General features: G+C 72.4%; 46 protein-coding genes and 2 pseudogenes (1 of these 48 cut by a window edge). 22 read left to right on the top strand and 26 right to left on the bottom strand.

Annotation, left to right across the window (positions count from 1 at the left end; all coding sequences use genetic code 11):
• Positions 1–21 precede the first annotated feature (21 nt).
• Positions 22–951, top strand: coding sequence for a LysR family transcriptional regulator (locus ACSNOH_RS00770; RefSeq protein WP_436719161.1), 930 nt, complete (start codon positions 22–24; stop codon positions 949–951).
• 171 nt (positions 952–1122) lie between these two features.
• On the opposite strand, the gene ACSNOH_RS00765 is transcribed toward ACSNOH_RS00770, so the two are convergent.
• A complete protein-coding gene (locus tag ACSNOH_RS00765) occupies positions 1123–1764 on the bottom strand; it encodes a DUF998 domain-containing protein (RefSeq protein WP_436719160.1) in 642 nt (213 codons plus the stop codon).
• Between the two features lie 32 nt (positions 1765–1796).
• On the opposite strand from ACSNOH_RS00765, the gene ACSNOH_RS00760 reads away from it, so the two are divergent.
• The 10 genes from ACSNOH_RS00760 (at position 1797) to qhpG (ending at position 12966) form a co-directional block, all read left to right on the top strand.
• On the top strand, positions 1797–2759 hold the full coding sequence (locus ACSNOH_RS00760) for a methyltransferase domain-containing protein (protein ID WP_436719159.1): 963 nt from the start codon (positions 1797–1799) through the stop codon (positions 2757–2759).
• Between the two features lie 433 nt (positions 2760–3192).
• Positions 3193–4137 carry an ATP-grasp domain-containing protein gene (locus tag ACSNOH_RS00755; RefSeq protein WP_436719158.1) on the top strand — a complete coding sequence of 315 codons (945 nt, stop codon included), beginning with the start codon at positions 3193–3195 and terminating at the stop codon, positions 4135–4137.
• Between the two features lie 187 nt (positions 4138–4324).
• Positions 4325–4549, top strand: a complete 225-nt coding sequence (locus tag ACSNOH_RS00750) for a hypothetical protein (RefSeq protein ID WP_436719157.1) — start codon at positions 4325–4327, stop codon at positions 4547–4549.
• Between the two features lie 108 nt (positions 4550–4657).
• The gene (locus ACSNOH_RS00745; RefSeq protein ID WP_436719156.1) at positions 4658–5050 is read left to right on the top strand and encodes a hypothetical protein; all 393 of its coding nucleotides are present in this window, start codon (positions 4658–4660) and stop codon (positions 5048–5050) included.
• A gap of 65 nt (positions 5051–5115) precedes the next feature.
• Positions 5116–6033 carry a DUF6891 domain-containing protein gene (locus tag ACSNOH_RS00740; protein ID WP_436719155.1) on the top strand — a complete coding sequence of 306 codons (918 nt, stop codon included), beginning with the start codon at positions 5116–5118 and terminating at the stop codon, positions 6031–6033.
• A 266-nt stretch (positions 6034–6299) separates the two neighbouring features.
• Entirely contained in the window at positions 6300–7790 is a 1491-nt protein-coding gene (locus ACSNOH_RS00735) for a ferritin-like domain-containing protein (protein ID WP_436719154.1), read from the top strand.
• Between the two features lie 49 nt (positions 7791–7839).
• Positions 7840–9249 carry a hypothetical protein gene (locus tag ACSNOH_RS00730; RefSeq protein WP_436719153.1) on the top strand — a complete coding sequence of 470 codons (1410 nt, stop codon included), beginning with the start codon at positions 7840–7842 and terminating at the stop codon, positions 9247–9249.
• Complete coding sequence (locus ACSNOH_RS00725; RefSeq protein WP_436719152.1) at positions 9246–10115, top strand: hypothetical protein; 870 nt, start codon at positions 9246–9248, stop codon at positions 10113–10115. Before ACSNOH_RS00730 ends, ACSNOH_RS00725 begins: the two co-directional genes overlap by 4 nt.
• A 47-nt stretch (positions 10116–10162) precedes the next feature.
• The gene (locus tag ACSNOH_RS00720; RefSeq protein ID WP_436719151.1) at positions 10163–11500 is read left to right on the top strand and encodes a radical SAM protein; all 1338 of its coding nucleotides are present in this window, start codon (positions 10163–10165) and stop codon (positions 11498–11500) included.
• A complete protein-coding gene (qhpG, locus tag ACSNOH_RS00715) occupies positions 11497–12966 on the top strand; it encodes a flavin-dependent monooxygenase QhpG (protein ID WP_436719150.1) in 1470 nt (489 codons plus the stop codon). Before ACSNOH_RS00720 ends, qhpG begins: the two co-directional genes overlap by 4 nt.
• 273 nt (positions 12967–13239) lie before the next feature.
• Here the strand turns inward: qhpG and lanKC are convergent, their stop codons facing one another.
• The 3 genes from lanKC to ACSNOH_RS00700 form a co-directional block, all read right to left on the bottom strand.
• Positions 13240–15936 carry a class III lanthionine synthetase LanKC gene (gene lanKC, locus ACSNOH_RS00710; RefSeq protein ID WP_436719149.1) on the bottom strand — a complete coding sequence of 899 codons (2697 nt, stop codon included), beginning with the start codon at positions 15934–15936 and terminating at the stop codon, positions 13240–13242.
• Positions 15937–16292: 356 nt separating this feature from the next.
• Positions 16293–18662 carry a tetratricopeptide repeat protein gene (locus ACSNOH_RS00705; RefSeq protein WP_436719148.1) on the bottom strand — a complete coding sequence of 790 codons (2370 nt, stop codon included), beginning with the start codon at positions 18660–18662 and terminating at the stop codon, positions 16293–16295.
• Between the two features lie 269 nt (positions 18663–18931).
• Positions 18932–19186, bottom strand: coding sequence for a TetR-like C-terminal domain-containing protein (locus ACSNOH_RS00700; protein WP_436719172.1), 255 nt, complete (start codon positions 19184–19186; stop codon positions 18932–18934).
• On the opposite strand from ACSNOH_RS00700, the pseudogene ACSNOH_RS00695 reads away from it, so the two are divergent.
• The 6 genes and pseudogenes from ACSNOH_RS00695 to ACSNOH_RS00670 all read left to right on the top strand — a co-directional run bounded on the left by ACSNOH_RS00695 (position 19178) and on the right by ACSNOH_RS00670 (position 26784).
• Positions 19178–19866 (top strand): annotated as a pseudogene (locus ACSNOH_RS00695) (SDR family NAD(P)-dependent oxidoreductase). The gene ACSNOH_RS00700 and the pseudogene ACSNOH_RS00695 overlap by 9 nt on opposite strands.
• 101 nt (positions 19867–19967) lie before the next feature.
• Complete coding sequence (locus ACSNOH_RS00690; protein ID WP_436719147.1) at positions 19968–20363, top strand: DUF1992 domain-containing protein; 396 nt, start codon at positions 19968–19970, stop codon at positions 20361–20363.
• A gap of 141 nt (positions 20364–20504) precedes the next feature.
• Complete coding sequence (locus ACSNOH_RS00685; RefSeq protein WP_436719171.1) at positions 20505–21734, top strand: glycosyltransferase; 1230 nt, start codon at positions 20505–20507, stop codon at positions 21732–21734.
• Between the two features lie 163 nt (positions 21735–21897).
• Positions 21898–24045: an RNA polymerase recycling motor ATPase HelR gene (helR, locus tag ACSNOH_RS00680; protein WP_436719146.1), complete on the top strand. Its 2148-nt coding sequence runs from the start codon at positions 21898–21900 to the stop codon at positions 24043–24045.
• A gap of 769 nt (positions 24046–24814) precedes the next feature.
• A complete protein-coding gene (locus ACSNOH_RS00675) occupies positions 24815–26122 on the top strand; it encodes a globin domain-containing protein (RefSeq protein WP_436719145.1) in 1308 nt (435 codons plus the stop codon).
• A gap of 56 nt (positions 26123–26178) precedes the next feature.
• Positions 26179–26784: a pyridoxamine 5'-phosphate oxidase family protein gene (locus ACSNOH_RS00670; RefSeq protein ID WP_436719144.1), complete on the top strand. Its 606-nt coding sequence runs from the start codon at positions 26179–26181 to the stop codon at positions 26782–26784.
• Positions 26785–26867: 83 nt separating this feature from the next.
• On the opposite strand, the pseudogene ACSNOH_RS00665 reads toward ACSNOH_RS00670, so the two are convergent.
• The 18 genes and pseudogenes from ACSNOH_RS00665 to ACSNOH_RS00580 form a co-directional block, all read right to left on the bottom strand.
• Positions 26868–27848, bottom strand: a pseudogene (locus tag ACSNOH_RS00665) (hydroxyacid dehydrogenase); the annotation flags it as partial.
• A gap of 52 nt (positions 27849–27900) precedes the next feature.
• A complete protein-coding gene (locus ACSNOH_RS00660) occupies positions 27901–28404 on the bottom strand; it encodes a flavin reductase family protein (protein WP_436719143.1) in 504 nt (167 codons plus the stop codon).
• 14 nt (positions 28405–28418) lie between these two features.
• Entirely contained in the window at positions 28419–29951 is a 1533-nt protein-coding gene (locus tag ACSNOH_RS00655; protein ID WP_436719142.1) for an amino acid adenylation domain-containing protein, read from the bottom strand.
• A 2-nt stretch (positions 29952–29953) separates the two neighbouring features.
• The gene (locus ACSNOH_RS00650) at positions 29954–30907 is read right to left on the bottom strand and encodes a hypothetical protein (RefSeq protein WP_436719141.1); all 954 of its coding nucleotides are present in this window, start codon (positions 30905–30907) and stop codon (positions 29954–29956) included.
• The gene (locus tag ACSNOH_RS00645; protein WP_436719140.1) at positions 30898–31644 is read right to left on the bottom strand and encodes a 4'-phosphopantetheinyl transferase family protein; all 747 of its coding nucleotides are present in this window, start codon (positions 31642–31644) and stop codon (positions 30898–30900) included. The genes ACSNOH_RS00650 and ACSNOH_RS00645 overlap by 10 nt, the downstream gene beginning before the upstream one ends.
• Positions 31641–32786: an acyl-CoA dehydrogenase family protein gene (locus ACSNOH_RS00640; protein WP_436719138.1), complete on the bottom strand. Its 1146-nt coding sequence runs from the start codon at positions 32784–32786 to the stop codon at positions 31641–31643. The genes ACSNOH_RS00645 and ACSNOH_RS00640 overlap by 4 nt, the downstream gene beginning before the upstream one ends.
• Positions 32779–33987, bottom strand: coding sequence for an acyl-CoA dehydrogenase family protein (locus ACSNOH_RS00635; RefSeq protein ID WP_436719137.1), 1209 nt, complete (start codon positions 33985–33987; stop codon positions 32779–32781). Before ACSNOH_RS00635 ends, ACSNOH_RS00640 begins: the two co-directional genes overlap by 8 nt.
• A complete protein-coding gene (locus ACSNOH_RS00630) occupies positions 33984–34253 on the bottom strand; it encodes an acyl carrier protein (RefSeq protein ID WP_436719135.1) in 270 nt (89 codons plus the stop codon). Before ACSNOH_RS00630 ends, ACSNOH_RS00635 begins: the two co-directional genes overlap by 4 nt.
• On the bottom strand, positions 34253–35569 hold the full coding sequence (locus tag ACSNOH_RS00625; RefSeq protein ID WP_436719133.1) for a type III PLP-dependent enzyme: 1317 nt from the start codon (positions 35567–35569) through the stop codon (positions 34253–34255). The genes ACSNOH_RS00630 and ACSNOH_RS00625 overlap by 1 nt, the downstream gene beginning before the upstream one ends.
• Positions 35553–37067, bottom strand: coding sequence for a class I adenylate-forming enzyme family protein (locus ACSNOH_RS00620; RefSeq protein WP_436719132.1), 1515 nt, complete (start codon positions 37065–37067; stop codon positions 35553–35555). Before ACSNOH_RS00620 ends, ACSNOH_RS00625 begins: the two co-directional genes overlap by 17 nt.
• Positions 37067–38290, bottom strand: a complete 1224-nt coding sequence (locus tag ACSNOH_RS00615; protein WP_436719131.1) for an acyl carrier protein — start codon at positions 38288–38290, stop codon at positions 37067–37069. The genes ACSNOH_RS00620 and ACSNOH_RS00615 overlap by 1 nt, the downstream gene beginning before the upstream one ends.
• Entirely contained in the window at positions 38280–39647 is a 1368-nt protein-coding gene (locus ACSNOH_RS00610) for a TrpB-like pyridoxal phosphate-dependent enzyme (protein ID WP_436719130.1), read from the bottom strand. The genes ACSNOH_RS00615 and ACSNOH_RS00610 overlap by 11 nt, the downstream gene beginning before the upstream one ends.
• Positions 39644–39922: an acyl carrier protein gene (locus ACSNOH_RS00605; RefSeq protein WP_436719129.1), complete on the bottom strand. Its 279-nt coding sequence runs from the start codon at positions 39920–39922 to the stop codon at positions 39644–39646. The genes ACSNOH_RS00610 and ACSNOH_RS00605 overlap by 4 nt, the downstream gene beginning before the upstream one ends.
• 36 nt (positions 39923–39958) lie before the next feature.
• The gene (locus tag ACSNOH_RS00600) at positions 39959–41260 is read right to left on the bottom strand and encodes a glutamate-5-semialdehyde dehydrogenase (protein ID WP_436719128.1); all 1302 of its coding nucleotides are present in this window, start codon (positions 41258–41260) and stop codon (positions 39959–39961) included.
• A gap of 6 nt (positions 41261–41266) precedes the next feature.
• Positions 41267–42007 carry an SDR family NAD(P)-dependent oxidoreductase gene (locus ACSNOH_RS00595; protein WP_436719127.1) on the bottom strand — a complete coding sequence of 247 codons (741 nt, stop codon included), beginning with the start codon at positions 42005–42007 and terminating at the stop codon, positions 41267–41269.
• A gap of 163 nt (positions 42008–42170) precedes the next feature.
• On the bottom strand, positions 42171–45329 hold the full coding sequence (locus tag ACSNOH_RS00590; protein WP_436719126.1) for a non-ribosomal peptide synthetase: 3159 nt from the start codon (positions 45327–45329) through the stop codon (positions 42171–42173).
• Positions 45326–45553 carry a hypothetical protein gene (locus tag ACSNOH_RS00585; RefSeq protein ID WP_436719125.1) on the bottom strand — a complete coding sequence of 76 codons (228 nt, stop codon included), beginning with the start codon at positions 45551–45553 and terminating at the stop codon, positions 45326–45328. The genes ACSNOH_RS00590 and ACSNOH_RS00585 overlap by 4 nt, the downstream gene beginning before the upstream one ends.
• A 313-nt stretch (positions 45554–45866) precedes the next feature.
• Entirely contained in the window at positions 45867–47330 is a 1464-nt protein-coding gene (locus ACSNOH_RS00580; RefSeq protein ID WP_436719124.1) for an MFS transporter, read from the bottom strand.
• A gap of 143 nt (positions 47331–47473) precedes the next feature.
• On the opposite strand from ACSNOH_RS00580, the gene ACSNOH_RS00575 reads away from it, so the two are divergent.
• Positions 47474–48058, top strand: coding sequence for a CGNR zinc finger domain-containing protein (locus ACSNOH_RS00575; RefSeq protein ID WP_436719123.1), 585 nt, complete (start codon positions 47474–47476; stop codon positions 48056–48058).
• Between the two features lie 48 nt (positions 48059–48106).
• Here ACSNOH_RS00575 and ACSNOH_RS00570 read toward each other — a convergent pair whose 3' ends face one another.
• Positions 48107–50548: a condensation domain-containing protein gene (locus ACSNOH_RS00570; RefSeq protein WP_436719122.1), complete on the bottom strand. Its 2442-nt coding sequence runs from the start codon at positions 50546–50548 to the stop codon at positions 48107–48109.
• 261 nt (positions 50549–50809) lie between these two features.
• On the opposite strand from ACSNOH_RS00570, the gene ACSNOH_RS00565 reads away from it, so the two are divergent.
• Entirely contained in the window at positions 50810–52375 is a 1566-nt protein-coding gene (locus ACSNOH_RS00565; RefSeq protein WP_436719121.1) for an amino acid adenylation domain-containing protein, read from the top strand.
• A gap of 99 nt (positions 52376–52474) precedes the next feature.
• On the opposite strand, the gene ACSNOH_RS00560 is transcribed toward ACSNOH_RS00565, so the two are convergent.
• Both ACSNOH_RS00560 and ACSNOH_RS00555 read right to left on the bottom strand, forming a co-directional pair.
• Positions 52475–53455, bottom strand: a complete 981-nt coding sequence (locus ACSNOH_RS00560) for a LysR family transcriptional regulator (RefSeq protein ID WP_436719120.1) — start codon at positions 53453–53455, stop codon at positions 52475–52477.
• Positions 53456–53691: 236 nt separating this feature from the next.
• Positions 53692–53961, bottom strand: a complete 270-nt coding sequence (locus ACSNOH_RS00555) for a hypothetical protein (RefSeq protein ID WP_436719119.1) — start codon at positions 53959–53961, stop codon at positions 53692–53694.
• A 321-nt stretch (positions 53962–54282) separates the two neighbouring features.
• Between ACSNOH_RS00555 and ACSNOH_RS00550 the strand changes: the two genes are divergently transcribed.
• From ACSNOH_RS00550 to ACSNOH_RS00540, 3 genes are all read left to right on the top strand, one after another.
• Positions 54283–55518 (top strand): helix-turn-helix domain-containing protein, encoded by a 1236-nt coding sequence (locus ACSNOH_RS00550; protein ID WP_436719118.1) that lies wholly within the window; start codon positions 54283–54285, stop codon positions 55516–55518.
• 359 nt (positions 55519–55877) lie between these two features.
• On the top strand, positions 55878–56597 hold the full coding sequence (locus ACSNOH_RS00545) for an IclR family transcriptional regulator (protein WP_436719117.1): 720 nt from the start codon (positions 55878–55880) through the stop codon (positions 56595–56597).
• A 189-nt stretch (positions 56598–56786) separates the two neighbouring features.
• Positions 56787–57266 carry a diadenosine tetraphosphate hydrolase gene (locus ACSNOH_RS00540; protein WP_436719116.1) on the top strand — a complete coding sequence of 160 codons (480 nt, stop codon included), beginning with the start codon at positions 56787–56789 and terminating at the stop codon, positions 57264–57266.
• 21 nt (positions 57267–57287) lie between these two features.
• Here ACSNOH_RS00540 and ACSNOH_RS00535 read toward each other — a convergent pair whose 3' ends face one another.
• A protein-coding gene (locus tag ACSNOH_RS00535; protein WP_436719115.1) for a nuclear transport factor 2 family protein crosses the window boundary here: on the bottom strand, positions 57288–57671 show its 3' portion. The gene runs 45 nt beyond the window's last position; the window shows 384 of its 429 coding nt (coding positions 46–429); its start codon lies off the right edge, out of view — the gene reads right to left on this strand; its stop codon occupies positions 57288–57290.

Genomic DNA, 57671 nt, shown 5'->3' with positions numbered 1-57671 from the left:
ACCCCGTTTTAAGGAGAACTGTTGATTGACGTCCAGCGGCTGGCCGTCCTGCGCGAAGTCGCCCGTCACGGCAGTTTCAATCAGGCAGCCCAGGCGCTGTACTGCACTCCCTCGGCCGTCTCGCAGCAGATCGCCGCCCTTGAGCGAAACCTTGGCGCACCCGCTGTCGAACGCTCCACCCGAGGCGTAACGCTCACGGACGCGGGCCGCCTGCTGGTCGAGGCCGCCGACGCGATCGCCGCCGAACTGGCCGACGCTCAGCAGCGCATCGCGCGCCTGTCCGCCGAGCGGATCTCCCTCACCGTCGCCACGTTCGCCAGCGCGGGCCGGCGGCTGCTGCCCGCCGCCCTGGCCGCGTTCGTCGCCGACCACCCTGAGGTGGAGCTGACCATCGTGGAGGCAGAACCGGAGGAGAGCCTGCCCGACGTCCGCGAGGGGCGGGCCGACCTCGCCCTCGCCTACCATCTCGACGGCCCGCCGCCCGCCCGGCCCGGCGACCGGTCCGGACTGGACTGGACGCCCCTCGGCACGGATCCGCTGCGAGTCGTGCTGGGGCACCGCCACCCGGCCGCGGTCAGCTACCAGGCCCGGCCCGAGCCGCCGCACCTGGCCGAACTCGCCGGCGAGCGGTGGATACTGGGCTGCCGGAAGTCCGCCGACCAGCTCGCCCGCCATGCGGACCTGGCCGGTGTCGATCTGCAGATCTCGTGCACGGCGACGGATTACGACTTCGCCCAGTCCCTCGTGCGCGCCGGCATCGGCATCGCGCTGATCCCCGAGATCGGCCTGACCCACCACCCGGAGCTGGTGGCGCTCCCTCTCGCGGAGCCGAGCCCGCGCCGCCATCTGGGCCTGGCCCTCTCCCGCCGCCGACGAGGCCCCGCCGCGCAACTGGCCGAGGAGCTCGCATTTCTGCTCGCCGAGCAGGCGGAGCGTACGGTGCGCCGGTAAGCGCATGCGAACGGCGGGGCGTATGGTGCGCCGGCAGGCGAACGGCGGGGCGCCGCCTACGTTATCCAAGCCTCGGATGAATACCCCTTATCCGGCTGCCGGATGAAGTGTCCCTTGGCGCCGCGGCGGTGCGGCCGCGCAACAATGTGTCGCCCCGAGACGCCTAGCAGCTCACGCCTGCCCGGGAATTGCCCGGCCCAGCAGACCGCGCACTCCGGCAACCAGCGCCCACGCCAGGACGGGAAGTGCCGCGACCCGTTCCATGCCTCCCATGCCCAGCCCCACGTAGTGACGGGACAGGAAGAGCACGAAAGCCGCAATCGCCACGACCCCCAGGAGGCTGGTGGCCAAGCGCAGCGGGCGCGGTACGCCGTTCGACAGGCCGGCCCCCGCCAGCAGCAGGCCTATGTTGCCCAGGCCCATGATGAGCAGGGCACCCAGAACGTGCTCGTTCTCGTGGACGTCCGCAGGTGCCAGCCCGGCGACCGCGAATCCCAGGCCCGCGCAGACGAGGAGAATCCGGGCCGCGGTGGCGATCCCGCTCCGCCGCCACAGGGGACCGGTCAGAACGGCGCCGACGACGAGCAGCGTTCCCAGGACAACGAAGGCGACGTTCATCAGCCCGTGGTCGGGCGAACACACGTACCGAAGCTGAGGTTCCTGCTGCATGGCGCAGTGAGCGTTACCCAGATCACTGATGTTGTTCCGCGCCCAGCTGTACGGTCGTGCCCAGGCCGACTCGACGATCCCGTGGGTCACAAAGAACTGCACCACACCCACGATCCACGCGGCATACCCGATCCGAGCCTTCACCTGTCCACCTTCTGACTTCCAACTTCTGACTTATGACTTCTGACACACGATTGCTGTGCGAGCCAGCTGATCATGAGGCTGAAGCCCCGGGCACTCCGGCGAGCCCCCTAAGCGAGGTAGGGCAGACCCTACGAACGGGTGCCGGCCGGCCCTCCGTATCGTGGCCCGATATGGCTGACCACTGCGTGCCGCATGCCTTCTCCGACCTCGACGCCCATTCCGATCCCAGCCGCCTCGTCACCACCCTGAACCGGCTGAGCGACGACCCGTTCTTCGCCTCCTACAAGCAACGTCTCCACGAACTGCTCCGGGCCCGGCCGGGCCGGAGAATCCTGGATGCGGGAGCCGGGACCGGTGAGGCGGCTCTGCGTTTGGCCGGCGCATCCGGGGCGGCCGTCACCGCCTGCGATCTGTCCGCCGTCATGTGCCGCGAGATGAGGAGGAACGGGTTGCCCCGCGTGGCCGTCGCGGACGCGCATCACCTGCCTTTCAGGGACCGGGTGTTCGACGGCGTCCTGGCCGACCGTGTCCTGCAGCACGTCAACGATCCCGGAAAGGCCGTCACCGAGTTGCTGCGGGTCACCCGCCCCGGCGGGCGCATCGTCGTGTGCGACCCCGACACAGGAACACAAGCCCTCGCCCTCGAAGACGAAGACCTGGCGGAGAAGGTGCTTTCTCTCCGCCGGACCAAGAACATCAGGAACGGCACCTTCGCACGCACGGTGCCCGGCCTCTTCGCCGATCACGGCCTTGAGGACATCCACGCCGAGGCACGGACACTTCTCATCCGCGATCCGGAGTCCGTTGACGGCACGATGGGCATCCGCGACTGGGCCGGCGCCTTCGCCGACCGCGGCTACCTCGGCCGGGCCGAGGCCGACCGTTTCAACGCCCTCCTCGACAAGGCCATCGGCAACGACCGCTTCCTGTACGCCGTGACTTACTTCCTGACCGCCGCCACCGTGCCGGGGAATCCCGGCGGCAGCACACTGTAGGCCGGATCACGGCGCGGATCCGCCGGGGCGAAGGCCGGTCGCCAACCGTCTGCGACGAGTTGCGGTGCGTCACTGGCATCCGGCTGAACATGCATCGGCACAGGGGTGGTGATGTCATGGACCCAAGGGGAATATGCACGCCTCATCGTCCCCGGAGGTGATTTTCGATGGCAGCGTTCAAGCTCGGGGAGCCCGTCGGGGCAAGGACGAAGGGCTTGACCAGCATGGGTTCTGCGGCGGCTCCCCCGGTCGTCCTGCGGGTCCAGCCCGATTCCTACATTCGGCTGGAGACTCCTGAGGAGCTGCAGGAATGGGAAGAGGCCGTCCGCGCCACCACCGGTCTCAGGATCGATGCCAGCAACATGGCAAGGTCGGCGTCCGAGTCCTGTTCGTGCGGTTGCAGTGACGATTGCTGTGTGGACTGCGCTGAGCAATGATCCTCACGGTGTCCGTCAGAGATGATCTGCACACCCTTGCCGTTCGGGAGGCCGCCGCCCGCCGTGGGTACGCCGATTTTCACATCATCGAGTGTGACCAGATCAGCGGGCGGCGCAGTCTTGCCTGGAATTCTCACGAAGACGCGTCCGCCACAGTTCTGACCTCCGGTGGTCTTGCCCTGCCGCTCTCGGAGGTCTCGGTGCTGTGGTGGCGGAGAATGAGAGCAAATCAGCAAGCCTCGGCCCACACGGCGGACGACCATCAGCGGCGCCTGATCAACAACGATTGCCGGGGCGCCCTTGACGGCATCCTCGCCGCAGCGTACCGAGGCCTGTGGATATCGTCGCCGGAGGCGACCGACCGCGCTGCGGACAAGCTGTACCAGCTTGCCGTGGCGCAGGAGACAGGTCTCCGTGTTCCGCGGACCCTCGTCTCGCAATCGCGCCAGGATGTCATCGAGTTCGCCCGGCAGGTGGGACGAATCATCGTCAAACCGGTGGTAGGAGCGAGCGGACCGTTGACGTTCACGCAGTACATCGATGATCCGTCGTCCATTCCCGAGGAGTCCTTCACTGCCTGCCCTGCCGTCTACCAGGAGTACGTTCCCGGCCGGCAGCACGTGAGGCTCAACTGCTTCGGTGACCGCTCCTACGCTGCCTTGATCGAGACGGACCGTCTTGACTGGCGTCCTGACCTGAACGTTCCCATCTCCAAATGGAAGGTCCCGGACGGGCTCGCCCGGCAGGTCGCTGCGGTGCTGCAGCGACTCGGCCTGCGCATGGGGATCATCGACATCAAGCTCACACCGCACGGCGAACCGGTCTGGCTGGAAGTCAATCCTCAGGGACAGTTCCTCTTTCTGGAACCGTTGCTGGGGGAACCGCTGGCCGACCACTTCTTCGACTTCCTTCTGTCGAACACAGAAGCCTCAGGGCGATGAGTATGCGTGCGTGCGTGTGCGTGCGTGTACGTGCCTGTCCGTCACCCTGCCGGAGGCGTACGGTCGCGCGGGGCGCAGCCCGGTGTTTGGCTGAGGACACCGCGGCTGCCCATCGGTTCCCGCGTGTCCCAGTCGTCCCCCGGTACCCGTCATAAGGCCGGTGGCGGGGTGAGAAAGGTGCGTCGCCATGCCGAACAAGGGGCAGGAGTTCCGGGTCGCATTCGAGGGCATCAGCCTCCCCGACGAAGTCGTGCAGCGGATCGACGCCGCCATCCGCAAGGCCGTCCTCACCGAACTGGCCACCGTCGACATTCAGGCCCAGGCCCACGACCTGCTGGCCGAGGACCTGACGATCGGCCGGATCGGCGGCGGCCACACCCAGGGCATCCGCGTACGGCAGGTCGGGGTCTAGGTGGCGCCCACGGACTCCGGCACCCCACCGGTGCCGGTCCCGCTCCCACTCCCGGGAACCGCGGAACGAGGCGCTCTGTGCCCCAGCTCCACCTGCCACGAGGGAGCCGTGCTCATCGCGGTGCTGGGAGAGGACGGGCGCCTCGGCTACGTGCGCCCCGCCATGCCCGTCGACGAGCAGTTCATCGAGGCGTGCGCGGGGCACGGTGACCCGGAGTCCCGCTTCCGCTTCGCGGACTCGTGCGCGCAGGACGCCTGCGAGCACTGGAGCGGCCGGCACTGTTCCCTGGTCGGCCGCTTGGTCGCGGCCCGGCACGAAGCCGGACAGGAGCATGACGACGGCCTGCCGCGCTGCGGCATCCGCGCCGAATGCCGGTGGTTCGCCCAGGACGGGCGGCGCGCCTGCGGGGTCTGCCCGCTCGTGGTCTACCGGCCCACCCCGGCCGACCGTTCCCCGGCAACGGGCACCTCGGAGGCGGGCAGAACCCGTAAGGACGGGTAGCCCACCCTGAACAGCGGCCGGGTCCCGGGAGGGCCGCTGTCAGAGGGCTGTGTCAGAGTCTGCGCATGCTCGAGATCGTGGTGAAGACGGAGAACTGGCAGCGGCACGTCCGTGTGTCCGCCGAGGAGCTGGCTGGTCTGGTCCGGCGCATAGGTGCTGAAGGTGACCGGTTCCTGGTCATCCAGCGCATACCCGACCTGCCCGATGTCTTCGCCCAGGTCTGGCACAAGGCCGGTGGCGACTACACGCTGGAGTACCGCGACGGTACCGCTGACCGGCATTTCCAGGCGACGGCCGACGGACCCGAGACTGTGATTGCGGCGATGACCGGCTGGGCCCGCCAGGAGGCCGGATGGGACAGTGACCTGTCCTGGTCGCTCCTGGACATGGGCCCCGCCCACGAGGTGCCGCCCCTCGACCTCGGCGAAGACGAGCGCGCCGAGCTGGAGAGGCGCGTACGGGAGGTGCTGGTCGGTGGCTACGCCTCCCGCTCCGAACTGGCCGAGCTCGCCGAGGACTACCTGGTCACCAAGGACCGCCGGCCCGTGTCTCGTGAGCAGGCGGAGGCGCTGGCCGACCGGTTGTGGCTGGAGCGGGTCGCGGAGCAGGCCGCATGGCAGGGCGAGACCGACCCCGAGCGGCTCACCCGCGCGTTCACCGCCTTGCAGGAGGCCGGTATCACGGCCCGTGAGAACTTCACCTGCTGCCGTAGCTGCGGCCAGTCCGAGATCGGCGGCGAAGGCGGGCCGGACGCCCGTGGCTTCGTTTACTTCCACACCCAGTGCACGGACTCCGCCGCAGCCGGCCAGGGACTGACGCTCCTCTACGGCGGCTTCGACGGCTCGTCCGAGACCACCGCAGCCATCGGCCACGAGGTCGTGGCGGCCCTCGAAGCCGTCGGCCTCCCCACCGAGTGGGACCGCGACCCCGGCCGGGCCATCACCGTCACCCCCCTGGACTGGCGCCGCCGCCTGGTCGGCTAACCGGTGTCGTCACGGCCGCCGGGCACCCCTCGCTCCCTGACCAGGAGGGGTTCCGCTTGGCGGCCGGGCTTACTCGCCTGGTCCGCCCCGGACAGCGCGCCGAGGAGGCGTCTCCCTGCGCCGTACGGGTGGCACGGCTCCGGTCGGCAGGTCGTGTCGATCACGGCGGGGAAGGCATGGGTCGCAGGTCACCGTGGGTGACTGCGGGTGCCGCGCTCCGAGCGAGGCGGGGGCGCCCTGGTACGTCGATCCTGGGGCGGCAACGCATGCGCACGAGAATCAGCAGGCACCTGGACTCCGTCTTCGCCGAGTTCGCCGTGCCCGCGGAGGCCCGGGAGGCTGTGGAAGGCCGGGAGGCCGCGGCCCCGGCGCGAGCCGCGGGGCCGGTGCTGCCGCCCGAGTTCAACTGGCGTGACTACACCATCATGCTGTTGCGCGTCGCCTCGGAGATCGAGCATTCCCTGATGGTGCAGTACCTGTTCGCCGCGTACTCGCTGGGAGGGCCCCAGGTCCCCGAGGGTCTCCGGAAGGACGTGCGGCGCTGGCAGGAGGTCATCCTGGGCATCGCGAAGGAGGAGATGGGCCACCTCCTCACCGTGCAGAACCTGCTCGTCGCGCTCGGCGGCCCGGTCAATCTCGGCCGGGAGGACTACCCGTGGGGCACCGACTTCTACCCCTTCCCCTTTACGCTCCGGCGGCTCACCCGGCAATCGCTCGCCCGGTACATCTGCGCCGAGAGCCCTCTCGACTGGACGGGCGAGGAGGCCGAGCGGATCAGGCGGCTGGCGGCCGGGGAGCAGGACGTGCCGGTGAACCGCGTCGGCGCCCTCTACGAGCGGCTGTCCGCCATCCTCCGGGATCGCAGCCGCATCCCGGAGACCGCGTTCCAGGCCTCGACACTTCCCTACCAGGCGTCCTGGGACGAGTGGGGCCGCGGGTACAGACGCGGGCAGCGCGCTCGCGACTCCGGGAACGTTCCCGAGGCCCAGTCGCCCGACCTGCTGATCCTGCGTGTCTACTCACGCGACAGCGCCCTCAGTGCGCTCAGGAACATCGGCGAGCAGGGCGAGGCGCTCCCGGCCCCTGACAGCCCGGACGGCGAGGACCCCCGCAATCCGTCCCACTTCAACCGATTCCTGAGGATCTTCCGCGAGCTGGAACGGGTGGACCCTGCGGACCAGGACGCGGTGGCCCGGCCCGTGGCCGAGAACCCGCGCACCGACCACCGGCTGAACGAGGAAACCGTCGCCCTGACATCCGCGCTGACCGCCGGACCGGGGCAGCCGCGGCCCGAGGTCAACCCGATCACCCACCGCGAGGCCGCCGACTGGGGTCACCTCTTCAACCTGCGCTACCGCATGCTGCTGACGGATCTCGCCCATGCCTTCCGCCTCGTCGGCCCCCTCGACAACGGCGCCACCCTGACCGCACGCGGGTCGCTGATCCACCGGGCCTTCGGCGAGATGTACAACCTCCGGGCCATTTCCGGGGCACTGCTCCGGCTGCCGCTGGACGCGGAGAATGCCTCCGGTCTGCTGGCCGGTCCTCCTTTCGAGATGCCGTACGCGCTGGACCTCCCCGCCGGCGACCGCAACCGGTGGCTGCTGCAGCGCGATCTGACAGAGGCCTCGGTTCCCCTCGTCGAGACCTTGCTGAGCACGACACCGACGGCCGAAGGCAAGGCGTACCTCCGCGCACTGCGCGAGGCGGACGCGCAGGCGCGGGAGTCCATCGACCGCATCCTGGCCGAGGGCTGAGCGACGGCAGCGGCACTCGGCCGTGATGCACCCCCGAGGAGGAGAGAACGTGCTCATCAAGGAACTCCGGATCCTCCCGCCCCTGGCGATCGGTCGCCTGGGTGCGGCGGCCCGGCCCATGGACAACTACGACGTGCTGCTGGACCCCGACCGCCCGTTGTCTCCCCGGCAGCTGCTCCCCGCCCCGACGTTCGTCGTGGATCCGGACAGCGGGGCCATCACCTCGGCCGACGCGCCGACCGCCCTCCGTTTCACCGAGGACGGCAGCGTCCGGCCCGTGGCGCCGTTCCTGGAGGTCTGGGCGCTGACCTCGGTTCCGGACCGGGACGACGTGCTGGAACCGCTGACCACCGGCTTGCTGGAGCGGTGCGGCCTCGGCCCCCAGGACGTGCGCTGGTCCGTGCACGTGGCCAATCACAAGCTCTACCGGCGGACGGGGGACGAGGCCGACCGGATCGAAGCCGAGGCCGGCCCGTTCCACGACCATGCCGTGCACGCGCTGAACGGCACGTGCCCGAACTTCTGGGAGGGCAAGGAGCTGCCGCTCGGGCACGTCCGGTACATCAGGCCCACAGCGGAGTTCCCCGGCATCCGGCTGCGCTTCGTGCCCGCGGCAGGCTACGTCTACGGCTCCAGCCGGGAGAAACCGCCGCCCGGGCCGCCGGACGACGACCCCAACGTCGTCGAGGTCCTGTACAACGGCCAGAAGGGCGGCTGGCTGGGGTATACCGATCCGGCCGACCCCACGGTGACCGTCCCCGGCGGCATCTACGCCGGCGACAGCGAGACAGGGGCCAGCAAGGGCTATCTGGACGACGAGTGCGACGGCGTGGTCAGGGCGGAGCTCACCATCGAGGGCACACGGCTGACCGCCTACGCGTGGATCGGCGCCGGCCCGCCGGCCTACGCTCCGGACAGCTTCCCGGTCCGGTCCGTCGCGGACGAACTGGAGCAGGCCATGTTCGGTCCCACGGCCGGAGCGGGGGACGCGACGCCGGAGGCCGCCGAGGACGTGGTCCGGCGCGCCTTCGACACCGTCCGGCTGATGAACACCTCGGTGCTCAACGGAAACGCGGTGACCGGCCTGGTCGGCGCCGCCAACACGATGGCCGCCCAGGACACCGGTGACACCGGCCGCCTGTTCGAGCCGATCATGGCGCCGTCGCTGGTCGACCGGACGGCGCTGCTGAATCTGCACCAGCAGATCCTGACCGGCCTGCACAGCGGAACGGCCCCGTGGTTCGCCGACGTGCTGCGTGACTTCGACGAGGTCGGAGACCTGTCCGCCAAGGGACGGCGCAAGATGCCGGCACTGATGCGCGGAGCGGACGGCCGCTCCCTGGCACTGACCCGCCGCCAGACCGACATCGTCCGCAAGGTCGCCCGCCGGTCGATCTTCCCGGAAGACGGGTCCGGCACAGGCGCCGCCCCGGACACCGCCCAGCAGGAGCAGGAATGACATCTTCCCGGACGACGCCTTCGATCCATCCGGCCAACCTCTCCGCCCAGTTGCACTACAGGGCGGCCGGCAACCCGCCGAGCACCCTGGCGGCATCGGCCATCTCCAACGCCTTCCCCGGGCTGGAATTCGACTTCCGCAACATCTGGCGCCGCATTCTCCAGGGCATCGAGCTGCACGAGGCGGACAACTACGTCGTCCGGGCCGACCCGGAGCACAGCGCTCTCGTAGGCTGCCGGCTGCTCCGCGTGGCCGGCGAACCGGTGATCGGGAACCTGTCCGGCCCGCAGATCCCCGGATACGACCAAGGGCTCGCTCCGGCCGGCAACCCCGACGGCGTGACGATGCTGGAATGGTCCAACTCCCTCGCCGGAGTCCTGGACAAACACGTCAACCAGAAGGTGGCGTGCGACTTCACCAAGAACCCCTCTCCCAACCCGGCGGGCATCCCCGAAGACCCGGCCGCCCTGCAGACGGTGGAGCTGACCGTACGGCCGCTGTTCGCCACCAGCGAGGTGGTGAACGAACGACTGGCCGTGATCGACGAGCAGCTGGTGCGGCCCGGAGACCTGACCAGCAGTCTCTGCTCCCCCTGGCAGAACGACTACCGCGAGTGCGCCTGCTACTACTGGGCGGCGAGCCGGCCGGACTTCGTCAACGTCGACGTCGACGAACAGGGCCTCAGCGTGGGCAACAACTGGCTTTCGGTGCACCGCGAACCCAAGGAGTACGTGCTCGACCGGGGCGCCGACACCCGCCTCCTCACGTACGACGACCTCTTCCGGGAATGGCAGCGGCGGCTGCGGTTCGTCGTCGGCGGCCGGGACTACCCGGACCCGGACACCACGGACGAGGCCGTCCGGTGACGCCCTCCCCCGCCGGGGCCGCCGCCCGCGATCAGGTGCGCGCACTCATGGACGCGTCCGCCCCGGTCAGCCCCGGCCTGCACTTGGTGCGCACCGAAGTGGGCACCCACGCCTTCCTGGTCAACGGCAGCCGCCTGTTCGACCTGGATGCCGCCACGTACGCGCTCCTCGACGGCGCCCGGCGGGACGGCGACGACGACGGACTCTCCCGGCTGATGTCCCGACTCGGACTGGACGCCCCGCCGCTGATCGACGACAGCCCGCCCGCCGAACCACCGGTGCGCGCCCTGTCTCTCGCGGTGGCGCAGAAGTGCAACCTCGGCTGCACCTACTGCTACGCCCAGCAGGGCAGTTTCGGCGGGACGCCCACCAGCATGCCGGCCGGGACCGCGCTCGACGCGGTCGAGCTGCTCTTCCGCGGCGCCGCACCGGGCGAGCGAGTGAACCTCTCCTTCCTCGGCGGCGAGCCCCTGATCAACAGGCCCGTCATTCACGCCGCCACCGAGCACGCGGTCCGCCTCTCGCGTGAGAAGAACGTGCCCGTGACCTTCTCGATCACCACCAACGGCACGACGGTGACGGCCGCGGACGCCGACTTCTTCGAGGAACACGGCTTCGCGGTGACGGTGAGCCTGGACGGCACCCGTGAGGTGCACGACGCGCTCCGCCCGTACCGGGACGGGCGGGGCAGCTTCGACAAGGTCATCGCACGGGTGACTCCGCTGCTGGCCGCGCAGCGCCGGATGCAGGTTTCGGCCCGGGTGACGGTGACGCCGGACAACCTCGCCCTGAAGGAGACCCTGGACGCGTTCGTCGGGCTGGGCTTCCACAGCGTCGGCTTCTCCCCGCTCCTCAGCTCCCCGAACGGCCGCGGCGAGCTCTCGCCTTCCGGCCTGGAGACGATGCTCGGCCAGATGGTCGCCTGCGGCGAGGAGTTCGAGCGCCAGGTGATCGCCGGCCGCCGCTACCCGTTCACCAACCTGGTCAACGCCCTGCGCGAACTCCACCGAGGCACGCACCGCCCCTATCCGTGCGGCGCGGGGGCAGGGTATCTGGGCGTATCGGCCGAAGGTGACCTCGCCGCCTGTCATCGCTTCGTGGGCGACCCCGAGGGCACGATGGGCGATCTCGCCCGGGGCGTGGACCGCAGCCGCCGGCTGACATGGCTGAGCGACCGGCACGTGCACCGTCAGGAGCCGTGCCGTTCGTGCTGGGCACGGTACCTGTGCGGCGGCGGCTGCCACCACGAGGTCATCCAGCGGGGGCGGCCCGCCTGCCACTACATCCGCGGCTGGCTGCACTACGCGATGGGCGCGTACCACCGCTTGCGCGTCCGCCGGCCCGACTACTTCCTTCCGGTGCCGGCCACCCGCACACCGAAATGACCGCCGGGACGCCATCCCTCACGACCACGGTCGCCTCACAGGCCGGGCACGACACCGAAGTGTGCGTCATCGGCGCCGGGCCGACGGGCTCGGTCTGTGCCCAGCGCCTGAGCGAGCTCGGCCACCAGGTGCTCGTCGTGGAACGGCAGCCGTTTCCGCGCCCCCACGTCGGCGAAGCGCTGACCCCGGCCGTCCGGCCGCTGCTGCGCAGCCTCGGGGTGCTTCCCGCGGTGCGGGACGCGGGCTTCCTCACCTGCACCGAATCGCGTGTCCGCTGGGGGGACGGCCCGGTGCGGCACGTACGCCTCCCCGAGGGCACGGCAGGTCTCACGGTCTGCCGAGGGCGTTTCGACCAGCTGCTCCTGGACGCCGCGCGAGCTGCCGGCGCCGGGGTGCTCCAGCCCGCCCTGGCGCGCCGCCCGCGCCGGGAGACCGGCGGCTGGCAGGTGCCGCTCACCACCCCCGAGGGCGCGCGAGTCCTGCGCGCACGGTTCCTGGTCGACGCCACCGGCCGGGCCCGTGTCCTCGGCGGCCGCGTGACCCGTACCGGCCCTCGGACGATCGCGCTGCACACGACCCTGCGCGCCGACCCGTACGGGCCGCCGCCCACCTGCGTGGAGGCCCTGCCGGACGGCTGGCTGTGGGGCACGCTCCTGCCGGACGGGGGCTACCGGGTCATGGCGTTCACCGATCCGGAGCACCTCCGCCGCTCCGGGGCCCGCAAGGCCTCTCCGGAGAGCTGCGTCCGGAGCCTGCTGGCCGGCTCGGAGCTGTTCCGTGGGCTGACGGCAGACCTGACTGGGGCGACGGTCCGTGTCTGCGACGCGACCAGCTACGTCCATCCCGACCCCGTGGGCGAGGACCACATCAGGCTCGGTGAAGCGGCGTTCGCCATCGACCCGCTCTCCTCGTCCGGCGTGGAGAAGGCCCTGCAGAACGCGCTGTCCGGTGCCGTCACCGTACACACACTCCTCTCCGAGCACGGCGACCGAGCCGCCGCACTGGCCTACTGCCGTGACAGCCAGCGGCACTCCGCCGAACAGCACGTGAAGTGGGCCGGCGGACACTACGCGGAACACCGGCTCCATCACGACAGCTCCTTCTGGCGCCGACGGGCTCGTCCGCTCCCGGCCCCGCCGTCCGCACCCGCCTCCCCCACGGACCTGACGCACCTGATGCATCTGATGCACCGGCGGCTGCGCCTGTCCCCTGCCGCCGAGCTGGTCAGCACCCCCTGCGTGGTGGGTGACCAGGTGGCGTTCCGCCCGGCACTCAGCCACCCCGCCCTGGCCCGGCCGGTGGCCTACGTCGGGGGGCTCGCGCTGGCCCCGCTCGTGGAATCCCTGTCCGGCGACCGCACACTGGCCGAAACCCTGCGGGAATGGTGCCGCACCATGCCGTCCGGCCGGGCCCTGTCCATCGCCGCATGGCTCTACGGGCACGGCATGATGACAGCGGTCGGCTGAGTCCGGCCCGGCCGAGGTCTCCCGCGCTGAACGCGGACCGCAGATACGACCGGGGCATGCCGAAGGGGTGCGGGCACCGGCACCTGTCCGGGACGGCCCCGCACCCCTCATCGGGTCGTCGTCACATGCACGTGCGCGTGGTCCAGTGGCTGCACCAGAGCGACTCGACGACGGACTCGGACTCCTCTTCCAGGGCCTGAAGGTCGAGAACGAAAGCCATGACATACCTCTTTCCGTGGGATCGGGTGGGGCTGGGAACGGTCAGCGGTGGGTTCACCGCTGGTTCTTGCTCACCGCGGACGGCAGTGCGCCGCGGTGGTCCAGGAGGGGAAGGGGCGTGCCCTTCCGGGTGAGCGCTGCGTGGAGCGCGAGCAGGATGCCTGCCGAGCCGGTGGCCAGGTCGGTCGAGAGGCGGTAGAGCTGGTGGCCGGGGAAGGCCACCCGGTCCTGGTGGCGGACCAGGTGCCAGGCGAGCCGCGCCAGCTGCCGGTCGCGTTGCTCGCCCGCCCATGCGTGCCCCGTACCGGCGCGGTCCGCCGTGACAGGGCCGCCCGGTGCGGCGTCGTCCTCCGCCGCGGCCTGAGCCAGCGTCCAGAGGAGGCCGGCCCTGCCGTGGAAGAGGCCGGGCATGAGGAGGAACTGCGCCGTGCAGGCCCGCTCCAGCAGGGGCAGCGTCCGGCCGAGCTCGGGGTCGTCCGGCCGGTGCCGCAGCAGCGCGCGGGCGGCGACGACGGCGCCGGCCGAGCCGTTGCCGAGGTAGGCGGCGGCGCGGCCGTCCTCGGCGAGCAGCATGCCCTTGTCGTCCACCTGGGCGCCCTGCAGGTCGCGTGCCAGTGCGGCGGATGCCAGGTCCAGCCAGTGGTCCTCGCCTGTGTGCTCGTACAGGCGGGTGAGGAAGAGGGCCCGGCCGCTCCCGCCGTGCAGCAGCCCGGAGCGCCGCGGGCCGGGTTCCGGGCTGTTGTACGCGGCCGCGTCTTGCACGAGTTCCTGTTCGAGTGCTCGCCCGGCGGCGACGGCCTCGTCGGTCAGCGTGCCGTCGCCGTGGCGGTCGGCGAAGTGGAGCAGGCCGAGCCCGATGCCGGCCAGGCCGCCGGCGAGGTCGTGCCCGAGGACGCCCAGCTCGCGCCGCTTCGCGGTCACGGTCCGGGCGCGCTCCAGGGCCTCCCGCGCCAGGTCGGGCAGTCCGAGCCGGTCGAGGGTGAAGGCGACGCCGTGCAGGCCGTCGTAGAGACCGGGGCGGACGTCCGGGGCCGGGCCGGTGGCCCGCAGCAGCCATTCGACGTGCTGGTCGGGCACCGGGTAGCCGGTCTCGGCCAGGGCGTAGAGGACGCCGGACGCGCCGTGCAGGAGGTTGACGGCGCCCTGGGCGGCGAACTGTTCGGGGTCGCCGGGGTAGAGCCTGTCCTCGCGCTCGGGGGTGGCGGCGGCGAGGATGCCGCCGGCCAGTTCGTCCATCACCCGTTGCCAGTCGTCCGGGGACGCGCCGTCCGGTACGAACAGCGCGCGTCCCTTCGTGCCGGTGCTCGCGGTGCGGCCTGCGGGAAGCCGCCCCCCGCAGGCCTCGTGCAGAGCCCGTACGGTTTCGGCCGCGAAGCCGTCCGGCAGGCCGAACAGTTCCTCGGCGGCCCGGGCCAGGTGCCCGGCCTTGGCGGAGTCCAGCTCGACGAGGAAGGAGAGCGGGATGAAGAGGAAGAGGCGCATGCAGGCCAGTGCGTACCGGTCGACGGAGGTGCCGGTGCGGGCGGCCGGCGAGATGAAGCCCGGTGCGCCCATCGCGGGCGGCGTGCCGGTGGCGAGGTCGAAGGCCAGCTCGAAGTCGACGAGGGCGAGGCGGCCGTCCGGCCGGACGATGACATTGCCGGGGTGGAGGTCGCCGAAGGCCACGCCCTGCTTGTGCAGCGTGGTGATCATCCGGTCCAGCTGGTCGGTGAAGTCCAGCGCCTGTGCGGCGTACGCGGCGAGCGCCGCGGGCTCCGGTTCCCCTCCCAGCAGGGGGTGGCGGCCGGCGAACAGGTGGCGTTCGAGCTTCTCGCCCTCGATGAACTCCTCGACGAGGTACTCGTGCTCCCAGACGGTCACGTGCTCGTGGAGGCGGGGGACGAAGTCCAGTCCGTCCAGGCGCCGGAGCATGTCGCGTTCGCGGTGCAGGCGCTCGACGGCGTCGGTGCCGGCCCGGTCCAGCCCGGCCATGGGGCGGGCTTCGCGCAGGACCACGGTGCGGCCGTCGCGGGTGTCGCGGGCCTTGTAGACGCCGCCTCCGTTGGAGAAGTGCAGGGCGCGCTCGATGCGGTAGGGGAAGTCCTCGGGGCGGGGCGCGGAGCGTGCCGTGACCTGCTCGGCGAGGAACTCCGGCACGTCGGTCCAGGAGGGCACGGAGAAGACCGGGCGGCGCAGGTCGGGCACCAGTCGTCCCGCGGGGTCGCGCAGGGCGGACACGGTGCGCCCTTGCTCGTCCAGGCAGTACATCTGGCGGAATGCGCCGTAGCGCACGTACAGGGGGCCGTCGTGCCAGCGCAGGTCGCTGAGGATGTACGGGCCGCGCCGTCCGGCCAGTACGGGTGAGAGGCCGTGCAGCACGCGCCGGAGTTCGTCTTCGTCGCGCGGGTAGATCGTCACGAGCTTGCCGCTGGAGCCGCGCGGGGCGTACTTGGAGTTCGCGTTGAGCACGGCCTCCCGGCTGCGCAGGAACTTGACGCTGACGCCTTCGCGGAAGCAGAAGCCGAGGACGGCGCCGATGACGTCGGGGGCCTCGTCGGGGGTGCTGGAGACGTGGACCTTCCAGCCCTGCTCGGGCAGCGTCACCCCGTCGGGGCTGAGGTAGACCCAGACGCTGTCGCGGCTTCTGCTCCACCCGCCGGGCAGCGGGTCGCGTGCCTGCGGGTAGAGGGTCTCCGTGTCGCCGAGCCGGCCGGGGTCGTCGTAGAAGACGGGGTCCGTCTGGCAGTACGGCTCGTAGTCGGATGGGCGCACGTGACGAATCCCCCTTGTGTGGCGTGCTGTTCACCAGCGCCACAACCGTAGGACGGTTCCGCCCCGCCGCGGCCGTTACGGGCGTTGCCTGGTGTTGCCAACGACGGGGCGGGCGGGCAACGGCGGGCGGTGCGGGGGTCCTGTCGCCGGGGCGGACGGGCTTTGCAGACCCGGTCACTGGGGTCGGACAGGCGCAGGCCCGATCACCAGGGCGGGCAGGCCTGTAGGCCCGGCACCGGGGCGGATTGGCTTGCAGGGCCGGTCACCGGTCGGACAGGCTGTACCCCGTCACCAGGTCAGGGCAGACCCGTAGGCCCCGTCACCGGTCAGGTAGACCTGCAGGGCCGGTCACCGGGTCAGGCAGACCCGTAGGCCCGGTCACCGGAGCAGGCAGACCCGTAGGCCCCGTCACCGGTCAGGCAGGCCTGCACGTCGTGTTGGCGCGGGTCGTCGAGAGACCGGTAGATGCCGGCCGCCCGCAGCCACGCCCGCCGCGCCGCCCGTGTCTTGCCCTGGGTGGCGAGGCTGATCCCCAGTTGGTGCAGCGCCTGCGCGGTGCCGGCGAGCATGCCGGTACGGGCGTGCAGGACGAGGGCGCGCCCGTAGCAGCGGACGGCCTGCCGGTGGTCGCCCAGCTCACGGTGGGCGGTTGCCGTCAGGGTCAGCGTGGACGCCTGCAGCCACACTGAGCCGTGCGCGCGATGCAGCTGCAGCGCCTGGAGCAGCGGGGCGAGCGCCTGCCCCGGGCGGCCCTGGGCGAGGTGCACCTCGCCCACGCACAGCAGCGCCATGGCGGTCCCCCACCGGCCGCCCTGCGCGGTGAACAGGTCCAGCGAGCGCCCGACCAGGACGGCCGCCTCGTCGTTGCGCTGCTGGCGCATGCAGGAGAGCGCGTACGCCAGCCGGACCGTCCCCTCCCCCACCGGGTCCCCGGCGGCGGCGAACCGCTCGGCGGCACGGCGGTAGTGACTGTCGGCCGCGGCGTGCTGCCGGAGCCCGGCCCGGGCGCTCGCCAGGACGGTCTCCGCGCAGGCCTCGGCCGGCGGTCCGGCTGCTGCCGCCGCCGCGGCCTCGCCCGCGAGTTCCCCGGCTTCCAGCAGGTCGAGATGGTGATGGCGCAGGAAGAGGAACGGCCACAGTGCGTAGGGCAGCTGCCAGGCCACCGGGCTGTTCGTGGCGCCGGCCTGCCGGCAGCAGGCCAGCAGGTTCGCTCGCTCGTCGTCGTACCAGCGCAGCGCCTGGCTCAGGGAGGCGAAGGCCAGGGGCCGGCAGCCGTGCGGGATGTCCACGATCGGTACGCGGTGGCGTCCGGTGCCCAGTACCAGGTCGGCTGCCGCTTCGACGGTGTGCAGGTACCAGGCGAGCATCCGCTCGGTGCACGCGGCCAGTGCCCGGGGTCCGTCCTCGGTTCCGGCGCGCTCGCGCGCGTACTCGCGCAGCAGGTCGTGCATGCGGAAGCGGCCCGGCCGGACCTCCATCACCAGGTTGGCGGTGCGCAGCTCGCCGAGCAGACGGGCCGTCACCGGGGTGGGCTCCCCGAGGAGCGCCGCCACGGCGTCCAGACCGGCCACGGCGCCCGGGTGCAGGGCCAGGAGCCGGAACGCCCGGGCCTGGTCGGCCGGGAGCGCCCGGTAGGACCAGTCGAAGACCGCGCGCACGCCGGTGCCCTCGCCGGGGATGGCCAGCAGGTCCAGGCGCGGCGTCGCGTGCCCCGGTTCGCCGCCGAGTGCCGCGGCGAAGCCGTCTCCCCACTCCGCCAGGTGCTCGGCCGCGATCCGCAGGGCCAGCGGGAGGTAGCCGCAGTGGCGGGCGACGGTCGCCAGCGTCGCGTCGGCGTCGTCGCGCGCGGCAGCCGGGTGTACGGCCGGGGCTGGAGCCCCGGCTGCGGCCGTCGCGGGGTCCACGATCTGCGCCTTGTCCGTTCCCCCGCCCCCGCGGAGCGCTCGCGTGCGCCGTATGAGCAGCACCGCTTCCTGCGGTGGCAGCGGTTCCAGGGCCACGCGCAGGGCGCCGTGCCGCACGCTCAGGGCTGTCAGGCAGCGTCTGCTGGTGATGACGACGACGCTGTCGCCGGTGGCCGGCAGCAGGGGCGCGACCTGGGCGGCGCGGGCCGCGTCGTCGAGCACCATGACCACCCGGCGCTCGGCCAGGGCGCTGCGTACCAGGGCGATCCGCTCGTCGGGCCCCATGGACAGGGCGTTTGCCCGCGCGCCGAGCCCCAGAGCGTGCAGCAGGCCGGTGGCCAGGTCGTGAGGTGACGCCTCGTCGGGGCGGGGGCCGTGTGCGCGCAGGTCGGCGAAGAGCGCTCCGTCGCCGTGCGAAGCGCCCAGGCGTGCGGCCAGCGAGACGGCGAACGTCGTCTTGCCCACGCCCGCCATGCCGTCCACGGCGATCACGGCGGGGCCGTGCTGCCGCGACAGGAACGTTTCTGCGTAGGAGAGTTCGCCTTCCCGTCCCCACATCTCCCCCATGGCCGGCAGCTGGGCCGGGACGGGGCCGCGCGAGGCGGGCGTGAGGCCGTCGGGCCGCCCGCTCGGCGGCGGTGACTCCGCCGGCGGCAGCTCCCGCGCCAGCCGGACCAGACGGCCGTCCGTGGCCATCGCCTCGTCACACCGCCGGGCAAGGTCGAGCGACATGACGCGCAGGCCGTTCTCCACCCGGCTCAGGTAACTCTTGCTGTAGTGCACCCGCTGGGACAGCTGGGACAACGACCAGCCGCGCTCCACCCGTAACCCGAAGCAGCTCGCCTGACGACACCTGCGCCCCCCGCGTCCTGTCAGCCCCTAACCCCCACACGTGCGGACATCGTACGCACACCCGCCTGTAGGCCCACGAAGCGATGGCCGTACCGGACAACACCGTGAGCCCCGGCCACCGTGGTGCCGCTGTTCCTGCCGGCGGTGTCGCGGAAGGTGATGCACCGGGCTCACCGGAACCCCCGGGATGCCGCGGCAAGGCGTCCGGCTGATCCGGTCGGCGAACAGCTGAAGGGCGCTCAGTTCGAGCGCGGCCTGAGCAGCTCCTCGAGGAGGGTGTCCACCAGGCTGCGGGGGACGCTCGATCCCGTCAGGGCGCGGTACACGATCGGGCCGAGGAGGGCGTCGATCGTGGCGTCGGGGCCGAGCACGGGCGAGATCTCGCCGACGTCGACTGCCCGTGCGAGCATGTCGCGTTCCTGGTCACGGCGTGGACCGAGATAGCGCTTGTGGAAGCTCTCGGCCGTGCCGGGATCGAGCTGAGCCTGGGCGATGAGGGCGAGCAGGACCTTCTCGGAGCCTCCCGCGGCTTAGGGCTCGCCCTTGCCGACGAGCTCGCCCGACGCGGCTGGCGCGTCACGGCCACCACGCGCCAGGAAGGCGGCGAGCTGCAAGCCCGCGCCGATGCCTGGAACGGACAACTGACCGTCGAGTCACTGGAGATGACGATCCCCGAAGAGCGGGCCGCGCTCCGCGAGCGTCTGAAGGGCTGCCGGCTCGACCTGCTCTTCGTCAACGCCGCGATCGACCGGGGCAACCTGCCCATCGGCGAGGTCACCACCGGCATGTTCACCGAGGTGATGGTCACCAACGCGTTGAGCCCGCTGCGCACCCTTGAGGCCCTCCGCGAACTCGTCGCGCCCGGCGGTACCGTCGCGGTCACGTCCTCCGAGCAGGGCAGCACCTCGCGCAACACCGAGGACGGCTATGAGCTCTACAAGGCCGGCAAGGCCGCGCTCAACCAGCTGATGCGCAGTTACGCCACCCGCCACGCCGGGGACGGACACACCAAGCTGCTCATCGACCCCGGTCACAACCGGACCCGGCTCGGCGGACCCGGCGCACCTCTCCTCCCCACGGAGAGCATCCCGGCCGTCGCCGACGTCCTCGAAGCGCAAGCGGGCGCCCCGGGCTGCAGTTCCTGGACCGCCACGGCGAGACCGTCCCCTGGTAGGCCCGCGTTCCCCCTCCCCGGGCTGCTCCCCTGACGGCGCTCCCCGAGCGTCTGCGACCCTGGAATCAGCGACGGCAGACCGAGCGGTGGAGGAGCGGACAGTGACCGAGCGCAAGCCCCGTGGCATCGACTTCGAATCGTGGACCGACCGCCAGATCCGGGAAGCGGAGCAGCGCGGTGCCTTCAAGGACCTGCCGGGTTTCGGCAAGCCGCTTCCCGGCCTTGAGCGTCCCTACGACGAGGACTGGTGGATCAAGGAGAAGATGCGGCGCGAGCAGGTCTCCTTCCTCCCGCCGGCGCTCGCCCTGCGCAAGGAGGCCGAGGACGCCCTCGCCGCCGCTGCGGAGGCCCGGACGGAGCGGGAGGTGCGGCGGATCATCGGCGAGATCAACGACAAGATCACCGCTGCCCTCCGCATGCCGCCGCCCGGCCCGCCGCTGAACCTCTCCCCCTACGACGTCGAGACCGTCCTCAGGGCGTGGCGGGAGAACCGGTAAAAAACAAAGACGAGGAGTTGCTCACTCCTCGCCACTCTTAACTTATAGCGCACAGGGGGCCTTGCCGCAAGGCCCCCGCCATGCCGCAGAATCTCCGTTCGTAAGGCCGGGACCTGCGGAAATGGGAGTTCTGAAGTGCGTGTGTTGCTGTCGACGTACGGGTCGCGCGGGGATGTCGAACCGCTGGTGGGTCTCGCTGTGCAGCTGCGGGCGCTCGGGGCGGAGGTGCGGGTGTGCGCGCCGCCGGACGAGGCGTTCGCGCAGCGGCTGGCCGAGGTGGGGGTGCCGCTGGTGCCGGTCGGTCCGTCGGCGCGCAAGCTGACGAAGGCGGCGCCGGCGCCGTCGTCCCTGCCCGAGCGCGCGGCCTCCCTGATCGCCGGGCAGTTCGAGTCGGTCACCGAGGCGGCCGAGGGGTGCGATCTGCTGGTGGCGACCGGCATGGTGCCGGCCGCGGCCGGTGCGCTGTCGGTGGCCGAGAAGCTGGGCGTGCCCGCCGTGTCCGTGACGTTCCAGCAGCTCACCCTGCCGTCACCGCACCGCGCGCCGCTGGCGTACCCGGGCCGGCCGTTCCCGCCGGAGGTGACCGACAACCGGGTGTTGTGGGACTTGGACGCCCGGAGCATCAACGTGCTGTTCGGCGAGGCGCTCAACACGAACCGGACGGCGAACGGCCTGGCCCCGGTGGCCGACGTCCGCGATTACGTCGTCGGGGACCGGCCGTGGCTGGCGACGGACCCGGTCCTGGATCCGTGGCGGGGGAACCCCGGCTTCGACGTCGTCCAGACGGGCGCATGGATCCTGCCCGACGAGCGCCCGCTCCCGGACGAGCTGGTCGCGTTCCTGGACGCCGGTGATCCGCCGGTGTACGTGGGCTTCGGCAGCATGCCCCTGCACGCGGCGAAGGACGCCGCCCGTGTGGCCGTCGAGGCGATACGGGCGCAGGGCCGCCGCGCGGTGCTGTCCCGCGGCTGGGCGGACCTGTCGCTGATCGACGACCGGGACGACTGCTTCGCCGTCGGAGAGGTCAACCATCAGGCGCTGTTCCGCCGGGTGGCCGCCGTCGTGCACCACGGCGGCGCGGGCACCACGACCACGGCCACCCAGGCCGGCGCGCCCCAAGTGGTGGTGCCCCAGGCGGCGGACCAGCCGTACTGGGCGGGACGCGTGGCCGAACTGGGCATCGGTGCGGCACACGACGGTCCGGTTCCGGCCACCGAGTCCCTTTCGGCCGCGCTCAGGACGGCTCTGGCCCCCGAGACCCGCGCGCGGGCGACCGCCGTGGCCGCCACGATCCGCACCGACGGCGCGGCGGTCGCCGCGAAGCAGCTTCTCGACATGATCGGCAAGGGGCAGCAGTCGATGACGGCGTGAGCCGCGTGGGGCGTCGAGCCGCCCCCTCCCAGGCATCGAGTCGGCCCCTCCCCAGGCGTCGAGTCAGCCCCTCCCGGGCATCGAGCCGGCCCCCGCCCGGACCGGACGCTTCTCCCTGCGCGCGCCATGGTGTTCGCGCGTCCTCAGAACGGAGCCCATGTACGTGAGCCCGCTGACCACCAGCGTGTTTGACCTTCCCGACCGCCTCTCCTCCAAGGCCGACCCGGCCCTGACCGCCGGTGACGAGCAGCACTTCGCGGCCATAGCGGAGAGCCTTGAGCAGGCGATAGCCGAGCTGTCCGAACGCCTCGACGCCGAGCGCAGGGCCCCCGGCGGCACGGGCCGGCAGGCGATGGACCGGGACGTGGAGATCCACCGGCTCACCGCCCGCCTGCGCGCGCTGCGCCGCTTCGGCCTGGACCTGTGTCTCGGGCGCATGGTCGGCGCCGGCAACGACGAGCCGGTGTACATCGGACGACTGGGCCTTACCGACAGTGCCGGCCGCCGGCTGCTGCTCGACTGGCGGTCTCCCGCGGCCGAGCCGTTCTTCGGTGCCACCCACGCCAACCCCATGGGCCTGGCGAGCCGGCGCAGGTACCGCTGGGCCCGCGGGCGGATCAGTGACTACTGGGACGAGGTGTTCGCCCCGGACGGGTTCGCCGGGCACGCCGCGCTCGACGACCAGTCCGCGTTCATCGCCAGTCTGGGCAGCAGCCGGTCGCCGCGGATGCGGGACGTGCTCGGCACCATCCAGGCCGACCAGGACGCCGTCATCCGCGCGAGCTCCCGCGGCGCGCTCGTCGTGGACGGCGGTCCGGGTACGGGGAAGACGGTCGTCGCCCTGCACCGCTCCGCCTACCTCCTGTACTCCGACCCTCGTCTCGGTCACCGCCGGGGCGGTGTGCTGTTCGTCGGGCCGCACCGGCCGTACCTGTCCTACGTCAGTGACGTCCTGCCCAGCCTGGGAGAGGAGGGTGTGCAGACCTGCATCCTGCGGGATCTCGTCGCCGAGGGAGCCACCGCGGTGGAGGAGGCCGACCCGGACGTGGCGCGCCTGAAGTCGTCCGCGGACCTGGTGAAGGCGATCGAGAAGGCCGTCGGGTTCTACGAGGAGCCGCCCGCCGAGGGGATGACGGTCACGACCCACTGGTCCGACATCCGGCTGACCGCCGGCGACTGGGCCGCCGCCTTCGACGCCGCCGAACCCGGCACTCCGCACAACGAGGCGCGCGACCAGGTCTGGGAGGAGCTGCTCACGATCCTGGTGGACAAGCACGACGGCGACGTCCCGGACGAGCTGCTCCGCAAGTCGCTGCGGCAGGACAGGGAGCTGCTCACCGCCTTCAACCGCGCGTGGCCGCTGCTCGAAGCGGCGGATCTCGTTGGAGACCTGTGGTCGGTTCCCGCGTACCTGCGGCTGTGCGCTCCCTGGCTCGGCCCGGATGACGTCCGGAAGCTGCAGCGCCCGGACGCCCAGGCCTGGACGGTGTCGGACCTGCCTCTCCTGGACGCGGCACGCCGGCGCCTCGGCGACCCGGAGGCGGCGCGGCGCAAGCGCCGGCACGACGCGGCTGTCGCCGCCGAGCGCGAGCGCATGGCCGGTGTCATCGACAACCTGCTCGAAGCCGATGCCGACGGGGAGGGTGCGGTGACGATGCTGCGCGGACGGGACCTGCAGGACACCCTGGTCGACGGGAGCGCACTGCCCGTCGCCGAGCCGGACCTGCTCGCGGGTCCGTTCGCCCACGCCGTCGTGGACGAGGCTCAGGAACTGACCGACGCGGAGTGGCAGATGCTGCTCCTGCGGTGCCCGTCCCGCAGCTTCACCATCGTCGGGGACCGCGCCCAGGCCAGGCACGGTTTCACGGAGTCGTGGCGGGAGCGGCTGGAGCGGGTCGGGCTCGACCGGATCGACCTGGCTTCCCTGAGCATCAACTACCGCACGCCGGAAGAAGTGATGTCGGAGGCCGAGCCGGTCATCCGCGCTGTGCTCCCGGACGCCAACGTGCCGGCGTCCATCCGCAGCAGCGGCGTCCCCGTCGTCCACGGATCCGCTGCGGAGCTGAACGCGGTCCTCGACACCTGGCTCGCCACCCACGCCGACGGGACCGCCTGCGTCATCGGCGATCCCGCCTTCCGTGAGACGTCCCGTGTCCGGTCCCTGACCCCGGAGCTGTCGAAGGGGCTCGAATTCGACCTGGTCGTCCTCATCGACCCGGAGAAGTTCGGCGAGGGCACCGAAGGCGCGGTCGACCGCTACGTCGCGATGACCCGGGCGACCCGGCAGCTCGTCATCCTCACCAGCGCGTGACACCACCTGCCGGCCGGGGCGCTCATTCCGCCCCGGTCGGCAGGCTTCTGCCGGGGCAGAGGCCTCTGCCCCGGCGGCCCTACGCTGCCGGTCATGACGCGATTCGATGAGGTCAAGGCAGCTTTCTGGGGTGATGGTGACGCTGACGGCGACTACGGCGTCCAGCCGCCTCTCACCGAGGAGGCCGTACGCGAGGCTGAGCGCCTGCTGGGCGTGCGGCTGCCCGCAGCACTGGTCGGTCTCCTGCGAGAACCTCACTGCAGGCAGCGCCTTCTGACTCCTCGCTCCCCCGGCGACCCGGCCTCGACCGGAGGGCGCCGGCCCTGTCGCGCTTCCAACAGGGCACCAACTCGGCCACACAGGCGGAAACCGCCCACCAGGGCTCAAGACCAGTTCAGCACGGCTCCCCGACCCCTCCAGCGGTGGACTGCCCGGCTGGGTCGTTCCCGCAGCGGCGCGCCGGAATATGCCTTAAGTCGGCACTCCGGCCGGGTTGGGTCGGGGTAATGCGACAAGATCCTGCCGCGAGTTCTGGCGGGTGCCTCTCTTTCCGGCTTCCCGGTCCTCCCTGAAGATCGTGTGACATCCGGAAGCACCCAGTCCGGTTATTCGGCTTCGCACCTCGATGAGGATTTATGTCGGCTCCCTCCCACTCCCCCGCCGCTCCCTTCACGGGAAAGGCCGGCGAATGCCCCGCCCCGGGCCTCGTCACCTCGGACTGCGCCCGGGGAAGGCCGCGCAGAACGGCGGGCAGAGGAGCGCTGGCTCCTTGAGATTCCGGATCGGCCGCACAGGCACCACCCCAGCACCACCATCCGCGCAGGCCCCTGCGTCCGCCTTCCAGGCCGTATACGGCGAAGCGCCGGATTACGGCGAAGCAGCGGATTACGGCGAAAGGCCCGGTCACGGCGAACAGCCACCCGCCGTCCCCGCCGAAGCCCCGCTCTCCGACCACGAGATCAGCCTCATCAGGACGTCCCTGGCGCTGGTCGAGCCCCTCGCCGGGGACATCACGGTCTACTTCTACGCCACGCTGTTCGCCCGCTACCCCGAAGTCCGCTCCCTGTTCCCGCAGGAGCTGGACACCCAGCGCGACCGCCTCCTGCGCGCGCTGCTGCGCATCGTGGACCTGGCCGACGACCCCGGGAACCTCGTCCGCTTCTGCGGGGACCTGGGCCGCGACCACCGCAAGTTCGGCACGCTCGCAGCCCACTTCCCGGCCGTCGGCGAGTGCCTCCTCACCACGCTCGCCCGCTACGCCGGACCCGCCTGGACCCCCGACATCGCCGCGGCCTGGACGAAGGCGTACGGCACCGTCGCCCAGGTGATGATCAGCGCGGCCGCGGAGGACGAGGCGCTGCGGCCCGCCGTGTGGCCCGCCACCGTGGTGCACCGCGTCTCGCGCGGCCACGGCATCGCCGAGATCACCGTGCGTCCCCACATGGCCTACCCGTATGCCGCGGGCCAGTACGTCAGCGTCGAAACGCCCTGGTGGCCGAAGCAGTGGCGCTACTACTCGCCCGCCAACGCGCCCCGCCGGGACGGCACCCTCACCTTTCACGTGCGCGCGGTGCCCGGCGGCTCGGTCAGCCACGCACTGGTCCACCGGGCAGCGGTGGGCGACGAGCTCCGGCTGGGTCCGCCGATGGGCGACATGACGCTGGACGCCGCCACCGGCTCCGACGAACTGCTCTTCGTCGCCGGCGGAACCGGCCTCGCGCCGATCCGCGCGCTCGTCGAAGAGGTCGCTCGCCGGGGCGGATGCCACGAAGCAGTGCTGTTCCTCGGTGCCCGGACCGGCGCGGAGCTCTACGGGGTCGACGACATGCTCCGCATGGCCCAGCGCCACCACTGGCTGACCATCAGGGGCGCGGTCTCCGACGAGTACATCCCCGGCATCCGGGGGTCCCTGCCGGACGTCCTGGCCGAGTACGGGCCGTGGTACCAGCACGAGGTCTTCCTCAGCGGTCCCACGCAGATGGTCGTCTCCGCCAAGGAAACCCTCACCCTCGGCGGCACGCCGCCCCACCGGATCCATCACGACCCGTTCGACACTCCCGTGCTGTCCGCGCCCTGAAGCCGCGCCGTCGCTCTCGCCCTCGCCCTCCTGCCAGAAAACCCGGAGAACTCCTCGTGACCTTGCCTCCACCGCCGTACGGATCAGCGGGCGAGCACCGGCTGCAGCAGCACTTCGGCACGACCGACCGTGCCGCCCGGTTCTACGACCAGCAGGTGCGTCCGCATCTCACGCCGGAGATGCGGGAGTTCATCGGCCGTCAAGCCATGGTCTTCCTGGCCTCCGCCGACTCCCGCGGGCAGTGCGACTCCAGTTTTCGCGCCGGCCCGCCGGGTTTCGTCCACGTCATCGACGACCGCACGCTCGCCTATCCCGAATTCCGCGGGAACGGCGTTCACGCCAGTGCCGGGAACATGCTCGAGAACCCTCATCTCGGCATGCTCTTCATGGACTTCACCCACCACCGCATAGGGCTCCACGTCAACGGAACAGCACACCTCTACCACGACCAGGACCTGCGCAGCGTCCACCCCGGCCTGCCCACCGACGTCGCGCCGGGACGCGGACCGGAGATGTGGGTCCGCCTCACGGTCGAGGAGGCGTACATCCACTGCTCCAAGTACATCCCTCACCTGCAGCCGGCTCCCCGTCCCGCCGGCCGCGGCGCCGACCGCCCCAAGGACGCGGACTACTTCACCGCTTCCCAGGCCTGCACCACATAGTGCGGGGCTTCCGTCTGCTGCGGAGCCACCGTCCGGTGACTCCGCAGCAGACGGTTGCGTCATGCGGCCCGGGGCTCCGGGAAGCGGCCGGGCTCTTCCGGGTTGCTTCCGGCCGGCGCCACGTCGTTCACCGCGTCCGGCACGCGCTCCCCCGCGAGCGCGAGCCTCACCGAGCGGGCGGCGGCGACGCCCGCCTTCTCCTGGGCCTCGTGCGTCGAGGCGCCGAGGTGCGGGGTGCAGACCACCTGGTCGAAGCGGAAGAGCGGGGAGTCGGTGCACGGCTCCGCGGCGTACACGTCCAGGCCCGCGCCCGCGACCCGGCCCTCTTCGAGCGCTGCGGCGAGTGCCGTCTCGTCCACGATGCCCCCGCGCGCCGCGTTCACGATCCGGACGGCCGGCTTGACCTTGCGCAGGGCTTCCTCCCCGATCAGGCCCACCGTCTCCGGGGTCCTGGGCAGGTGCACCGTGATGAAGTCCGAGACTTCCAGCAGCTCGTCCAGCGACAGGAGCTTCACGCCCGTCGCCGCGGCCCGCTCGGGCTGTACGTACGGGTCGTAGGCGACGGTCTCCATGCCGAAGGCCGCCATGCGCGCGGCGACGAGCGCGCCGATGCGGCCGAGGCCGACGATGCCGAGCGTCTTGGCGGCGAGTTCCACGCCGGTGTACCTGCTGCGCTGCCACTCGCCGTTCTTCAGGGCGGCGCCGGCCTGCGGGATGTGGCGGGCGGTGGCGAGGATGAGGCCGCAGGCGAGTTCGGCGGCCGAGACGATGTTGGATGTGGGTGCGTTGACGACGAGCACGCCCGCCTTCGTCGCGGCGGGCACGTCGACGTTGTCGAGGCCGACGCCCGCGCGGGCGACGACCTTCAGCTTCCGGGCCGCGGCGATGGCCTCGGCGTCGACCTTGGTCGCGGAGCGGATGAGGACGGCGTCGGCGTCGGCGATGGCCTGCAGGAGCTCGGCGCGATCGGCGCCGCGGCAGTGCCGGATCTCGAAGTCCGGGCCCAGGGTGCCGACGGCGGCGGGCGACAGCTCTTCGGCGATGAGTACGACCGGTCTGGTCATGGGAGATACGTTCCTCGGTGGGGAGTACGCGGATGAATCGGACAGCCAGGTCTCAGCAGCCGGCTTGGTACTGGCCGTTGGCGTACAGCACGGTGGGAGGCCGCTCGTCGGCGTGCGTCCATGTCACGGTGCCGGCGATCAGCGTGTGGTCGAGCATGCGGGCCGTGCTGCTGACGTCGCACACCGCGGCCACGGAGGCGTCCGTGAGCACCGGCACGCCGTGCCGCGGCTGCCAGGACACGCCGTCGAAGCGCTGGGCCGCGGTGCCGGTGGCGAACTGCCGTGCCAGGTGCCGGGCGTCCCACGACAGCACGCTGACCGCGAAGGATCCGCTGTCCAGGATCTGTTCCAGCGTGCGGCTCTCGCTGGCGAGCGAGACGAGCAGGGCGGGAGGCCGGACGGACAGGGACATGACGGCGTTCACGGTGCAGCCGACGGGCCCGGCGGGGCCCTGGGCGGTGAGCACGGCGACGCCGGTGGGCAGGCGGGCCATCGCGTAGCGGAAGGCGTCGTCCGATACTGCGGGCCGGGCGGGCAGGAGGCTTTCGGTGGTCATCGGTTTCCCCGCCTTCAGGCGTAATGGGCCGCGATCTCGGCGGTCACGGTCTTGCGGTCCACTTTTCCGTTGACGTTCAGCGGCAGCTCGTCGTAGACGGTGACGCCGCGCGGCACCATGTACGCCGGGAGCCGGAGCCGCAGTGCGGCCAGCAGGCGTTCGGGCGCCGGGTCCGGGCCCGTGCACACGGCTTCGAGGTCGGATTCGCCGTCGGCGCCGGGCAGTGCCACGACCAGGGCGTCGCGTACGCCGGGCTGGTCGCGCAGTGCGGCCTCGATCTCGCCGAGTTCCACGCGGTAGCCGCGGACCTTGACCTGCTGGTCGAGGCGTCCCAGGTGGACGAGCTGTCCGTCCTGCTGCCGGGCGACCCGGTCGCCGGTGCGGTACCACAGGTCGTCCGTGACGGGCTCGCTGCCGTCGAAGTCCTGCGCCCGCACTCCGTCGTAGGCGACGAACCGGCCGGCGTTGTTCGCCGGGTCGAGGTAGCCGGGGAAGCGCTGGGCGCCACGGACGCACAGCTCGCCGTCCTCGCACGGCAGTCCTGCGGGGTCGAGCACGACGTGTTCGAGGCCCGGGTAGAGCGTGCCGATGGGCACCGTGCCGTTGGCGGGGCGCGGCCATGCGGCGGGGTCGGCGGGGAGCCGGTACTCGGCGCAGCTGATGGTGAGCTCGGTGGGCCCGTAGAGGTTCTCGATGCGGCTGCCGGGTGCGGCTGCCCGCCATGCCTCGGCCTGCTGCAGGGTCAGCGGCTCTCCGCAGAACAGGCTCCAGCGCAGGGCCGGCATGCTGCCCGGGGCCAGGCTGCGCAGCCGCCGCGCGACGGAGATGACGGAGGGCACGGAGAACCAGTGGGTCAGTTCCCTGGCGGCGACGAACCGTGCCGGGGCCATCAGGTCGTCGCGGCCGGGCACGACGAGGGTGGCGCCGCTCCCCCAGCTCGCGAACATGTCGAAGACCGACAGGTCGAACGTCAGGTCGAAGGTCTGGGAGACGCGGCTGCCGGGTCCCAGCTCGTAGCGCGGCACGATGTGGTCAAGGTAGGCGGAGACGTTGCGGTGCCGGATCGGCACGCCCTTGGGGGTGCCCGTCGAGCCGGATGTGAAGAGGATGTACGCGATGGCGTCCGCATCGGCCGTGTACGCGGGGAGCGGGGCGACGGGGGCGGTCGCCTCCCGGGTGAGGGGCAGCGCGGGGACCGGCAGGGCGGTGGCCGCGTCGGTGTCTCCCTCGACCAGGACGATGTCCAGCTCGCCCGCGAAGGCGACGGCCGTGGTGCGGGCGGCCGGGAAGGACGGGTTGAGGGGCACCACGGTGCTGCCGAGCCGCTGCACCGCGAGGTATCCGGCGTAGGCAAGGACGCTGCGCTCGGCGAGGAGGCCCACTCGGCGGGGCACCGCGCCGTGGGCGGCGACGAGTTCGCCGGCCACCCGGTCGGCGAGGTCGCTGAGCTGCCGGTACGTCAGCCGGTCCGGTCCGGCTTCCAGGGCGGGCTCGCTGCCGTGGCGGTCGGCGGTGGCGGCGAACCACTCGTACAGGGTCCGTCTCATGTTCATCCCTTCCGGGGGAGGTCCGTGGTGAGGGCCTGGTGGGAGGTGAGGAGCGCTTCGATGGAGCGGTCGACCACGCCGGGCCGCGGCCGGCCGCGGGCGGCGGACTGGGCCGCGAACCGCAAGGTCTTGGGCAGTTCGCCCCAGGCCGCCGAGGCGGCGGCGGCGCGTTCCGGGTCGAGTCCCGCGTCGGTGACCGCGAAGGCGAGCTGGTAGGTGTGGTGGCGGGCGGCTGCCCAGAGGTCGTCGACGTACCGGGCGAGGGCGGTGGGGTCGGTGCGGAAGACGCCGGCGATACGGGTCAGCGACGCCTCCAGGTCCAGCTCCCAGGTTCCCGGGCCGGGGGCGGCGCCGGGTGTCTGTGTCGCGGGCTGCCGGTCCAGCCACCGGTAGTGCCCGGCGGGCGGGAGGGTGATCTCCTGGCCGAGGGCGAGCCGGTCCCGGCGGGTGACCTCCGGCGCGGGACCGGGCAGCGGTGCGAGTGCCGTGGCGAGCTCCGCGTCGCTGATCCAGCCGAGGTAGGGCTCCTGGTCGCCGAACGGGGTGAGGGCCGCGAAGTGGTCGGCGATCAGCCAGCGGTCGTCGCGGTGGTCGCGGATCAGCAGCCAGTGCGGGGCGTCCGCCTGTCCGTGGGCCGCGGACCAGGGCAGGTGGCGGGTGTTGCCGACGGCCAGGACCCGGCGCTCGCGGTGCAGCGCGTCGAGCAGGGCGCCGCGGGCGGCCGGCCAGTCGGCGGCGCCGCGGTAGGCCAGCTCGCGGCCGTCGGCGGTGGTGTCCACCCGGGGGTGGTGGGAGAAGGCCAGTTCGCCCGGGGGCAGGTCGGTGCGTACGGCGAGGCGGATGCCTTCGGCCAGGCGGCGCCGGGCGCCGGGGACGTCCGGCGTCAGGTACGCGATCAGGTTCGTCGTGTAGCAGCTGAGGTCCGGCATCGTGGCCGGAGCGCCGGTCAGGAACACAGGGTCTCCACATCGCCGCGGGAAGCAGAACTGCGAAGGGCAGAGCTGCGCGAGACAGGACCGCGCAGGGCGGAGCTGCGGGTGACGGGGCTGCGCACGGCGGAGCTGCGGGTGACAGGACCGCGCAGGGCGGAGAAGGCGCAGCTCAGCGGGGTGCGGGAGCGTTCGCGCAGACTGATCCACTCGTAGCTCTCCCACTGTCCGCGCGGCCGGCCGGGAGGGACGTCGATCTCCCACGGCCGGCCGGACAGACCGGTTCCGGCCGCTTTGACGCAGGCTTCCTGGACGGTCCACACCCAGGCGAGTTCGGCCGCCCGCTGCCGCTCGGGAAGCGCGCTGACGGCCGGGGTGTGCTCGCCGAGGCAGCGGCGCAGCAGGGTGTCGGGGACGCTGTCCGCGGGCTGCTGGACGTCGACGCCGACCCGGCGGTGGGGAGCGACCGCGACGGCGATGGCGTCGCCGTCGTGCGAGATGCTGATGCCGGTGTCCGGGTGCCCGGTGAGGGCGGGCCGTCCGTGGTCGTCGGCGTGCACGGGCGCGTCGGCCTGTGCGGGCAGGGTGGCGCGCAGGAGGTGGCGCAGCAGGGCCCGGCTGGCCAGGAACTCCGTTGCGCGCCAGGCCGGCAGGGTCGCGGCGGCGGCCCGGTCGTGGGGGTGGGGGCCGGCCTGGATCCACTCGTCCCGTGTGCCGTGCGCCACCCAGACGCCGGGTGTCACCTGTGCTGTCAGGGTCGTCATGGGGAGAGGTCCGCGAGGAGGGCGTCGGCGTTGTCGGCCACGGCGGCGAGGACGAGTTCGGTGACGCCGCCGCCGATGCCGAGGACGGCGGCTTCGCTGCGGATGTGCTGGGCGCCGCCGCGGGCGAGGCCGTCGGCTCCCTGCAGTTGTGCGCAAGCGGCGAGCACGGGGTCCGCGACGAGCCCTGCCGCGGACTTGAGCAGGGCGGCCGCGGCGAGGTCGTGGCGGTCCACGACCTGTTCGCCGAGGGTCTCGCACAGGGCGTGCAGCTGGCGCACCTGTACCAGGCAGGCGGCGTAGCGCTGGCGTACGGCGTCGTTGTGCCACAGGGGCTGTCCGTCGATGGCGCGCCGGGTCAGCCGTTCCTTGGTGTCGGCGAGGACCCGGCGGGTCAGGGCGACCGCCCACAGGGCGCCGGCGAGCCGTTCGGTGCCCATGTGCCGGGCGAAGGCCGCCATGCCGCGCCCGGGGCGGCCGACGAGGTGGTCCGCCGGCAGCCGGACGGCGTCGAAGGTGACGTGTCCGGTTGCCGAGCCGGTGAGCAGGCCGGTGTCGGCCGGGTGGATGTGCACGCCGGGTGCCGTTGCGGGGACGAGGACCCAGGTGAAGCTGGTGAAGTGGCGTCCGGGCCGGTGCCGGGCGAGGACGAGGAGCCGGTCGGCTGTGCATGCGGTGGTGATCCAGCGCTTGCCGCCGGTCAGCAGCAGTTCGTCCGGGCCGATCGTCACTTCAGTGCCGAGGCCGGTCAGGTCCGAGCCGGGCGCGGCGGCGTCGGTGGCGGCGAGGGCGAGGGTCGCGGCACCGGAGAGCGTCTCGTCGAGCGCTGCGCGTACGGGTCCTGCCTCGGGGGCGCAGGCGGCGAGCAGGGGCAGGGCGCTGGCGGCCTGGACGAGCACGCTGAGGGTGATGCCGTTGTCGCCGCGGGCGTCGACGGCGGCGAGGAGTGCGGCGAGCCGTCCGGGGCCGGGGGCGGCGGGCTGCCCGGTGCCCCGGTCGTAGAGGTCGTGCAGGACGCCCGCCGCCCCGAGTGCCGCCCACACCCGGGAGGCCGTGGCGTCCGCGGGCACGGCGGCGAGCGCGGCGGCCGCCTGCGGGCGCCGGCCGGCCGCGGTGCCGGGTTCCGCGGGGAGCAGGTCAGGCAAGGCGCACCTCCGGGTCGAGGAGGGCGAGCTTGCCGTCGGCGAGGTGGAGGCGGTCGTTGCTGTAGTTCAGGGCGGCCGACCGCAGGTCTCGCAGGCTGTGTTCGAGGCGGGTCGGCGAGTCCTTCAGGTAGCCGTGGCGCATTCCGACGGCGTCGATGAGGCCGTCGACGGCCTGGTGGCACTCCTCGGCCGCGGTGATCTTCAGGCTGTTGAGCAGGAGCTGGACGCGCGGCACGCTCAGGTCGTCGGTGGTGGCGACGACCTGCAGGGTGCGGGCGAGCAGCGCGTGCACGGTCTCGATGCGCTGGCGGGCCCGGGAGAGCCGGGTGAGCAGCAGTTCGGAGCCGAGGTCGACGCGGCCGCGGCTCTGCGGTGCGCGCAGCAGCTTGACGACGCGGGAGAGGGCTCCGGCGGCGGTGCCGAGCCAGCAGGCCGACCAGCCGAGGTGGGCCATGGGGGCGAAGACCGTGGTGGCGATGGTCCGGAAGCCGCCGTGCTCCCCCACCACGTGGTGGGCGGGGACGGTGCCGGTCAGGCGCAGGGCGACGCTGTGGCTGGCCCGCATGCCCAGGGGCTGCCAGTCGCCGGAGCGTTCGACGGTGAGCTGGTCGCGGTGGGCGTAGACCAGCGAGACCTGGTTCGGGGAGGCCGGGGGCGGGCTCTGCATGGTGACGAGGAAGCCGTCCGCGTACTCGCCGCCGGTGACGATCGGGGCGAAGCGGTCGATGAGCAGCTCGTCGTCGCGGGCCGTGAGGGCCGACTCGGCGGTGAGGAGGTGGCCGCCCTTGCCGGCCTCGGTGGTGACCGAGGCCAGGTAGACGCGGCCCGCGGCGATCTCGGGCAGCAGTTCGTCGCGGAGTTGCTGGTTGCCGTAGCGCACCAGGGCCGCGACCTGCTGGCAGTGCATCGCGAAGATCATGGCGACGGACATGTCGGTGCGGCCGAGGGCGATGCTCGCGCTCACCACGTCCTCGGTGGTGCCGCCGAGCCCGCCGTGGGAGGCGGGGACGAGCAGGCCGAGCAGGCCGGTGCGGCGCATCTCGTCAAGCGCCTCGACGGGGAAGGAGGCGTCGCGGTCGGTACGGGCCAGGTGTTCGGCGGCCACCGCGGCGACCTGATCGGTGCGCTGGGTGAGGGACGCGGCGGTCAGTTCGGCCGTGGGGCCGGCCGGCCGGCTCGTGGCGTGTGCGGAGGCGCTCATGCGGCGCTCACCCGGGTGCCGTCCACGCCCTGGGCGTCCATGGTCGCGCTGATCACGGTCCACAGGCTGCCGGCGGTGGCGAACGTGGCGTCGTTCATGTCGTCGTCGGCCAGGGTCACGCCGAAGGTGTCCTCGATGGCGAAGAGCAGCTCGATGGCCTGCATGGAGTCCAGGCCGAGCTCGCGCAGCGAGGCGTCGGGGGTGATCTCCTGCTCGCCGAGGAACTTCAGGAAGGGCGTGAGCAGCTCGGTGAAACGGGCGTCCATCACTTCACTCCAGAGGTGGGACCGGCCGGGGCCGGGACGGCGGTACGGGTCAGGTTGATGCGGGTGACGTCGGGGGCCGCGCCGGGCCGGTCGCTGTCGATGACGGCCTCCGCGGGCAGCGGGTGGCCGAGGAAGGCGACGAGGCTGGCGCTGAGCCCGTAGGCGCCGACGTTGGGGACGGCGAGCAGGTCGCCGGGCCTGAGCGCGGGCAGTTTCGCGGAGCGCGCCCAGGTGTCGAGCGGGGTGCACAGGGGGCCGGCGACCAGGGCGTCGAGGACGGGTTCCCGCTCGCCGTCGTCCTCGGCGCCGCCGGGCACCAGGCGGGGGTTCAGGGCGGGCAGCCGCCGCAGTCCGGACATGCCGCCCAGGTGGTTGATGCCGGATTCGAGGACGACCACGTCCTTGCCGTGCGAGCGCTTGACGTCGAGGACGGCGGCCAGGAGCACTCCGGCCGTGCCCACGAGGTAGCGGCCCGACTCGAAGACGACGCGGGTGCCGTCCTCGTGCCGCCCGGGGAGCTCCTCGTCGAGCAGCGCGGTGAGCCCGGGCCGCAGGGCCGTGAGGTCGATCCGTTCGCCCTCCGCCGCGAACGGAGCGCCGAAGCCGCCGCCGAGGTCGAGGACCCGGATGCGTACGCCGTGCTCGGCCAGGACCTTGGTCAGGGTCTTGGCGGTGGTGAGCGAGCGGGCGAACTGGCCGAGCAGCGCGCCGACGTCGCCGAGGTTGGTGCCCATGTACAGGTGCAGGCCGGTGACTTCGGCGTGCGGGCGGCTTGCGAAGCGTTCCGGCTCGTCCAGCACCCACCGGGTGTCGGCGCCGAACTGGGAGGCCACGCCGGTCATGGCCAGGCCCTGGCCCGGCACCGGCTGGTCGTCGTTGACCCGTAGCAGGCACTGCGCGGCGGCTCCGGCACCTCCTGCGAGGCGGTCGAGCTGGTCGATCGCGTACGGGGAGTCGACGGAGAACTGCCGTACGCCCAGGCGCAGCGCGTAGCTGAGCTCCTCGTCCCGTTTGCCGGGGCCGGTGTAGAGGACGTCCGCGGCTGCCCAGCCCGCGCCGAGCGCCGCGTCCAGCTCGCCGGTGGAGCACACCTCGGGGTGGGCTCCGCGCTCGCGCAGCACGGTCAGCAGGGACGGGTGGGCGTTGGCCTTCAGGGAGTAGTACAGGCCCGCGCCGGCGGGCAGTGCGGCGCGCAGCGCGTCGTGGTTGCGGCGGACTTCGGCCACGTCGTAGACGTAGGCGGGGGTGGGGATGCGGGCCAGCACCCCGGGCGGCACGGGCGGTGCCGCGGGCAGGGTGCTACTGGGCTCGGGCACCGGTGACCTCCTGGGTCAGGGCGGCCAGGGCCTTGCGGTCGACCTTGCCGTTGCCGGTCAGCGGCAGGGCGTCGACGATCAGGCAGTGGCGCGGGATCTTGAACTCTTCGATCTGTTCGCGCATGCCCTGCAGCACCTCGGCGGGCGTCGGCTCGCCCACGGCGAACAGCAGGGCGGGGGTGGCGCCCTGCGGCGGCAGGACGGCGGCGGCGCTGACGCCGGGGACGCGGCGTGCGGCCGCCTCGACCTCGGTGGCGCTGACGCGGAAACCGTTCTCCTTGTAGATGTCGTCGCGCCGGCCGTCGAAGTACAGGAATCCTTCTTCGTCCACCCACCCGTAGTCGCCGGTGTGCAGCTGCGGCAGGAGGCCCTCGACGCGGTGGAAGCGCTGCGCGGTGAGTTCGGGCCGGCGCCAGTAGCCCGCCATGACGTTGGGGCCGCGCACCACGATCTCGCCGACCTCGCCCGGGGGCTTGCGCAGGCCGTCCTCGCCGATGACGAAGACCTCGGTGCCGGGCAGGGCGCGGCCGCTGGATCCGGGCCGTTCCAGGTCGCCGTCGGGCGGCATGATCGTGGCGCGCTTGCACTCGGTCAGGCCGAACATCAGCTGCACCCGCAGGTCCGGCAGCGCCGACCGCAGCGCCTGCAGCGTCTGGGCGGGCATGGCCGCGCCGGTGTTGGTGAGCAGCCGCAGCGGCGGCGTGTCCTGGCGTGCCCTGCGCAGCAGCCGGGCCAGGGCGTCGGCGACGGAGGGGACGGCCGCGAGGACGGTGGCGCCCGCGCGGACGAGGTTGGCGAGGAGGGCGGGGCCGACCTCGGCGGGACGGCCGAGCACGACGCGCGCACCGGCCCGCGCGGCCAGGAACAGCTGGTAGAGGCCGTAGTCGAAGGAGAGCGGCAGCGGGCTGTAGACGACATCGCCAAGGCGGTAGTCCAGGACGGACTGGATGGCGTCCACGGAGAACGTCAGCTGCTGGTGGGTGGAGACGACGGCCTTGGGCAGGGAGGTGGTGCCGGAGGTGTAGATCAGGCAGACGGGGTCGACCGTGAGAGGGCCTGTCTGTGCCGCCTCGGGTGCCGGTGCGTCGGCGAAGGCCACTGCGGCGGCCTCGTCGGTGGTGGCGGTGTGCAGCCCGCGGCGCTGCGCGGCGGCCCGCGAGGCGGCGTCGTCGGTGAGGAGCAGGGCCGGCTCGCAGTCGTGGAGGACGTGGTCGAGCTGGATGCCGTGGACCTGCTCGTGCAGCAGCGAGAAGGCCACACCGGCGCGCGAGGCGGCGTAGACGAGCGCGGGGAGCACGGTGGAGCCGGGTGCGCAGACCACGAGCCGGTCGCCGCGCCGCAGCCCGGTCGCGTGCATCCAGGCGGCCAGGCGCCGTGATGCGGCGTCGAGGTCGCCGTAGCTGAGCGTGTGATCGCCGCTGGTGACGGCGGGCCGGCCGGGCCACTGGACAGCGGCCTGGTCGAGCAGGTCGTGCAGCAGGTGGAGGGGAGCGGGCATCAGTTCACTCCAGAGCGGGCGGGTCGGGCCGGCTGCGGCGCCGTTCCGGTGGGCAGGGCGCGCAGCACGATGCGGCAGATGCCGTCGATGTGGTGGAGGTGCTCGGGGACGAGGTCGTCCGCGGCGAACTCCAGGGACAGCTCGCGTTCGAGGCGCTCGACGATCTCCACCACCCGGAAGGAGGTGAAGCCGGGAACGGCCGCCAGCGGCTGCCCGTCGAGCAGGGCTGCCGGCTCGGCCCGCAGCACCGCGGCGGCCACGCCCGCGACGCGCTCCCGGAGCTCGGCGGGCACCGCGGGACGGTCGTGCGGGCCCTGCTCGGGTGCGCGCGCCGGGGTGGCGCCGAAGACCTCCCGGTCGCGGCGGAGCTGCTCGGCGAGGCGGGTGTACGGCTCCCGGGGCTCGGGGCGGCCGCGCTCGACGCGGCGGTAGGCGAGGTAGACGCTCTCGGCGAGGGACTCCCACGCCTTGACGTGCGCGGCGGCCGCCTCTGCGTCGGCGAGCAGGCCCCGGGCGGTGAGGAAGCGGGCGTGCAGCTTGCGGGAGCGGGCCAGGAGCCAGGTCTCCAGGGTGAGCCGGTCGAAGGCTGCCGTCCGGTCGTGGTGCCCGGCGTAGGCCGCGACGTAGCGGTCTATGGTCTCCTCGTCCGCCAGGTCGAGTCCGGGGCCGGGCGGGGCGGGCGGCTCGGCGGCCGGGCCGAGCGTGGCGACCAGGGCCGCTCCCGGCACGGCGGCGGCCAGCTGGGCGGGGCTCAGCGGGTGGCTGACCGGGCGGGCGCTGCCCCACGGCGTCTCGTTGTGGTAGCCGTCCACCGCGACGGCGCTGCCGTCGGCGGCGGTCTCCAGCAGGAAGCTGTGCTCCATGTGGCGCTGCCCGAAGTACGGCACCCACGGCAGGTGGTAGGCGTCGGCGATCACGTAGCGGCCGGGCGCCGGCCGGACGGTCTCGCCCGCCTGCGCCGTCCGGAGGTCCAGGACGGTAAGTCCGAGGCCGGGCGCCGCGTCGGCGATCTGTTCCTCGGCGGAGCGCTCGACCGTGGGCAGCCCGCCCGGCCCGGGGGCCGGGCGGAAGCGCAGCACGGCACCCGCGTTCAGGTGAGTGCCGGCGCCGTGCCGGCGGTCGGATAGCAAGGCCAGGTTGACCTGGACGCAGTCGAACAGCGTCCAGTCCACGGAGGCGGGCAGGGCGTCGGCGCTCACGGCCGGATCCCGGTCAGCGCTCATGGCCGGATCCCGCTTCCGCGAGCGCGTCCACCCGCTGCAGGTCGCCCATGGCCAGCCGCAGTGCCTGCGCGTCGGGCGCCTCGTTGGTCAGCTCGCCGTCCAGCAGCTGCTGGTAGGCGCCCAGGTCGAGGTAGCCGTGGCCGCTGACGCACACCACGACGCCCTTCTCGGCGCGCAGCAGGCCGTCGTTGCTCTCGGCCCCGGAGCCGGCCAGGCGCGCGGCGGCGGCCAGGGCGTGGCCGGACTCGGGGGCGGGCAGCACCATCTCGCCGCGGGTGAACAGCCGGCCCGCGTCCAGCGCCTCGACCTGGCCGACGGCGGTGGCCGCGATCTGGTCGCGGTGGCGCATCGCGGACAGCACCTTGGCGGCGCCGTGGAAGCGCAGCCCGGCCGAGTGCGAGTCGGGGATCGGGTAGGAGCTGCCGATGGTGTACATGGCCTCCATCGGCCCGGTCCCGGTGGCGTCGGTGTGGTCGTAGGCGTACGTTCCGCGCGTGAGCTTGGGGGTCGTGCTGGACTCGGCGGCCACCAGGAGCGGCGGCCGGGTGCCGGCGGCGGCCGCGGCCGAGAAGAACGGCAGGGCGATGCCGCCGAAGTTGGACCCGGCGCCCACGCAGCCCACGACCGCGTCGATCTCGGCGCCGAGGCCGGCGAGCTGGTCGGCGGCCTCCAGGCCGATCACGGACTGGTGCAGGATGCTGTACGTCTCGCCGCTGCCGATGCAGAACGCCGCGCCTTCGGTGCGGGCGGCGTACTCCACGGCCTCGCCGATGGCCAGGGAGAGGCTGTTGACGCCGGCTTCGCTGCGCCGGGCGACGTCGGTGAGGGTGCTGGGGCTGGCGTGCACGGTGGCCCCGAGGGTCCGCATCAGCGTGCCCCGGTAGGGCTTGCGGCGCAGGCTGTTGCCGACCATGAAGACGGTGCACTTCATGCCGAACATCGCACAGGCGGCGGCCAGCGCGGTGCCCCACTGCCCGGCGCCGGTGCCGCTGACCAGTTCGCGGACGCCGGCCCGCGCGTAGTAGTAGGCCTGGGCGAGGGCGGTGTTGAGCTTGTGACTGCCGGAGATGTTGCCGCCTTCGTACTTCACGTACACGGGCACCCGCGCCCCGATCGCACGCTCGAAGCCCTTGGCCCGCCACAGCGGCGTGGGCCGGAACGCCCGGTAGGCGTCGGCGACCTCGGCGGGGATGTCCCAGTACTCCTTCTGCTGCACGCTCTGCCGCACGAGTTGCATCGGCAGGTTGACCTGGACGCTTCCGCCGCCGGCGGTCTGCGGGGTCAGGTCGGGAGGCAGCTGCTCGTCCAGGTGCGGCAGGACGCTGCGCCAGCGGGTGGGCAGTTGGATGCCGCTCACTTCGCCGCCTCCGCCCCGAGCAGGACGATCTCGATCAGGTCGTGGACGGTCTCGAAGCTGCGCCCGACGAAGAGGTCGTCGGGGAGGACGATGTCGAGCTCGTCCTCCAGGCGCACCAGCATGCCCACGAATCCCAGCGAGTTGACGCGCAGGATCTCCCCGTTGAGCGGCTCGCGGTCGTCGATGTCGGCCGGCTGCAGGGACAGCCGGGACTCGGCGATGACCACGCGCTTGACGGACTCGGCGACCGCGTCGCGGTCCAGTCCGGTGATCATGTTTCCTCCGTGGAAGGTCAGTGGAAGGACGAGGGGTCAGCGGCGGTGGGCGGTCACGGAGCTGCGCAGCGTGCCGTGCGCCTCGACGACCCAGCTGTGGGTGACGAGGGAGCCGAGCGTGACGGGGCCGCGCACGTGCATGCGGCCGGTGCTGATGGAGATCTCGGAGCCGAGCCCGAGCGTGGGGCCGTCGTGCAGGCGCAGGGAGCCGTTGACGACGATGGCGGCGGCGTCGACCCGGCGGGTGAACTCCTCGGCCACCTCGCGGTCCGCGGCGAGCACGCCCTCGGTGTGCCCGGAGCCGTGCCGGCGGATGTGCGCCAGGGCCTCGTCCAGGCCGTCGACCGCGTACACGCCGACGGTGGCGTCGAGGAACTCCCGGCCCAGGTCGTGTTCCTGGAGCTCGTCGATCCGCCAGGGCCGCTCGCCGCTGCCGTCGCCCGCTTCGCCGGCGGGCCGGGCAACGCGCGGGTCCAGGCGTACGGTGACCTGCCGGTTGCCGCGCTCGGCGGCGCGCAGCACCGCGGCCACGAGCCCGTCGGCGGCCTCGGTGTCCACGAGCATCATCTCGGCGGTGTTGCAGGCGGTCGGCTCCGGCAGCTTGCTGTCGAGGGCGACCTCGGCGGCGAGATCGAGGTCGGCGCTCTTGTGCACGTAGACGTGGTTGACGCCGCCGCCGCTGGCGATGACCGGGATGGTGGAGGCGCCGCGGCAGTAGTCGATGAGCGACGGGCTGCCGCGCGGGATGAGGACGTCGACGGCGTCGGGCCGCTTGAGCAGGGCGCGCAGCTGGGCGCGGTCGGGGTCGTCCAGGACGGTGACGAGGTGGGCGGGGAGCCCGGCGGCCTCCAGGGCCTCGCGGGCGACGGCGGACAGGGCCTCGTTGGTGCGGGCGATCTCCTTGCCGCCGCGCAGCAGGACGGCGTTGCCGACCGCGACGGGCAGCAGGGCGCCTTCCACGGTGACGGTGGGGCGCGCCTCGTAGACCATGAACACCACGCCGAGCGGCTTGGGCGAGCGCCGGCGCACTCCCCAGTCGCCGACCGGGACTCCCGCGTCGCGGGCGGTGACCTGGCCGAGTTCGCTCAGCACGGCCTCGGTGAGGCGCTCCAGCTGCCCGAGGTGAGCGTCGGTCAGCCGCAGCCGGTCGAGCAGGACGGGTGACAGGCCGCGCTCTCCGGCGCGGGCGAGGTCCTCGGCGTTGGCGTCGAGGACGGCCGGCCAGTGGGCGGCCAGGCGCTTGGCGAGCTCGCGGCAGTAGCGTTCGTACGCCGGGTCACCGGTGGGCGGGGCGGCCGCGAGGGCGGCGCGGGCGGATGTGAGGATGGCCTCGGTCATGATCTCCTACCACATGAACTGGCCGCCGTCGACGATCAGCTTCTGGCCGGTGACGTAGCCGCTGAGGGGGCCCACGAGGTATTCGAGGGCGTCGGCGATGTCTTCGGTGGAGCCGATGCGTCGCTGCGGGATCTCGGACAGCACGGCGGCGCGGTGCTGGGGTTCGTTCAGCCGGAACCGGGTGATGAGCTCCTCGGTCTCGGTCATGCCGGGGATCAGGCAGTTGACCCGGACGGCGGGGGCGAGCTCCAGTGCCAGGCACTTGGTGAGCTGCAGCAGCCCCGCCTTGGCCGCGGCGTAGTTGACGCCGTTGAGCCGCGGCCGGATGCCCGTGGTGGCGCCGATGTTGACGACCGTGCCGTCTCCGGCGGCGAGCATGGCCGGGGCGAGCGCCTGGGTGAGGTGGAAGGGCCCGGACAGATTGGTGTCCAGGACGCGCTGCCAGTCGGATTCGGTGAGGTCGAGGAAGGGGCGGTCGATGTTGATGCCGGCGTTGTTCACCAGCACCCGCGGGGTGCCGTGCTCGGCGAGGAGGAGCCGGGCGGCCTCGCGCACGGAGCGGCGGTCGGCGACGTCGGCCTGTACGACGATCAGGCCGTGCTCGTCGGCGGCTGCCTGTGCCGCGTCCTTGCCCGACCGGTAGAGGGCGACGGTGCGGTAGCCCAGGCGGACCAGGCGCCGGGACAGGGCGAGTCCGATGCCGCGGGTGCCGCCGGTGACGACGGCGAGGGGGGCGGGGTCGGTCATCGTGCGTTCTCCAGTGGTGCGGTGGTCGGGCGGGCGAGCCGGCTGGTGACGCCGGGGGGCGGGGCGGGTCCGCCGTCCGCCGGGTGGATCGGCGGGCTGCTCGGCGGGCCCGGTCGCCGGGCGAGGTCCAGGAGCGGGCGCGCACCGGCGGCGGGGGTCCGCATCAGCCTTCGCCGCGCGCCTTGCTGATCCACGCGGCCTGGGCGCGGATGGTCGGGTCGCGGAAGAAGTCGAGGACGGGGATCTGCACGCCGTGCTCTTCCTCGATCGCGGCACGGGCGGTCATGACGTTGAGCGAGTGCGCTCCATAGGCGAGGAGCGAGCGGTCGAGGGGGACGTCGGCGCGTCCGAGGAGCCCTGCCCACAACTCCTGGAGCCAGGCCTGCAGCGGGTCGTCGGTGGTCGTGACGGCCCCGGTGCCGGTGCGGGCCGCCTCCTCGCGGATAGCCTGCTCGGCGTCCTTGAGGAGGGTCGTGCGGTCCACCTTGCCGTTGCGGGTGGTGGGCACGGACTCCACCGCGAAGACCCGCGAGGGCACCATGTATCCCGGGACCGCTCCGCTCACGTGGCGGCGTACGTCGTCGGGCTGTGGTCCGCCGCCGGCTTCCGGGACGAAGAACAGGACCAGCTGCCGGTCGGCTCCGTCCCCGAGGACGGCGGCCACGGCGAGGCGTACGCCGGGGTGGGCGGCGGCCGCGGTCTCCAGCTCGCCGAGCTCGACCCGGTAGCCGCGGATCTTGACCTGGTCGTCGTCGCGGCCCAGGAAGACGAGGGTGCCGTGTTCGTCGCGCAGCACCTGGTCGCCGGTGCGGTACATGCGGGCGTCGTCCCGCTCGGCGCGCGGGTCGGGCAGGAAGCGCTCGCCGGTGCGCCCGGGGTCGTTGACGTAGCCCTGCGCGGGGCAGGCGCCGCCGAGGTAGAGCTCGCCGGGGACGCCGCGGGGGGCGAGATGGCCGGTGACGTCCACGACGTGGGCGCTCACGTGGGTGATGGGCCGGCCGATCGGAACGTGGGAGGGCCACGGCTGGATGTCGGCGGTGAGCCGGTGCGTGGTGACGGCGTGGGTCTCGGTGGGGCCGTAGAGGTTGACGAGGCGGATGTGCGGGCGGTCGGCGAAGAAGCGCCGGATGCCGTCGTCGAGGAGGAGCTGCTCTCCGGAGACGCACAGGTAGCGCAGGTGGGGCAGGTCGTCTCCGGAGTCCTGGGCGGCCCGGGTGAAGGGGCGCAGTGCGGCGACCGGGAGGTAGACGTGGGAGACCCGGTGGGCCCGTACGCGGGCGAGGACAGCGGGCAGGTCCCTGCGGTCGGCGGGCTCGCGGGAGACGAGGGTCCCGCCGGCGACGAGGGTGGGCAGGATCTCCTGGAAGGAGACGTCGAAGCCGAGGGGTGCGTACTGCAGGAAGCGGGTGTCCTCGCCCATCTCCAGGGCGCCGAGCTGCCAGGCGGTGAGGTTCACCAGCGGGCCGTTGTGCATCAGGACGCCCTTGGGGCGGCCGGTGGAACCGGAGGTGAACATGATGTACACCCCGTCTTCGGCGGTTCCTTCGCCGTCCGGTGAGGAGTCGGGGGCGGTCTGTCCGTCCGCTGCGGTCAGCTCGGGCAGGGCCACTACCTCCGCGCCGTCGACCCGGCCGCGCCCGATGACCAGCCGGCAGCCGGCCTTGCCGGTCATGTACGCGAGCCGGTCGGCGGGCAGGGTCAGGTCCAGGGGCAGGAAGACCGCGCGCCGGGCGAGCGTCGCGAGGACGGCCACGACCGTGTCCACCAGCGTCGGCGTAGTGAGGCCGACGACCGTGCCGGGGCCGGCGCCGCGCCGGGCCAGCCCCGCCGCGGCGGAGCGGACGAGCGCGGCCAGCTCGCCGTAGGTCACGGAGCGGCCGTCTTCCTCGACGGCGATCGCGTCGGGGCGCCGGCTCATGCCGTCCTGCACCCAGCGGTGCAGATCGGGGTGGGGCGGCCGGCGCCAGAAGCCGTCGTGCGCGTGGGAGTCGGCGGGGGAGGCGTCGTCGAAGAGGTCCGCCAGTACGGATCCGGGGCGTTCGACGGCCCGGGCCAGCAGGGTGGTGAGCGAGTCGGCCAGGGCGGCGGCAAGGGGTCCGGGCAGGAGTTCACGGTCGTGCTCCAGCTCCAGGAGCCAGCCGTCGGGCCCGGGGGTGACGCCCAGCCAGAGGTCGAACTTCGCGGTGCCGTTGCCGTGTTCGCGTACGCGGCGGACGGGTGAGCCGGGCTCCGCGCCGGTTGCGTCCTGCATGGCGAGCATGCAGGAGAAGACGGGGTTGCGGTTGGTGGTGCGGTCCGGGTCGGCGTGGCGGACGATGCGGTCGAAGGAGACGCCCGCGTTGCCCTTGACCCGGTCGGCCTCGCTCTGGACGGTTTCCTGGACGAAAGCGTCGAAGCGCTGGTCCCAGGCGACGTCGACGATGAGCGGGAGGGTGTTGACGAAGAAGCCGCACAGGTCGAAGGAGCCCAGGGTGCGGCGCGCCATCACGGGGGTGCCGAAGACGACCGAGGCGTTGGCCGAGTGCCGGGCGAGGAGTGCCGCGTAGGCCGCCGAGAAGAACACGAACGGGCTGACGCCGAGGGACGCGCAGAGGTCGTCGAGGGCCTTGGACGTCTCGGGGGTGAGCCGGATCTCGCGGCGTGCGCCGGTGAAGCCGGTGCCGGTGGGCCGGTTGGGGCGGGGGTTGAGGACGGTGGCGGGCACGGCGCGCAGCCGTTCGGCGAGGCCGGCAGCGGCCTGCTCCACGTCGTCGCCGTCGGCGGCCGCGAGCTGTGCGGTCAGCTCCCGCTGCAGGGCGCGTTCGCGGGCGGCGCGCACGCTGCCGGTGTCGAGGTCGCCGCGCAGGGCGGCGTCGAGGTCGCGTACGAGCTGGCGCAGCGAGAAGCCGTCGAAGACGAGGTGGTGCACGACCAGCAGCAGCGTCGCGCGGGAGCGGTCGTCGGTGTGCAGCAGGACGGCGCTCAGCAGCGGGGGCTGTGTAAGGTCGAAGACGGTGGCGCCGAGTTCGGCCAGCAGTTCCGTGCGGCGCGCGGCGAAGTGCGCGGTGCCGGTGGTCTCGGTGCGCAGGGGGGCGTGGTCGGGGACGGGGCCCAGGGTTGCGTGCGGGGTGGGGCGTTCGTGTATGCCGAGGCGCAGGGCGGGCTGGACGGCCAGGACTGCGGTGAGCGCCGTGCCGAGCTGGTCGGGGGTGAGGGCCGGGTCCAGGTCCAGTTCGGCCACGACGTTGTAGAGGTGCGGTACGGGCACCGTGCGGTGGACGACGAGGAGCCCCTGCTGGGCGGCGGTCAGCGGCAGTGTGGCGAGCTGCGGGGTGACGGTCATCGGATGCTCTCCGCGGAGGACGGGGCGATCCCTGCCGAGGAGATTCCTGCCGAGGAGAGGAGGCCGTGCAGCCAGTGCAGGAGGTCGCCGACGGTGCGGACCGCGGCCAGTCCGGTGGGGTCGATCTCCTGGTCCGGGTCCGGTATGAGTTCACTGGCGATCCGCAGGACGGACAGTGAATCCAGTCCGGCCTCGGCCAGCAGGGAATGGTTTTCGAAAGGCACGCGCACGTGCCTTCTGATTACCGAGACGATTTCCCCGTCGGTCACGCCGTCCGTACGGTTCATTACGCAGACTCCTCAGGCAACGGTCGCTCTTGATGACGCCCGACTGATCATTCAGGAATTTCCGAAGACCGGTCAACCGGCGATCTTCACGCCCATTGACAGAGTTGATGGGGGGCCGCGTACGGGAGTTGCCATAGGATTTTTCAATGAAAAAGAGGAGGCCGGTCGTCCGGCCTCCTCTTTTCGGATGCGAGGTGCTATGCGCCGGTGCGGCGCCGTGCCGTCCCGGTGCGCGGCACGCTGCCGCGCGTCATGCGCGCTCTTCGGCGAACGCCTGCGCCAGCGCGGAGCGCGTCAGGACGCGCAGGAAGGGGAGGATGGTGACGGCGACCGAGGCGGCGAAGACGGTGAAGGCGAGCCGCAGGCCGAGCCATTCGGCCAGCAGCCCCATCAGGCCGGCGCCGATGGGCATGGCGCCCCAGCTGAAGAGGCGGCTCACGGCGTTGTAGCGGCCGAGCATTCCGTCGGGCACGAGGTGCTGCGCGATCGTCCGGGAATTCACCGTCCACAGCGTGCCGCCCATGCCGCCGGCGAAGGCTGCGGCGGCGACCGCCCAGACGCTGGTGGTCAGCGCCGGCACGGCCATCATCGCGAACGTGCCGACGAGGTCGGCGAACATCACCCAGCGGCGGCCGAAGAGCCGGTTCACGCGCGTGACGGTGAGGGCGCCGACCAGGCCGCCGATGCCCAGGGCGCTCAGGATCGCGCCGTACTCGCGGGGGCTGACGTCCATGACGTCGGTGGCGAAGAGCGGCATGAGCGCCAGCCATGCGCCCCAGCAGGCGCACAGGACCGTGAGGATCAGGGCCATGGTGCGCAGGAGCACGTTCCGCCACAGGTAGCTCAGCCCGCCCGCGATCTGCTGGTTGACGCTTTCGGGCCCGGCGCTCCGGGGCTTCGCGGTCTCAGCCGCGTCTGTCACCGCCTCCGTCGCCGCGGCCGGCCGGGCCGCGCGGAAGCGTCCGACGAGCAGGATCAGGACGAACGCGGCGGCCAGGTACGACACCCAGGTCACGCCCAGGGCGATGCCGGTGCCGGCGGCGAGGAGGAGGCCGCCGACGAAGGGGCCGCAGAACTCGTTGCAGACCGTCTCGGCCCCGGCGATCCAGGCGTTCGCGCGTTCGCGGCCCTCCGGCGGGGTCAGCGCCGGGATGAGCGCCGAGGCCGCGGTCAGCGCGATGACTTCGGCGACGCCGAGCACCGCACCGGCGGCGCAGAGCACGGGGATGGTGATGCCGCCGTCCGCCGCGATCGGTATCAGCGCGCCGAGCGCGAGCAGCCGCAGGCCGTTGGCCCCCCACAGCAGTCGGCGGCGGTCGGCGCGGTCGACCAGGACGCCGACGTGGAGGGCCGCCAGCAGCCAGGGCAGGGACAGGGTGAGCGACACCGCCGAGACCTGGGCCGGGGAGCCCGAGGCCCGGGTGGCGAGGAGCGGCAGGGCGATCTTGGTCACGCCGTCGGCGAGGTTGGTGACGGCGGTGAAGACGAGGAGGACGACAGTGTTGCGGGTGCCCTGGCGGGCGGAGGGCTGCTCTTCGCCGGGGTGCGCGGCCTGGTTCGCGGCGTGGTCCGGAGCGGTCTGCGCTACGGCTTCGGCAGCGGACTTTGTTGTCGTCTTCGTTGTGGTTGCCGCTGCGCTTTCCCCTGTGGTTTTCGCTGCCGGTTCGGCGACCGCCGCCGGCGCTTGCGCGGCCTGGAGGGCCGGGTCACTCATCAGTCGTCCCCTAACCGTCTAACGGTTTTACTGGTGATCGGCGAGGGGTCGAGTCTGGCACAGGGCGGACCGCCTCCGCTACCCGGTCAATCCGTTAGCCGGTTAGCCGGGTGTAGTCTGGTGGCCTTCCGAGGAGGTGGCTCATGCTCGAAGCCCCGGCTTCAGCCCGGCTGATCGAAGCCTTTGCCAACACCGTCGACGTGGAGCTCGGAACCGACGAGCTGGACACGGCGAGCGGACTCTCCGCCTGGCTGGCCGGCCAGGGGCTGCTCGACCGCGCCCGCCGGGTCAGCGCCGAGGACCACGCCCTGTGCCTGCGCCTGCGCACCGGCATCCGCGAGGAGCTGGGCGTCCACGTGGGCGACACCGCCGACACGGCACTGCTGGCCGGAGCCGATGAGGCCCTGCGCGAACTACCCGTGCTCATCACCGTCCGCAGCGGCGGCCGCGAGGGCGGGGGGCTCCCCTCCGCCCTCTCCCCCGCCCCGGAGCTGCCGCCGGTCAGGAAGGCGCTGGCCCGCCTCGCCATCGCGTGGAGCGAGCTGACCGTCACCGGTGAGGCGGCCCGGCTCAAGCGCTGCGCCGAGCACGGCTGCGCGTGGGTCTTCTGGGACGTCTCGAAGAACCGCAGCCGCCGCTGGTGCTCGATGCGCATCTGCGGCAACCGGGCCAAGGCCCGCCGCTACAGCGCGAAGCAGGCCGCAACGCCGGCGGGCCGGCCGGCCTGAGATTCCTCAGGCCGGCCGGCCCGTTCGTGCTCGTGAAAGCCGCCGCCGTCAGCGCACCGTCGCCGGCAGCAGTCCGGCCACGAGATCCGCGACCCGGCGCGCCATGTCACCCCGCAGCAGCGCGTAATGGTCGGTCGGAAGACGTACGGTCTGCGGCTCGGTGGTGAACAGACGCTGCCACCGCGCCACATCCTCGTCGGTCAGATCGGCGGCCACCAGCAGCCCCGGGGCGTCGGCCACGGCCGCATCCCGGTACCGGCTCATCGCCGCCACATGCCGCGCGTGCAGCGTGTACCGGGCGTGCAGGGCCTCTGCCGGCGCCTCGCCCCCGCCGGCCCGCAGCAGCCCGGCGAGCACACCGATCCCCCGCTCGGCCCGGCGCTCCAGGCGCAGCCGGTCCGGCGGCCGCACCGCCGCGTCCGCGGCGCGCAGCACGTTGCGCGCGAAGGCGTCGAGATCGCCCCGGTCGGCATCGGTGAAGGCGCCGGGCGTGGGCGAGTCGAGCAGGAGCAGCGGCGGGCAGCGGTGGCCTCGCCGCCCGAGCCCGGCCGCCATCGCGTGGGCCAGCAGCCCGCCCATGGACCAGCCGCCCAGCAGATCCGGCAGCCGCCCGCCGGCGAGCAGCGGTTCCAGGTAGCGTTCCGCCATCTCCTCGACGGTCGTCGCGCCCGCGCCGTCGTCCTCGCTGACGGTCACCCGCCAGTCGGCGGGCAGCGCGTCGACCAGGGCCCGGTAGGGGATCCTGCCCACGCCCGCACCGTGGACCAGGTGCAAGTGCGGGCCGCCGGGCTCTCCCTCCCGCATGGTCACCGGCCCGCTGTCACGGACGGCGGCCGGGCCGCTGCCCGGGTCGTCGTCCGCTCCGGCCGGTGCGAGCAGTTCGGCCATCCGCTGCGGCGTGGGCTCGTCCAGCCACTCCGCCACGTCCAGTTGCCGGCCCGTGTTCGCCTCCACCAGGGCGACGAGTTCGAGGACCTGCAGCGAGTGCCCGCCGGCGTCGAAGAAGTCGTCGTCCATGCGCACGTCCTTGCCGAGTACGCGCTGCCAGTGGGCGAGCACGTCGTCGCCGGCGGCGGCCGGCGCGGTCGCTGACGGCGAGTCTTCGGGTGCGGGGGCCGGGGTGGTCTGCGGCAGCACGGGGGCGCCGGCGGCGGCACGCGAGGAGACCCGGAGGTCGCGGACGAGCCCGCCCGGGGAGGCCGAGGCGAGCAGCACGCTCTCGATGTCGTCCAGGAAGGCCCGTACGGTGCTCTCCCGCAGCTGGTCCGTGTCGTACTCGATCTCCAGGACGGTGTGCTCGCCCTCCTCGAAGATGCCGACGAGGAGCTGGCATCGCGCGCTGGTCGACGGGCTGGGCAGCAGCCGTGCCGGCTCGTGGCCGAGCGAGAGCCCGGAGCCTATGCCTCCGTGGTGGGTGATCAGCACGGGAGGCGTCGACCCGAGGGCCGCCCGGTCCTCCGCGGACAGCTCCGCGAACACCTCGGAGAAGCTGACGTGCTGGTACGGCAGGCTCTCCCAGAGGCCGTCGCGCGTACGGCCGACCACGTCGTCGAAGCCCTCGTCGTCCGTGACCGCGTCCGCCAGCAGGACGGTGTTGGCGCAGTATCCGACCCGCCGCTGGTCCTCCGCGCTCATGCGGTTCGCGACGACGACACCCAGCGCGGTCCGCCCCGAGGCCCCGCCCCGGGCCAGCACCGTGCGGACCGCGGCGAGCTGCACCGCGAAGGCCGTGCAGCCCACCCGCTGCGCGACGGCCGCGACGGCCGCCTGCGCGCCGTCCGGGAGCCGGTGGCGGAGCGCCGCGCCGGACGAACGGGTTCCGGGCCGCTCCGGGCCGTCCGGCACGAGCGCGGCCGCCTTCACCCCTCGCAGCTGTCCGGTCCAGAACGCGCGGTCGCTCCCGGCCTGCGCCGCACCGGTGCGGGTCTGCTGACCGAATTCCCGGTACGGCACGGCCGCTTCCGGGAACACCGCTGCGGCGTCCGGCTGCGGTCCGCGCTCCAGCGCGGCCTCGTAGGCGGCCTTCAGGTCGTCCATCACCAGCTGCAGCGCCCAGCCGTCGAGGATCGAGTGGTGCACGGTGACCAGCAGTTCCTCGACGGGGCCCGCGGTGACGAGCGCGAGCCGGGCCAGCGGCACGGATTCCAGGTCGAAGGGTGCCGAGTGGAACTGCGCGGCCACCTCGTCGAGCAGCGCCTCGGGCGTGCGGCCGGCGGGCGGCTCGTCCCAGGCCACCTCCTGCAGCGTCGCCTCGGCGGTGGCGTGGATCAGCTGCACGACGGCGTCTCCGCGGCGGACGAAGCCGGTGCGCAGGGCTTCGTGCCGGTCGACGACGAGCTGCCAGGCCGTGGCCAGGGCCGCGGGGTCGAGCCGGGTCACTCGAAGCCGCCAGGTGAGGTTGTAGAGGTCCTTGCGCTCAGCTCGGTGCTGAATCCACCAAAGGGCTTCCTGAGCGGGAGAACTGGGGAGTTCTTCGGGTGCCGGGATCATGGCGGCATGATCCCGGCAGGAGCCGGCGACGGCAAACACGGGATTCGGATTCTCTATGGCGGCACCCGGTCCGCCCGGCCCGCCCTTGACGGATTTCGGCCGCGTATAAATACCATCCTCGCGACGCCCTCGGCATCAATTCCATTCCCTTTTACCGGCGCCGCCAGTTCCCGCGCCCTGCAGTGCGCTGCCGTGCGGGCGCACCCTGCAACGCGCAGCGGAAGGCGTCACGGAACGCGTCACGGAAGAGGACCGGACACCATGAACGCCACCTGGACCATGTACGACTGGTTCGCCGCCTCCGTCGCCGGGCACGGCGACCGGCAGACCGCACTCGAAGTCGCCGGGGAGCACCTGACCTACGCCGGGCTCGACGCCGCCGCCCACCGGCTGGCCGGCGAGCTCGTCGCCGAGCACGGCGGCGTTCCCTCCCGGGTCGGCCTGCTGGCGGCCCGGAGCACGGCCGCGTACGCCGGGTATCTCGCCGTGCAGCGGCTCGGCGCCACGGTCGTGCCGCTCAACCCGGCATTCCCGCCGTCCCGCAACGCCACGATCGCCCGCGACGCACACCTGGATCTCGTGATCGCCGAGGAGAGCGCGCCGGGCCGCGCCGAGATGCCCGTCCCGGTCATGTGCCTCTCCCCCGAGCGGATGACCGCCCTGTGCACGGGCCCGGTGCCCGCGCTCCCGGCATCCGCGGCCGGACCGGACGATCTCGCGTACATCCTGTTCACCTCGGGCTCGACCGGGCGCCCCAAGGGCGTGCCCATCACGCACCGCAACGTCTCGGCCTACCTCGGCCACGTCATCCCGCGCTACGAACTGGGCCCGGGCGCCCGCGTCTCCCAGACCTTCGACCTGACCTTCGACCCGTCGGTGTACGACATGTTCGCCGCGTGGGGCTCCGGTGCCACGCTCGTCGTGCCGGGCAAACGCGAACTGCTCTCGCCGGTACGGTTCGTCAACCGCCGGCGCATCACCCACTGGAACTCCGTGCCGTCCGTGGCGTCCATCGCCCTGCGGCTGCGCGCTCTGGAGCCCGGCTCCATGCCGACGCTGCGCTGGAGCCTGTTCTGCGGCGAGGCGCTGACCCTGACCCACGCGGAGGCCTGGCGCGCCGCGGCCCCCGACGCCACGCTGGAGAACACCTACGGCCCCACGGAAATGACCGTGACCTGGACGGAGTTCCGGCTGCCCGCCCGGCCGGAGGACTGGCCCCGGACGTCCAACGGAACGGTTCCCATCGGCACGCCCTACCCGGGACAGGAGCACCTCGTCGTCGACGAGGCCGGGCGGCCGGCCCAGGAGGGCGAGCTGTGCGTACGCGGTTCGCAGCGGTTCCCCGGATACCTCGACCCGGCCGACAACGCCGGCAGGTTCTTCTCCTTCGACGGGGAGCGGGTCCGTCCGTACGACGGTTCGGAGCCGCTCACGCCCGGGCACTGGTACCGCACGGGCGACCGGGTGGCCTCCGCTGACGGCGTGCTCGTCCACCTCGGGCGGCTCGACCACCAGCTCAAGCTCCGCGGCTACCGTGTCGAGCTCGGCGAGATCGAGTCCGCGCTGCTTGCCCAGCCAGGAGTCACGGAAGCCGCCGTGGTCGCCTTGCACCGCCCCGGCGGAGAGACCGCTCTTGCGGCCGCGTACACCGGTTCCGTACAGGACTCGGAAAGCCTTCGCGAGCAGCTCGGCAAGCGGCTGCCCGCGTACATGGTGCCCGAGAGCATCACCGCACTGGACGCGCTGCCCCTCAACGCGAACGGCAAGGTGGACCGCGGGGTGCTGACCACCATGCTGTCCGAGGAGAAGCCGTCGGCAGCGGCCTGAATCACTGCTCGTGGCAGGACCAGTACGACGGCCGGGTTCCCCGCGGTGGGGAACCCGGCCGTCGTACGTCTGAGGGTTTCGGCTGTCCTCCTCGCGCGGTCAGCAGGCCGGCCGCAGTGCGAGACCGGGAGACCCGGAAGACGCGGAAGACGCAGGAGCCGCCTCTTGCTCTTCCATCAGCTGTTCTTCCATCAGTTGCTCTTCCATCAGCACCTGCCGGGCCGCATCGAGCACCGTACGGAACAAGGGGTTGTCCTCAAGGCCGCGACGCCACACGCACTGGGAGAAGACCTCGAACGGCGGCCGCCAGTCGATGCGCCGCAGTTGCCCCAGCCGCAGTTCCTCCGCGACGGTGACGGTGGGCAGCAACGCCATGCCGATGCCTTCTCCGACGCTGCGCTTGACCGCGTCCACCGAGCCGAGGGCGAGGAAGCCGGCACCGGAGACACCCGCGGCGGCCAGCGCCGCCTCGAAGTCGTGCTGGTAGCCGCTCCCCCGGTGGGCGCATGCCACGGTGTGGGAGGCGAGATCGGCGAGGGAGCGGACGGGCGCGCCGGCCAGCGGGTGGGAGGGGTGAGCCACCAGGCTCAGGCTCTCGGGGCGCAGGACGAGGTGGTTGACGTCCTCGGCCGTGGTGCGGGAGCCGATGAAGAACGCGCAGTCGGCCTGCTCGTCGCGCACGAGCGACACGGGGTCGTCGCTCAGCGATCGCAGCGACACCTCAAGCGGCTGGTGCCGGAGGTGCAGGTACTCGATGACCGGGACCAGCCGGTAGGTGGTGATGCACTCGGCCGCGCCGATGACCAGGGAGGGCGGGGTGCCGGCAGGGCCCGACACGGATTCCAGGGCCAGCTCGCTGAGGCGGACGATACGGCGTGCGTAACGGTGCAGGCGGCGGCCGGCGGGGGTGAGCCGTGCCCCCTCGGCCGTACGGTCGAGGAGGGACGTGTCAAGGGTCTGCTCAAGGGCCTTGATCCGGGCGGTGACCGTCGGCTGGGCGAGTCCGAGGAGACGGGCCGCCCCGGTGAAGCTGCGGACCTCGGCGACCGCCAGGAAGGCGGAGAGATGTTTGATGTTCATCGTCAGCCCGCGAGCACCGCGGTGGAATCGGTTCTCCTCGGGTCGTCGCCGTCGGAGACCGTGCCGCGCCCGGCCGTCACCGGTGCGGCGCATGCACGAGCGCATATCGTGGATCGAACCATGCCAATCTCCCCCATCTTGCTTTGATTTTGAGATAGTTGACCTGCGGGGCAGGCGAGCCGCTCTGCTGGAGGCCTACGCTCCATGAGTGCCCGGGCGGGACCGGGCGCAAGGACTCACGGCCAGTCGATGACGTCGCCGTGCATGCTGATGGAGCCCGCCCGGGCACCCTTCGCATCGGGCGTCGGCACCGGCCAGTCGATGTCGCGGAGGACGTATGCATCCGGTGCGGCGCCCGCGGCGGATGACGCGGCGGCAGTGCTGCCACGACCCTGGGCCGGCCAGTCGATATCTGCTGAAACAAGGGCTGCGGACGACGGGGCAGCGAGAACGGCAGTGAGAACGAGGGGAACACCGATGAGCAGTCTGCGGACGGACTTGTTCACGTTTTCTCCAGTGAGAGAGCACAGAAGACCGGGTCGCTAAGGGGAGGGAAGGAAAGGGACACCCTTGCGGTGCCGGCTGCTGAACTGGAGCGTAGTTCGCGGCAGTTACGCTTGGCAACGAGTTGCCAAGAACTGACAAGGCAAGATCCGTATCGGGGAAGCCGAGGGATGAAGCCGGAGTACAAGGCGGGCAAAGCTGTTGCCAACTCTCCGTGGTCACTCATACACTCGCCCCGGGGATCGACTCCCCGTTTACGGCGACGGGGACTGCTCGTCCGCCCCGGGGGAACGTCGGTCAACACCCTGAATAATGGGATTCAGATGCTAGAACAGCCGCGATTCGGGCAACGCCTCAGGGAGCTGAGGCGCATGCGTGGGCTTTCCCAGGCTGCGCTCGCGGGCGACGGAATATCCACCGGTTATCTGTCGCGCCTGGAATCAGGCGCACGGCCGCCCACCGAACGGGCCGTCACCTACCTCGCGAAGCGGCTGGACGTCGACCTCAGTGCCTTCGACGTACCGCCGAGCGGAACGTCACTCGCCCAGGCCCTGAGCATCGCCGCCTCCGCGGAGTGCGAGGAGGCCATGGACGCCCTTGTGGTCTGCCTCGACCGCCCGGACTCCACCGACCCGGTGCTCCGCTGGCAAGCGCTCTGGATGGTCGCCCGCAGGTGGAACAAGCTCGGCGAGAAGGCCCAGGAGCTCGTCTGCCTCGAAGAGCTGAGCCGGATAGCCGACGAGCTCGACCTGCCCGAACTGCGCTGCCGCGCCTGGGTGTCGCTCGCCCGCTGCCTCCGCTCGACCGGCGAGGTGAACCGGGCCATCAAGGTCGCGAGCCGGGCCGTCCGCATCGCCAAGGACTCCCGGCTCTCGGTCTCCGACACCGGCGCGGCCCTGATGGTGCTGGTCTCCGCCGAGGCCGAAGAGGGGCGCCTTCCCGACGCTCGCGCCCACGTCGACGAACTGGTTGCGCTGGTCGGCGACCGCAGCGGGACCCTCAAGGCCGAGGCCTTGTGGTCAGCAGCGACGGTACGGTTCCGGCAGGGCGACCAGCAGTCCGCGAAGGAGCACTTGGAGCGCGCCATCGACGGGCTCGACAGTTACTCCGACCTCACGCTGTGGATCCGCTTGCGGCTGGCGGCAGCCTCGTTGTCCCTCCAGAGCACACCGCCGCAGACCGGCGTCGCCGCGGACCGCCTCAAGGAGGCGGAATCGGCGCTCGCCTTCGCCGGCACTCCCCTGCTGGCGCAGGAGCTCCTGACCCTCAAGGCCCATCTCGCCTTCGAAGAACGGCGCTTCACGGACGCGCGCGCCCTCCTGGACGAACTCCAGCAGGACGAACTGCTCCTGACCTACAGGGATCGCATCCGCCTCGGCGTCCTCGACGGACGCCTGCTGATCACGGAAGGGCAGCTGAAGAACGGCCTGCAGCAGCTCAAGGAACTCGGCGAGGAAGCCCGCCGGGCGTGCAACGTAGACCTGTCCGCAGAAATCTGGCGCATCCTCGCGGAGGCCCTGGAACACACCCACGGCCCCCTGGATGCAGCGGGCCCCTGAACTGCGTCTGCCACCTGGCAAGCCTCCTCAGGCGCGCGGAAGAAGGCGGGCCACGGGCCACGGTCTGCGAGTACGGCCGTGGCCCGCTTCGTCACCTGCTCCCCCGTTGCAGGTGAGGCTTTTCCGGCCGGATCTACCGTAGGCACGGCCGGGCGGGCCGGGGAACCGGCGTTCCGGTGAGCGGAACGGGACCGGTCGGGCGCTGGTCATGCGCTGGGCATTGCGCTGGTCAGGAGCTGGTCATGCGCTGGGCATGTGCTGGTCATCGCGCTGGTCAGCGCATTCAGGCGGCACTCAACGGTCGTTTATCACCGCCCGGTTGACTTATCGTGATGAAGGGGCGCGAGGAGGTCGTTCCGATGGCGGCAGGCACCGCAACCGGGTCCGGCGCGGCAGCGGGCCGGAGCGTGCTCGAAGGGGCGTTCCTCCTCCTGGAGTCCCTTCGTGAGGAGGGCGAGGCCGGGCTGGCCACGCTGGCGGGCGCCACCGGACTGCCCAAGACGACCGCCTACCGGCTCTTGGAGCAGCTGGCCGGCCTCGGCGCCGTCGAGCGTCACGGCACGTGCTACCGGATGGGGTCGAGGATCTTCCGCCTGGGCCGTGACTGGCAGCCGCATCCGGGGCTGCGGCTCGCCGCGGCGGAGCCGTTGCGGCGCCTCGCGCAGTCCACCGGTGCCACGGCCGGGCTCTGCGTCCTGCGCGAAGGGCGGACCTTCGCGGCCCAGGGCCGGCCCGGAATGGTGGACGACCTGGCCCCGTTCCGCCCCGGCGCCGTCTGGCCCTGGACGACGGCTGCCGGAAAGCTCCTGGTGGCGACGGCGCCGCCGGACCTGCCCCTCGGCCCGTCAGGGCCCTCCTGGCGGCGGGAGGCCGCCGCCATCCGGGACGCGGCGGCCGCGGTGGACCGCGAGGAACTGGTGCCGGGCGTCTGCTGCGTCGCCGCGCCGGTCCTGCTGCCGCACGGCGAGGCCGTCGGCGCCGTGTGCGCGATGGTCACCCCGTCCTTCGACCTGCGGAAGCTGACGGATGCCGTCACCCTCACCGGTCGCGCGATCAGCGCCGAACTGCGCAGGACGTGACGGGACGGAAGCCGGTGACCGGGGCGGGCCGCCGGTCCTCCCGGATCCCGTACGGCTCCCGTACGGCTCCCGTACGGCTCCCGTACGGCTCCCGTACGGCTCCCGTACGGCTCCCGTACGGCTCCCGAATGCCCAACCGGTCCGGACAGTTGACGGGCACGGTCCGCGCTCCGCCGGTATGGTCCGCCCATGACGTACAAGGCAGACCGGATCGGCAGCGCACTGCGAGGGGAGAACCCCACCGTCCTGCGCCGCCTGCACACCTCGTTCGCGGTCATCGGGGACGTGCAGTTCCTTCCCGGCTACTGCGTCCTGCTCCTCGACGACCCCGGCGTGGAGCAGTTCTCCGACCTGCCCAGGGCCCGCCGGCTGGCGTTCCTCGCCGACATGGACATCCTCGCCGAGGCCGTCGAACTGGCCTGCCGGAAGCAGGATCCGGCCTTCCGCCGTCTGAACCTGGAAATCCTCGGCAACTCCGAGCACTTCGTCCATGCCCACATCTGGCCGCGCTACGACTGGGAGCCTGCAGACATGATCACGCGTGCGGTATGGGCGTATCCGCGCGGCCGCTGGCACGACCCGCAGCACGCCCTCGGGTCCGAGCACAGGCAGATGCGGGAGGCGATCACGGCCGAGCTCGATTCCGTACTCGGCCGCGACGATTCCTGACACCCCCTCCGGCTACTGTCCCTACTGTCCCTCGGCCTTCACCAGCCCGTCCTCGACGAGCCCGGCCAAAACCGCTTCCCCGAGGGCATGGACGGCCGACTGGGGCCGGACCATGACGGTGAACTCCTTGATCCTTCCGTCGTCGGCGAAGTGCAGCAGGTCGATGCCGTGGATCTCCTTGCCGCCCGCCTTCGCGCGGAACAGCAGCACCGCCGAGGGCGCGGGTATGCCGTCGGTGCTGGTCTGTGCGGTGCCGGTGTAGTCACCGATGTAGTGGAAGTCCTCGAAGGTCCTCAGGAGGACCCCGAAGAGACCCAGCACCATCGGCTTGCCCTCGAAGGGGGTGAACTTCACCGGGCTGTAGAGGCGGACGTCCTCGGTGAACAGGTCGTCCAGGGCCGCGAG

This window comes from Streptomyces sp. URMC 127 (assembly GCF_051386535.1).
GTDB lineage: Bacteria > Actinomycetota > Actinomycetes > Streptomycetales > Streptomycetaceae > Streptomyces.
Note: the sequence above shows the minus strand (reverse complement) of the source record. Positions and strands in the feature narration are given on the sequence as shown.

Excerpts from the sequence above, each read along its gene's own strand:
- ACSNOH_RS00740 (WP_436719155.1), top strand. The coding sequence starts at position 5,116 with ATGCTCGAGATCGTGGTGAAGACGGAGAACTGGCAGCGGCACGTCCGT.
- ACSNOH_RS00575 (WP_436719123.1), top strand. The coding sequence starts at position 47,474 with ATGCTCGAAGCCCCGGCTTCAGCCCGGCTGATCGAAGCCTTTGCCAAC.
- ACSNOH_RS00615 (WP_436719131.1), bottom strand. The coding sequence starts at position 38,290 with ATGAGCGCTGACCGGGATCCGGCCGTGAGCGCCGACGCCCTGCCCGCC.
- ACSNOH_RS00720 (WP_436719151.1), top strand. The coding sequence starts at position 10,163 with ATGGACGCGTCCGCCCCGGTCAGCCCCGGCCTGCACTTGGTGCGCACC.
- ACSNOH_RS00550 (WP_436719118.1), top strand. The coding sequence starts at position 54,283 with ATGCTAGAACAGCCGCGATTCGGGCAACGCCTCAGGGAGCTGAGGCGC.
- ACSNOH_RS00735 (WP_436719154.1), top strand. The coding sequence starts at position 6,300 with ATGCGCACGAGAATCAGCAGGCACCTGGACTCCGTCTTCGCCGAGTTC.
- ACSNOH_RS00725 (WP_436719152.1), top strand. The coding sequence starts at position 9,246 with ATGACATCTTCCCGGACGACGCCTTCGATCCATCCGGCCAACCTCTCC.
- ACSNOH_RS00755 (WP_436719158.1), top strand. The coding sequence starts at position 3,193 with ATGATCCTCACGGTGTCCGTCAGAGATGATCTGCACACCCTTGCCGTT.
- ACSNOH_RS00565 (WP_436719121.1), top strand. The coding sequence starts at position 50,810 with ATGAACGCCACCTGGACCATGTACGACTGGTTCGCCGCCTCCGTCGCC.
- ACSNOH_RS00605 (WP_436719129.1), bottom strand. The coding sequence starts at position 39,922 with ATGATCACCGGACTGGACCGCGACGCGGTCGCCGAGTCCGTCAAGCGC.
- ACSNOH_RS00590 (WP_436719126.1), bottom strand. The coding sequence starts at position 45,329 with ATGACCGTCACCCCGCAGCTCGCCACACTGCCGCTGACCGCCGCCCAG.
- ACSNOH_RS00660 (WP_436719143.1), bottom strand. The coding sequence starts at position 28,404 with ATGACCACCGAAAGCCTCCTGCCCGCCCGGCCCGCAGTATCGGACGAC.
- ACSNOH_RS00595 (WP_436719127.1), bottom strand. The coding sequence starts at position 42,007 with ATGACCGACCCCGCCCCCCTCGCCGTCGTCACCGGCGGCACCCGCGGC.
- ACSNOH_RS00630 (WP_436719135.1), bottom strand. The coding sequence starts at position 34,253 with ATGGACGCCCGTTTCACCGAGCTGCTCACGCCCTTCCTGAAGTTCCTC.
- ACSNOH_RS00620 (WP_436719132.1), bottom strand. The coding sequence starts at position 37,067 with ATGCCCGCTCCCCTCCACCTGCTGCACGACCTGCTCGACCAGGCCGCT.
- ACSNOH_RS00760 (WP_436719159.1), top strand. The coding sequence starts at position 1,797 with ATGACTTCTGACACACGATTGCTGTGCGAGCCAGCTGATCATGAGGCT.
- ACSNOH_RS00600 (WP_436719128.1), bottom strand. The coding sequence starts at position 41,260 with ATGACCGAGGCCATCCTCACATCCGCCCGCGCCGCCCTCGCGGCCGCC.
- ACSNOH_RS00560 (WP_436719120.1), bottom strand. The coding sequence starts at position 53,455 with ATGAACATCAAACATCTCTCCGCCTTCCTGGCGGTCGCCGAGGTCCGC.
- ACSNOH_RS00570 (WP_436719122.1), bottom strand. The coding sequence starts at position 50,548 with ATGATCCCGGCACCCGAAGAACTCCCCAGTTCTCCCGCTCAGGAAGCC.
- ACSNOH_RS00540 (WP_436719116.1), top strand. The coding sequence starts at position 56,787 with ATGACGTACAAGGCAGACCGGATCGGCAGCGCACTGCGAGGGGAGAAC.
- qhpG (WP_436719150.1), top strand. The coding sequence starts at position 11,497 with ATGACCGCCGGGACGCCATCCCTCACGACCACGGTCGCCTCACAGGCC.
- ACSNOH_RS00655 (WP_436719142.1), bottom strand. The coding sequence starts at position 29,951 with ATGAGACGGACCCTGTACGAGTGGTTCGCCGCCACCGCCGACCGCCAC.
- ACSNOH_RS00635 (WP_436719137.1), bottom strand. The coding sequence starts at position 33,987 with ATGAGCGCCTCCGCACACGCCACGAGCCGGCCGGCCGGCCCCACGGCC.
- ACSNOH_RS00580 (WP_436719124.1), bottom strand. The coding sequence starts at position 47,330 with ATGAGTGACCCGGCCCTCCAGGCCGCGCAAGCGCCGGCGGCGGTCGCC.
- ACSNOH_RS00750 (WP_436719157.1), top strand. The coding sequence starts at position 4,325 with ATGCCGAACAAGGGGCAGGAGTTCCGGGTCGCATTCGAGGGCATCAGC.
- ACSNOH_RS00645 (WP_436719140.1), bottom strand. The coding sequence starts at position 31,644 with ATGACGACCCTGACAGCACAGGTGACACCCGGCGTCTGGGTGGCGCAC.
- ACSNOH_RS00545 (WP_436719117.1), top strand. The coding sequence starts at position 55,878 with ATGGCGGCAGGCACCGCAACCGGGTCCGGCGCGGCAGCGGGCCGGAGC.